This is a genomic window from Winogradskyella sp., from assembly GCF_028289625.1.
Classification (GTDB): domain Bacteria; phylum Bacteroidota; class Bacteroidia; order Flavobacteriales; family Flavobacteriaceae; genus Winogradskyella.
Map to the genome: position 1 here is coordinate 1 of NZ_JANQOM010000047.1, position 45,569 is coordinate 45,569.

Annotated in this window: 33 protein-coding genes and 1 tRNA gene; 18 read left to right on the top strand and 16 right to left on the bottom strand. The window is 34.8% G+C overall.

The features are described from left to right. Nucleotides 1–26 precede the first annotated feature (26 nt). Nucleotides 27–99, bottom strand: a tRNA-Gln gene (locus tag Q0992_RS09875). Nucleotides 100–289: 190 nt separating this feature from the next. Between Q0992_RS09875 and Q0992_RS09880 the strand changes: the two genes are divergently transcribed. Beyond that, entirely contained in the window at nt 290–3,679 is a 3,390-nt protein-coding gene (locus Q0992_RS09880; protein ID WP_299523223.1) for a DUF2723 domain-containing protein, read from the top strand. 5 nt (nt 3,680–3,684) lie between these two features. Beyond that, nucleotides 3,685–4,368 (top strand): polysaccharide deacetylase family protein, encoded by a 684-nt coding sequence (locus Q0992_RS09885; protein ID WP_299523226.1) that lies wholly within the window; start codon nt 3,685–3,687, stop codon nt 4,366–4,368. Here the strand turns inward: Q0992_RS09885 and Q0992_RS09890 are convergent. From Q0992_RS09890 to Q0992_RS09910, 5 genes are all read right to left on the bottom strand, one after another. Then, on the bottom strand, nt 4,349–4,645 hold the full coding sequence (locus Q0992_RS09890) for a co-chaperone YbbN (protein ID WP_299523229.1): 297 nt from the start codon (nt 4,643–4,645) through the stop codon (nt 4,349–4,351). The genes Q0992_RS09885 and Q0992_RS09890 overlap by 20 nt on opposite strands. Before the next feature lie 107 nt (nt 4,646–4,752). Then, the gene (locus tag Q0992_RS09895; protein ID WP_299523232.1) at nt 4,753–5,997 is read right to left on the bottom strand and encodes a metallophosphoesterase; all 1,245 of its coding nucleotides are present in this window, start codon (nt 5,995–5,997) and stop codon (nt 4,753–4,755) included. Nucleotides 5,998–6,039: 42 nt separating this feature from the next. After that, nucleotides 6,040–8,580 (bottom strand): glycoside hydrolase family 2 protein, encoded by a 2,541-nt coding sequence (locus Q0992_RS09900; RefSeq protein ID WP_299523235.1) that lies wholly within the window; start codon nt 8,578–8,580, stop codon nt 6,040–6,042. Beyond that, the gene (locus tag Q0992_RS09905; protein WP_367277955.1) at nt 8,570–9,280 is read right to left on the bottom strand and encodes a copper homeostasis protein CutC; all 711 of its coding nucleotides are present in this window, start codon (nt 9,278–9,280) and stop codon (nt 8,570–8,572) included. The genes Q0992_RS09900 and Q0992_RS09905 overlap by 11 nt, the downstream gene beginning before the upstream one ends. Further along, nucleotides 9,261–11,582: a family 20 glycosylhydrolase gene (locus tag Q0992_RS09910; protein WP_299523238.1), complete on the bottom strand. Its 2,322-nt coding sequence runs from the start codon at nt 11,580–11,582 to the stop codon at nt 9,261–9,263. The genes Q0992_RS09905 and Q0992_RS09910 overlap by 20 nt, the downstream gene beginning before the upstream one ends. A 40-nt stretch (nt 11,583–11,622) precedes the next feature. Between Q0992_RS09910 and Q0992_RS09915 the strand changes: the two genes are divergently transcribed. From Q0992_RS09915 to Q0992_RS09930, 4 genes are all read left to right on the top strand, one after another. After that, the gene (locus tag Q0992_RS09915; RefSeq protein ID WP_299523241.1) at nt 11,623–14,568 is read left to right on the top strand and encodes a GH92 family glycosyl hydrolase; all 2,946 of its coding nucleotides are present in this window, start codon (nt 11,623–11,625) and stop codon (nt 14,566–14,568) included. A 3-nt stretch (nt 14,569–14,571) separates the two neighbouring features. Beyond that, on the top strand, nt 14,572–15,402 hold the full coding sequence (locus Q0992_RS09920; protein ID WP_299523244.1) for a hypothetical protein: 831 nt from the start codon (nt 14,572–14,574) through the stop codon (nt 15,400–15,402). Between the two features lie 11 nt (nt 15,403–15,413). Next, nucleotides 15,414–17,087, top strand: a complete 1,674-nt coding sequence (locus tag Q0992_RS09925; RefSeq protein ID WP_299523246.1) for an MFS transporter — start codon at nt 15,414–15,416, stop codon at nt 17,085–17,087. Nucleotides 17,088–17,182: 95 nt separating this feature from the next. Continuing rightward, nucleotides 17,183–18,196, top strand: a complete 1,014-nt coding sequence (locus Q0992_RS09930; RefSeq protein ID WP_299523249.1) for an isoaspartyl peptidase/L-asparaginase family protein — start codon at nt 17,183–17,185, stop codon at nt 18,194–18,196. On the opposite strand, the gene Q0992_RS09935 is transcribed toward Q0992_RS09930, so the two are convergent. Then, the gene (locus tag Q0992_RS09935) at nt 18,193–19,617 is read right to left on the bottom strand and encodes an aldehyde dehydrogenase family protein (protein ID WP_299523252.1); all 1,425 of its coding nucleotides are present in this window, start codon (nt 19,615–19,617) and stop codon (nt 18,193–18,195) included. The genes Q0992_RS09930 and Q0992_RS09935 overlap by 4 nt on opposite strands. Before the next feature lie 263 nt (nt 19,618–19,880). Between Q0992_RS09935 and Q0992_RS09940 the strand changes: the two genes are divergently transcribed. From Q0992_RS09940 to polA, 3 genes are all read left to right on the top strand, one after another. Beyond that, entirely contained in the window at nt 19,881–20,141 is a 261-nt protein-coding gene (locus tag Q0992_RS09940) for a hypothetical protein (RefSeq protein WP_299523256.1), read from the top strand. 287 nt (nt 20,142–20,428) lie between these two features. After that, nucleotides 20,429–22,480, top strand: coding sequence for a serine hydrolase (locus tag Q0992_RS09945; protein ID WP_299523259.1), 2,052 nt, complete (start codon nt 20,429–20,431; stop codon nt 22,478–22,480). Between the two features lie 115 nt (nt 22,481–22,595). Then, nucleotides 22,596–25,448, top strand: coding sequence for a DNA polymerase I (polA, locus tag Q0992_RS09950; RefSeq protein WP_299523262.1), 2,853 nt, complete (start codon nt 22,596–22,598; stop codon nt 25,446–25,448). A 34-nt stretch (nt 25,449–25,482) separates the two neighbouring features. Here the strand turns inward: polA and Q0992_RS09955 are convergent, their stop codons facing one another. Further along, nucleotides 25,483–26,181, bottom strand: a complete 699-nt coding sequence (locus Q0992_RS09955) for a LytTR family DNA-binding domain-containing protein (protein WP_299523265.1) — start codon at nt 26,179–26,181, stop codon at nt 25,483–25,485. 1 nt (nt 26,182) lies between these two features. Continuing rightward, a complete protein-coding gene (locus Q0992_RS09960; protein WP_299523268.1) occupies nt 26,183–27,157 on the bottom strand; it encodes a sensor histidine kinase in 975 nt (324 codons plus the stop codon). A gap of 356 nt (nt 27,158–27,513) precedes the next feature. Here Q0992_RS09960 and Q0992_RS09965 point away from each other — a divergent pair, with 356 nt between their 5' ends. Continuing rightward, entirely contained in the window at nt 27,514–28,830 is a 1,317-nt protein-coding gene (locus Q0992_RS09965) for a serine hydrolase domain-containing protein (protein ID WP_299523271.1), read from the top strand. 87 nt (nt 28,831–28,917) lie between these two features. Here Q0992_RS09965 and Q0992_RS09970 read toward each other — a convergent pair whose 3' ends face one another. The 3 genes from Q0992_RS09970 to Q0992_RS09980 are packed head-to-tail and all read right to left on the bottom strand — an operon-like array spanning nt 28,918 to nt 30,402. Then, entirely contained in the window at nt 28,918–29,328 is a 411-nt protein-coding gene (locus Q0992_RS09970) for a hypothetical protein (protein ID WP_299523274.1), read from the bottom strand. A gap of 24 nt (nt 29,329–29,352) precedes the next feature. Beyond that, a complete protein-coding gene (locus tag Q0992_RS09975; protein ID WP_299523277.1) occupies nt 29,353–29,910 on the bottom strand; it encodes a hypothetical protein in 558 nt (185 codons plus the stop codon). A 12-nt stretch (nt 29,911–29,922) separates the two neighbouring features. Then, a complete protein-coding gene (locus Q0992_RS09980) occupies nt 29,923–30,402 on the bottom strand; it encodes a hypothetical protein (protein ID WP_299523280.1) in 480 nt (159 codons plus the stop codon). A gap of 177 nt (nt 30,403–30,579) precedes the next feature. On the opposite strand from Q0992_RS09980, the gene Q0992_RS09985 reads away from it, so the two are divergent. Together Q0992_RS09985 and Q0992_RS09990 are read left to right on the top strand one after the other, a co-directional pair. Beyond that, nucleotides 30,580–32,511, top strand: coding sequence for a sensor histidine kinase (locus Q0992_RS09985; protein WP_299523283.1), 1,932 nt, complete (start codon nt 30,580–30,582; stop codon nt 32,509–32,511). Next, the gene (locus Q0992_RS09990) at nt 32,508–33,137 is read left to right on the top strand and encodes a response regulator transcription factor (protein ID WP_299523286.1); all 630 of its coding nucleotides are present in this window, start codon (nt 32,508–32,510) and stop codon (nt 33,135–33,137) included. The genes Q0992_RS09985 and Q0992_RS09990 overlap by 4 nt, the downstream gene beginning before the upstream one ends. Here Q0992_RS09990 and Q0992_RS09995 read toward each other — a convergent pair. The 4 genes from Q0992_RS09995 to Q0992_RS10010 all read right to left on the bottom strand — a co-directional run bounded on the left by Q0992_RS09995 (nt 33,132) and on the right by Q0992_RS10010 (nt 41,609). Further along, nucleotides 33,132–35,963 (bottom strand): CHAT domain-containing protein, encoded by a 2,832-nt coding sequence (locus Q0992_RS09995; RefSeq protein WP_299523289.1) that lies wholly within the window; start codon nt 35,961–35,963, stop codon nt 33,132–33,134. The genes Q0992_RS09990 and Q0992_RS09995 overlap by 6 nt on opposite strands. Nucleotides 35,964–36,050: 87 nt before the next feature. Beyond that, complete coding sequence (locus tag Q0992_RS10000) at nt 36,051–36,914, bottom strand: hypothetical protein (protein WP_299523292.1); 864 nt, start codon at nt 36,912–36,914, stop codon at nt 36,051–36,053. Between the two features lie 11 nt (nt 36,915–36,925). Further along, nucleotides 36,926–37,564 carry a hypothetical protein gene (locus Q0992_RS10005; protein ID WP_299523295.1) on the bottom strand — a complete coding sequence of 213 codons (639 nt, stop codon included), beginning with the start codon at nt 37,562–37,564 and terminating at the stop codon, nt 36,926–36,928. 7 nt (nt 37,565–37,571) lie between these two features. Next, a complete protein-coding gene (locus Q0992_RS10010) occupies nt 37,572–41,609 on the bottom strand; it encodes a leucine-rich repeat protein (protein WP_299523298.1) in 4,038 nt (1,345 codons plus the stop codon). A 114-nt stretch (nt 41,610–41,723) separates the two neighbouring features. Between Q0992_RS10010 and Q0992_RS10015 the strand changes: the two genes are divergently transcribed. From Q0992_RS10015 to rpsI, 6 genes are all read left to right on the top strand, one after another. Further along, complete coding sequence (locus Q0992_RS10015; protein WP_299523301.1) at nt 41,724–42,269, top strand: sigma-70 family RNA polymerase sigma factor; 546 nt, start codon at nt 41,724–41,726, stop codon at nt 42,267–42,269. A 3-nt stretch (nt 42,270–42,272) separates the two neighbouring features. Next, nucleotides 42,273–42,986: a hypothetical protein gene (locus Q0992_RS10020; protein ID WP_299523304.1), complete on the top strand. Its 714-nt coding sequence runs from the start codon at nt 42,273–42,275 to the stop codon at nt 42,984–42,986. An 8-nt stretch (nt 42,987–42,994) separates the two neighbouring features. After that, nucleotides 42,995–43,954, top strand: a complete 960-nt coding sequence (locus Q0992_RS10025; protein ID WP_299523307.1) for an L-threonylcarbamoyladenylate synthase — start codon at nt 42,995–42,997, stop codon at nt 43,952–43,954. Nucleotides 43,955–44,084: 130 nt separating this feature from the next. After that, nucleotides 44,085–44,519, top strand: coding sequence for a universal stress protein (locus Q0992_RS10030; RefSeq protein WP_299523310.1), 435 nt, complete (start codon nt 44,085–44,087; stop codon nt 44,517–44,519). Between the two features lie 195 nt (nt 44,520–44,714). Further along, nucleotides 44,715–45,170, top strand: a complete 456-nt coding sequence (gene rplM, locus Q0992_RS10035; RefSeq protein WP_299523313.1) for a 50S ribosomal protein L13 — start codon at nt 44,715–44,717, stop codon at nt 45,168–45,170. Further along, complete coding sequence (gene rpsI, locus Q0992_RS10040) at nt 45,170–45,556, top strand: 30S ribosomal protein S9 (RefSeq protein WP_299523315.1); 387 nt, start codon at nt 45,170–45,172, stop codon at nt 45,554–45,556. The genes rplM and rpsI overlap by 1 nt, the downstream gene beginning before the upstream one ends. Nucleotides 45,557–45,569: the final 13 nt, after the last annotated feature.

Consider the following 45,569-nt stretch of genomic DNA (forward strand, 5'->3'; position numbering starts at 1 on the left):
ATCAATGTTTAGGACTTCTATTTCAGTTGGCCTACTAGGGCTCGAACCTAGACTCTTCTGGACCAAAACCAGACGTGTTGCCAGTTACACCATAGGCCAATATTCCAACTGTTTGTGGGCTATACCCACTAAAGCACATCTTGTGCGAAAGCGGATGCAAATTTAAAACAAAGTTTGTCTTGGGCAAAAAAAATCTAAAAAATAATCGAAATTACTTAACGTTAACTTAAAAACTTAGGCATTACTATAATAATTAGTAAATTCGCCAGCATCAATACCTAAGGTTTTTATGACGGATTTTAACTTTAAAAAGTGGAATAACATTTTAGCATGGTTTGTATTTGCTATAGCATTTATCGTCTATGCGCTCACCATAGAACCAACAGTAAGTTTTTGGGATGCTGGTGAGTATATTTTAACCTCATCAAAATTACAAGTGGGCCACCCTCCAGGAGCACCATTATTTCAAATGATGGGAGCCTTCTTTTCCATTTTTGCCTTGGAACCGTCACAGATTGGTATGATTATGAATATGATGAGTGCTACTGCAAGTGCATTCACCATTCTTTTTATGTTCTGGACCATTAGTATGCTCCTAGTTAAACTAGTAAAACACCATAAGGACTCAAGCTCTAGTAAAGGAATGGCTATTTTAGGTAGTGCTTTAGTGGGTAGTTTAGCTTTTACATTTACGGATTCGTTTTGGTTTAATGCTGTTGAAACTGAAGTCTATGCCATGGCTACCTTAATTATGGCTGTGATGTTTTATCTCGCCTTACGTTGGGAACAGGATATGCATACACCTAGAGGAAACCGTTGGTTGATTCTCATAGCTTTTATTATTGGCCTGTCTTTTGGTGTACACTTTATGGGCCTTTTAACTATTCCTGCAATTGGTCTTATTTATTATTTTAAGAATTACAAGACGATTACTGTAAAGAGCTTTATAATCGCTAATGTAGGGGCTGCAGCAATACTATTGTTTATATTTAAATTGCTGTTACCGTCAACGCTAAAATCGTTTGGATATCTAGAGGTATTCTTTGTGAATTCTATAGGTTTACCTTTCAACTCAGGTACAATCATTAATGGTTTGTTAATAATAGGCCTATTTTATTTTTGTTTAAACTATACGCGCAAAAAAGGCTTAGTGCATATCAATACACTAGTACTCTGCCTTATGTTTATTTTTATTGGCTTCTCTTCTTGGATGATGCTACCTATAAGGGCTAATGCGAATGTAATCATTAATGAAAATAATCCTTCTGACGCTCGCGAATTGCTAGCTTATTACAATTTAGAGCAGTATCCCGAAACACATTTATTTTACGGTCCTCAATTTACTGAAATCTACTCTGGTGCAGATGAAGACGAACCTTTTGTTGATGATAAAAAGAACTACGAGCGCGATGAAGAATTAGGCAAATATGTGATTATAAACGACTGGGAAGGCAGCAAACAAAACTATAATCACGACCATGCGTCTATCTTACCACGAATGTGGAGTAGTGAGCATGCTGACAATTATATGATGTTTACAGGTTTAATTAACTTTAAAGTAGACCCAAATCTTCAAACCCGTGCCTTTAACGAAGCCCTAAGTGTAGGTCTAAGCGAAGATCAGGCTAGTCAATACGCACTTCAAGAAAAAAGACGCTTCGATCAAGTCGTCAGTGATTTTAGAATGCGCATAAGAAAGGGAGAAGTAGACTATGAAGATTATGACCAATTCTTAAAGCGTTATGGGCAACAATACTTAATCATAGAAAAACCCTCATTTGCAGACAATATTGCTTACATGTTTCAATACCAGTTTGGTTACATGTATTGGCGTTACTTTATGTGGAATTTTACGGGAAGGCAAAATGATATACAGGGTAGATATGACAATTTTAATGGGAATTGGATATCGGGAATAAAATTTATTGATGAGTTGCATTTAGGCGTATCCCAAGATAATCTACAAACTGAAGTCCTTGAGAATAAAGCCAGAAACACGTATTACTTTTTACCCCTCATACTTGGTTTAATTGGGTTTTTCTTTTTAATGTATACCGATGCTAAGCGCTTTTGGGTGCTGTTAGTATTCTTCTTGTTGACTGGCTTAGCTATTCAATTCTATACTAATATTAGACCTTTTGAACCACGCGAACGCGATTATTCTGTTGTTGGTTCATTTTATGTATTTGCTATATGGATTGGTTTTGGAGTTTATGGCATCTATGACCTTTTAAAGTCGAGCATAAAATCAAAAGTATTGGCTCCCGCTATTACAATTGCTTGTATAATTATTGTGCCAGGAATCCTCGCTGCAAATAACTGGGATGATCATGATCGCTCAGGAAAATATACAGCCAACGCTATGGCGCGTAAGTATTTAGAGTCTTGTGCTCCTAACGCAATTCTCTTTACCATTGGCGATAATGATTCTTTCCCACTTTGGTATTTGCAAGAAATAGAGGGCGTGCGTACCGATGTGCGTGTTGTTAATACGAGCTTATTCCAAACCGATTGGTATATAGATCAAATGAAGCGAAAGGCTTATGAAAGCGACCCTATTCCTTCACAATTAACACACAATCAGTATAGAGGTGGGAATAGAGATGTCATTATACGACGTGAAATTACCAAAGACACGCTACCAATTAAAGATTTTATGGATTTTGTCTCTAGTGAAAAACCAACAACAAAATTTAAATATGTTGTTGAGCGACAAGGTGAAGACCCAGCACAATATCCAAGTCACATTCTTAAGACCAACTACTTCCCAACAAGGTATATCAGTGTCCCTGTAAATAAAGATGCTGTTTTAAAAAATGGTATTGTAAAACCAAAAGATGCAGATAAAATAGAAGATAATTTATATGCTGAAATTGAAGGCAGCTATATCTATAAAAACAGATTGTTGATGTTAGACATTATCGCCAACAATAATTGGGAAAGACCTATATATTTTACTGGTGGTGCTTTTGGTGAAGATGACTATGTATGGCTTAAGGACTATTTACAGCTAGATGGTATGTGTTACAAACTAGTTCCAATTAAAACACCGGTAGACAGGGCAAATCCTTATGATATGGGTCGTGTTGACCCAGACCTAATGTACAATATGGTAAAAGAATGGAATTGGGGCGGAAGCGGTGAAGATATCTATCACGATATTGAGAGCCGAAGAAATGGTATTACCTACAGAGGTAATTTGGCGCGTCTAGTCGAAGCACTTATCAATGAAGATAAATTAGACAAAGCTGAAGAAATTGCTGATTTGGCCATGGAAAAAATGCCAGTTGATAAATTTGGATTCCATTCGCTTCTAGAACCTTACATTAGTGCTTATTATGAAATCGGCAATGTTGAAAAAGGTCGGGCGCTTTATAAAGATGTCTCTAAAATTTATCAAGACAACCTTATTTATTACGGTGGATTAGATGAAGATGACCAAATAAGTATCATAGAAGATATTTACCTAGATATCCAAAGATATAGGGCTCTTGTAGATATTTTAATCATCTATAATGATAAGGATTTTGCTCTTGAAGAAACTAAGAAATTTAATAGTTATCTGAGTTTACTTGACGTGATGAGTGGTTCTGAAGAAGAATTTGAGCCAAGAGAGGATATTGATATTAATGAAATTTTAAACGATAGCCTTCAAGATTCAATAGCGCCAGAAGAATAGAGCCCATGAAAATCATTCCTGCAAAAACACCTGGATTTGTAAAAACACTATTCCCAAATTTTGTCTGGAATGTTAATACAAGCGACAAAGAACTCTTCCTTACTTTTGATGACGGCCCTACACCCGAAATTACTGAGTGGGTGCTTCAAACACTTAGGCAATATAATGCCAAGGCCACATTTTTCTGTATTGGGAAGAATATAGAATCGAATCCAGAAATTTTTCAAAACATATTAAAAGACAGTCACAGTATTGGCAACCATACCTACGACCATCTAAAAGGATGGAAAACAAAAACCAAAGTATATGTCGGCAATACGGAACTAGCAGATTCTGTAATTGCATTTCAAGTTCAAAACTCAATAGTCCCTAATGCCCATAATTTAGAAGTACTAAAGCTTTTTAGACCACCCTATGGAAAGTTTAAAACTAAACAAAGCAAAAAAATTCAAAAACTGGGTTATAGAATTATACTTTGGGATGTGCTTTCTTATGATTGGGATAAGACAGTAAGTGAAGAAACCTGTTTCAAAAATGTTATTTCTGCTACAAAAGAAGGTAGTATTATCGTATTTCACGATAGTGTAAAAGCCTCGCGAAACTTAAAATATTCCCTACCTAAAGTATTGGATTATTATAACGAAAAGGGTTATGTATTTAAGGCTCTCTCTAAACGTACTCTTGGATAATACCAATTAAGGTATCGGCATCTTTCTCACCGCTATGACGCCATTTCATTTCACCATTTTTGTAGATAATCAATGTTGGTAAACCTTTGACACGAAGCGCTTCGGCCAATTCTTTATTTTTATCCACATCAATTTTAATGACTTTAGCTTTGTCACCTAGAGCAGCTGCCACATCACGTAATATTGCATGCATTGCAACGGACTGGTCGTTCCATTCCGTGTAGAAGTCTAATAGCACCGGAATATCGACATCTATTAATTCCCCAAATTTTGACATACCTTATTGTTTTAGTCAAATGCGCTACACAAACCTACACAAAATTTTTATAGAAAAAATCTAGTTAGTTTGTAATGAGCCACATAAAAATAAACAATTGTTAGCAATTAAGCCTCCTTTGCCTGTTTTTTAAGCTCTATCACTGTTATTTCTGGCCATATTCCTACCCTACCAGGAAAAGCCAAATAACCGAATCCACGATTGACATTAATATATTGTCCTAATGCTTCATAAATTCCTGCCCACTGTTTGTATCGCCATTTCACAGGACTCCATTTAAACCATCCTGGAATTTCGATTCCAAATTGCATACCATGTGTATGACCACTTAAGGTTAAGTGGTAATGGTAGTCATTGTTTACAACCTCGGCATCCCAATGGCTAGGGTCGTGGCTCAACAAAATTTTAAAATCGCCTTTATCAACATGACTCGACGCTTTCTTTAAATCCCCAGCTTTTTTAAAGCCTCCTTTCCCCCAATTCTCTACACCTATAATAGCTATACGCTGCCCATTTTTTTCGATGAATCGGTTTTCATTTAATAGCAAGTTAAAACCTATATCTTTTTGAAGTGCTTTTAAATCCTCAAGATTTTGTTTTTTATCGGCTTCTGAATTCCAGCTTACATAATCACCGTAATCATGATTTCCTAATACCGAGTACAAACCATCTTTGGCCTTCAATTTTTTGAAAATATCAACATATGGCAAAAGCTCTTCAGCCTTATTATTAACCATGTCACCAGTAAACAAAATAACATCACTCTCTTGCTCATTGATAAGATCAATAGCATATTCTACTTTATTGATATTATCAAAACTGCCTGAATGCACATCGCTAATCTGTGTCAGTTTATAACCATCAAAAGCTTCGGGTAAATCTTCAAAATGAAGTGTGTATTTTAAAACTTTAAAGTTGTATTTGCCTTTATACATACCATACAGTATAGAAGTAAAAGGAATTGCTGCTAGTCCTAAAGCAATTTGGCTAATAAACTTTCTTCTTGCCGGGAAATGTCTTATTTGGTTACCGCTTGCACTATCATCTTGCATAAAATAGCTGTAAATCCCTTGTGGTATTCTAAAGACATCTTCGGTAAACATTATCGCGATCAATATCAGCTTTGGAACAACAAGTGCTATTAAGAAGCCAACGGCAAAAGAATTAGCCTGAGAAAAACCATTGCTTCTATTAAAACCGAAAAACTGAAAAATAAAATTTCCAATGACTACAATGGTAAACAACCAATACAGGGCATACCACCAATTATTTTTGGTTATCGTTTTTAAAGATTGAAAAGCATAATAATCTGCTACGCCAATGATTAAAATAAAGATTATCCAGCGAATCATAGAATTCTTTTAATTGCCAAAGTTAAGCATCTGCTTTTCGACTTATCTTATGAAATTGTTAAAGCTTACCACCTTGAGTTTCTCAAGCGTCTTTGATTCAGTCTTAAAGTAAATAGTCATCGTTTTGTTAGGAGGCAGATTGAAAAAGTTATTGGTGAAGAATCCCTTGTTAGTGGTTGAGAGAAAAACATCTTTTTGAAATATCTCACTAAAAAGTTCTATGGCAAAACCATCTTCAGTCGGGTTTGTTTGCCATTTTATAGCGTCATTTTTCAATCTTAGTTCTTTTGGTCTCACAAAGAAAAAATGTTCTTCAACGCTATTAAAACTGACCTCAAGATAAATCTCATTTTTGGGAAAGTCAATATCGGATAACGGTATTTTATATTTAGCTTGACTTGAATTCGCCTTAACCGTAACTTCCCGTAAATCTTTCCACAAGACTTTACCCTTAAAATCTTTGATGGATACCCAAAGTTTGTCCTTTATCTTGTCTAAGCCATCATTGACAATCCATGTTTTTAAAGTGTCATTTTCAACTTTTGAAGAAATCAAAATATTGTTGAAAGCCCGTTTTAGCTTGTATTGCAAGGCCTTCCAGTTTCCAAAATGATCAATACTACTCCAAGATACCGCTGGCCAGCAATCGTTAAATTGCCAGTATAAGGCACCCATATTGTAGGGTTTAGCGCGTCTATGTGCTTCTATTCCTTTTATAATGCCATGGGCTTGTAACAGCTGACTCATATAAACATAATCTTCTGCACTTCGACTGCGCTCCGTGTACATATCTGGCATCGGAAAATCGCGCTGCATGTAGTCTTCAATAAGCTGAAAACCTCTAACATGCTTTTGATGGTTCTTAAACCCTTCAGAAGTAATATTTAAAGCATCATTTTGATTTATAAATCGTATGGCTTCATAGCTTGGAAAGGATTGAAATCCAAATTCGCTCATAAATCGAGGTACGCTTTCTTCTAAATGCTCAAAAGGGTAGGCATCGTGCCAAATCCACCAATCGTGAGCATCACCTTCAGTTTTATATTTTGGATTACCTCTACCGTACTTCGGTGAACTTTCCCAATAATGTGTATCCGTCAACTTAGATACAGTTATAGGCAAAATTGAATCAAAAACCTTGAGATAATTATTCCAGATTTCGTCTTTCTCTTTATTACTTCTGTTAGCTTGCCAGCCCCAACGATGCCAGCCTTCAGAGTTTTCATTATTACCACACCATAATGCTAATGACGCATAATTTCTTAATCGCTTCACTTGTTGTTCGGCTTCGTATTGTACATTTTCTAAAAAACCACTATCCCCTGGATACATGGCACAGGCAAACATAAAATCTTGCCACACCAAAATACCTTTTTCATCACATAGCTCATAAAAAATATCATTCTCATAAATCCCACCTCCCCAGACTCTAAGCATATTCATATTTGAACTCACGACATCATTCAACAACTTTTCATAATGTGCATTTGTTACCTTATTTTGAAAACTATGCTGTGGGATGTAATTGGCGCCTTTGGCATATACAGGCACATCATTCACCTTAAAATAAAAAGATTCTCCTATACTATCTTTCTCTGTAATTAGCGCGATGGTTCTGAGGCCTTTTTTAACTGAAATACTGTCCAGAATTCTTCGACCATCCTTTACCAAAACTTTGATATTATACAAATTGGGCTTACCTATGTTATGCGGCCACCAAAGTTTTGGGTCTTTGATTATTAGCGGAATCCATGTCGGGATAAGTGGATTCGGTTTTTTGAACTCAAAATTTAAACTATCATTGACATAGATTTCATAAGTATATTCAGAATTCAATACGCCAAAATCTATAAGTAACTCTGCTTTATTCTTTTCAATTCCAAGTTGTTTTATATTAATGTCTTTTAGTCTAACATCATTCCAACTTACCAGTTTTATAGGTTTCCAAATTCCACTTGTATTTAATTTTGGTCCCCAATCCCAACCGTATTGAAATTGTGCCTTACGTGTAAAAATGCGATTGCCTTCAGGTAATTCATAACGTAACTTTTCCTTTTCAGTTTCTTCATATTTAGAGGTCTTCTCAAAAACCAAACGCAACTCATTTTCACTTTTGAACAAGGATTTGACATCCACATCCCAAGCTCTAAAGGCATTGTTAGCCTTTAAGATCAAGCTGTCATTCAAATATACCGAGGCATAAGTGTCTAAGCCTTCAAAATTGAGTTCGAGATGCTTTCTTTCAAGAATTTCTTTGTCGAGATGAAATGTGGTTTTATACTCCCAATCCACTCCCGAAACCCATTGTACCTTTTTTTCATTATCACCAATAAATGGGTCTTCTATTAAATTATTATCCAATAAATCAGTAAACACATTTCCAGGAACTGTTGCGGGATACCAAACCGAATCATTCACTGTTTTGAATTGCCAATCTTGATTGATTTCTATGGTAATGGGCACATCATGCTTAGGTTGGCAACTAAAACAAATCAAAACCAATATCAATAAAGACCTTTCGACTGCACTTCGACTCTGCTCAGTGACCACGCTCAAGGTGACAGAATAAATGTTATATAGCATCGAGGATAGCTTTTATTTTTTGTACATTAGAAACGGTTTGCGGCTTAGAAAATAATGAATTTTCTTGTTGAATTACCGAAGACGCTGAAGCATGAATTTCAGTAAACCCAGCAACCTTAAAACAGTTTGCATTTTTGGCATTAATGCCACTTCCAGGTAGTATTGTGATTCTACCATTAGCCAATTGTTTTAATTGGTTTAACAATTCTAATCCTTTAATTGCTGTTGATTGTTGCCCAGAGGTTAATACTCGTGTAACATCTAAATCTATTAATTGCCTCAAAGCATCTTCTGGATTTGCAACCTCATCAAAAGCACGATGAAATGTAAATGATAATGGTTTAGATAATTCTATTAATACTTTTGTTCGCTCTATATCAATGGTTTGAATAGAATTTAAGACTCCCGAAACTATGCCATGGCAACCAAGTTTTTTACATAATTCAATATCCCTAGTCATAATCTTAAACTCGTCATCTGAGTATATAAAATTTCCGCTTCTTGGTCTTATCAAAACAAAAACAGGAATCTTTAAGTTTTCAATAACTTGTTTTATTAATCCATAAGAAGGCGTGATGCCTCCAACAGACAATTCTTGGCACAATTCTATACGATGTGCACCAGCATCTTGGGCATTTTTTGCGGATTGGAACGAGTTGGTACAGATTTCTAAAAGCATATCAATTAACACTAATTTCATCTATAAACGTCCAAGCTTTATGACCAGCACCTTGTTTACTTTCTGGAATGAAGCCATAGTTTGGGATCTTCATATAGATTTTCTTTATCCATCGCGATGAAAATTTTGCTTCAAAATCTATTAGTAATTTATTATTACTGAGATTAAACAGTTCATACTGTTCATTATCAAAACCTATTAAAATTTCTCTTGGCGCATAAATCCATTGGCCATTTCCATTATGAAATCTAGTCTTAATCGAATGTATTGCGGTCTCCTTTCCTAAATCTATCTCAATTAAAACATCTTCTCCCCAAAACCCTAACCACTCCTTATCACCATAGCGTTTATCACTTCCACTAATTCCATTAATTAATCCTTCTGCTCCACTACCAGCATACGCTTTATGTGGTGATTTATCAATGGTGATTTTTGCACCAACGGCTTTATGAAGATTAATATATTGCGTAAAGGTTTTGCCCAGTTTTTCTTTTGAATTATACCTAAACACCGTTGCCTTTATAGTTTTAGAGGTATCTATTTGTATAGGTTTTGTATAGGCTCTAGATTCGTAATCTGGTTCACTTCCGTTAACAGATACTCTAATTACTTTATCTTCTTTTAGCAAAGAACTTAGCTTATATTTTGGCTCGCCATTTTCTATAATCATTTCTCCTTCAATTTCATAGAGATGATTGGCATAACTGATATGAAGCGCATCTAATCTTTTGTGAAATTTTTCAAGTCTTGAAACAAAATCAGAATAGTTTTTTTGTTCTGAATTTGACCAAAGGACTTCACTTATGGCCAAAATTCTCGGAAAAGCCATATACTCTACTTGGTCTTCCGTAGGCATATATTCGGTCCAGACATTCCCTTGTGCACCCAACACATATTTGGAGTCTGCTTTAGACAATTCTTTGGGGATTGGATTGAAACCGTAAACCTTTTCCAAAGGCAAAAAACCGCCAATGGCCAAAGGCTCATCCTCATTTTCGGATTGGTAGTAATCAAAATAACAATGTGATGTAGGCGTCATCACGACGTTATGTCCAGCTTTCGCAGCTTCAATAGCTCCATTCATTCCTCTCCAAGACATTACTGTGGCATTGGGTGCCAAACCACCTTCTAAAATCTCATCCCAACCAATAATTTGTTTGCCTTTAGAATTGATATATTTTTCCATACGTTCTATAAAATAACTCTGCAAACCGTGTTCGTCTTTCAATCCTTTTTCTTTTATTAATCTCTGGCAATACTCACAATTTTTCCATCTTGTTTTTGGCGCTTCGTCCCCTCCAATGTGAATGTACTTGCCTGGAAATAATTCAACCACTTCATCAATAACATCCTCTAAAAATTTAAAGGTTTTTTCACTCGGACAATAGACTTCTTCAAAAACTCCCCATTTTGTGGCAACTTTAATTTTCTTATTGGTTGCTGAGGCTCTCGAAGCGCAACCTAATTCTGGATATGCAGCTATTGCCGCCTGACTATGACCTGGCATTTCAATTTCGGGTATAATGGTTACAAAGCGTTCTTGAGCATAAGCCACAATGTCTTTAATCTGCTCTTGAGTATAATAGCCTCCATAGCGTTTACCATCAAACTGATGGGGTTGGTCACTGTAGTGTCCAATTAGAGTCTCGTTCCTGAAAGCTGCTATTTCTTGTAGTTTAGGATACTTTTTAATTTCAATACGCCAACCTTGATCTTCGGTCAAATGCCAATGGAAGGTATTCATCTTTAGCATGGCCAAGGCATCAATATACTTTTTGATAAAATCAACCGAATACATGTGTCTGCCTACATCTAAGTGCATCCCTCTATAACCAAATTGAGGTTGATCTGTGATTATTTTAGAAGCTAGTGCCACATAATTTTCATTATAACTCCCGTCCTCAAATTCGGTTGGCAACAATTGTCTTAAAGTTTGAACCGCATAAAATGCTCCCTTGTCTGAACTGGCTTTTACTTTTATACTGTCAGGAAGGATTTCTAGAACATAGCCTTCATTATGTGAAATAGTATCTTCATAAATAAAGGCAATTTTATCATTGTTCTTTAGTTTAATACGACTTCCATTTTCAATATAGTTTTTTAGGAATTGTGCTGAAACTGACAACCTTGGGTCATAGTTTATTCCTGTATCATTATTTAGAATAAATCGCCATTGAGCTGATATTGATTGATTGGGTTTAGGAATGACTCCGTTTGTTTCTTCATTTAATACTTCTCCTGAAGAATTTGACTTTGTATGCGGTTTACAGGACCACAACGCCAGGCTTATAATTATGACTACAAACGTTTTATTGAAATGCATTTTAGTATATTAGATGCTTAAAATTAGTAATCTATTTTTAATGCCATCTAAACTTCACTTCGTTTTTTTAATTCTTCTATTGGTAAGCTGTAAAAACGATTCTAGAATTCACCCTGCACAAAAAAATAACCCACTAATTTCTTATGTCAATCCCTTTATAGGTACTAGTGGGCATGGGCACACCTATCCAGGAGCCACACTCCCTTTTGGAATGATGCAGTTGAGTCCAGATACACGCTTGGACGGTTGGGACGGTTGCTCAGGTTACCATTATTCGGATGAGTACATCTATGGCTTTTCGCACACCCATCTCAGCGGAACAGGTGTATCCGATTATGGTGATATTTTATTGATGCCCACTAATGCCGTGAATTTTAATAATGGAAGTGATGGTCAATCTGGTTATCGTGCACATTTTTCGCATGATAATGAAGTGGCAGAACCTGGATTTTATAAGGTGCATTTAGATTCTACCAATATCGATGTGGAATTGACCGTTTCTTTGCGAAGTGGAATTCATAAGTATCAATATCCAAGTGCTGAAAATCAATATGCCATTTTAGATTTAGAGCATCGTGATGAATTACTTTCTTCAGATATTGAATTTGATTTATCCAATAACAGAGTAATTAAAGGACACAGGCATTCTAAAGCTTGGGCAACAAACCAAAAGCTTTTTTATTATATCGAATTCTCACATTCATTTTCAACTAATCCATTAGAAAGTACAATAAGATCATTCATTAATGAAAAAAGAACAAAAGCAGTTCTTAGATTTAAGAATCCAAACAACGAACCCGTTTTTGTTAAAATTGGTATTTCAGCAGTAGGTATTGAAGGCGCTAAAAAAAATCTAGAAGCTGAAATAGGAGATAAAGATTTTAAAACCATTAAAAAAGAAGCCCAAGACTATTGGGAAAAACAACTTGAAAAAATCATAATCGAAAGCCCGAATGAAGACCATAAAACGAACTTCTACACCTCATTGTATCACACCATGTTAGCACCTAATCGCTATCAGGATGTCGATGGTAGATATAGAGGTATGGATTTAGAAATTCATAGTGCCGATTTCAATTATTACACGGTATTTTCACTTTGGGACACCTATCGTGCTGCCCATCCCTTATATACGATTATTGAAGAAGAACGCACCAATGATTTTATAAACACCTTTTTAGCTAAATACGATGAAGGTGGCATTATGCCTATTTGGGATTTATCAGCTTGCTATACAGGCTGTATGATAGGTTATCATGCGGTTCCTGTGATTGCTGATGCGTATTTAAAAGGCATTAAAGATTATGATACTGAAAAGGCTTTTGAAGCCATGAAACATTCAGCTACCAGAGATCATTTGGGTTTAGAGTCTTATAAAAAATTTGGATTTATACCTGTGGAATTTGAAAGCGAATCCGTGTCAAAAACATTGGAGTATGCCTATGACGATTGGACCATTGCACAAATGGCAAAGGCTATGGGTAAGGAAGATGATTACAAAATTTATTCAGAACGTGCACAGTATTATAAAAATATCTTTGATCCAGAAACACAATTCATGCGCGGACGATTTAGAAACACATGGTTTGCACCTTTCGATCCTTATGAAGTGAACTTTAATTATACCGAAGCTAATTCTTGGCAGTACAGCTATTATGTACCACAAGACATTTCTGGCTTTATGGATTTATTAGGCGGAAAAGACAAGCTCGAAGCCCATTTAGATCAACTTTTTACGGCTGAAGCTGAAACTTCTGGACGTAATCAGGCCGATATTACAGGTCTCATAGGACAATATGCTCATGGCAATGAACCAAGTCATCATATGGCTTACCTCTATAACTTTGTGAATAAACCGTATAAAACTCAAGAACGTGTTCATCAGATCCTAACAGAACTTTACCAAAATGCTCCAGACGGTATTTCAGGTAACGAAGATTGTGGACAGATGAGTGCTTGGTACGTCTTTTCGTCGTTAGGGTTTTATCCTGTGACACCAGGAAGTGATCAATATATTATCGGCACTCCAATTATTGACAAAGCCACATTTAACTTAGAAAATGGCAACCTATTTACAGTGCAAACGTATGATTTAAGCAACACTAATAAATATATTGAATACGCTTATCTTAATGGTGAATCCTTAAACAGAACTTATGTTACGCATGAGGAGATTATGAAAGGTGGTATTTTAGAATTTCATATGACCGATAACCCGGCCGTTTGGGGAAGTCGCGAGGGTGAAGAACCCAAAATTTCTATCACTGACCATGAGATTGTCCCTGCGCCATTTATAGCCAAAGGTGATGTGGCTTTTAAAGGTGAGACAGAAGTAGAATTGGGTATCGTAAGCTCTGAAGCTGAAATTTTCTACAGTGTCGATGGCTCTGATTTTAAACTATATGATAAACCCATTACAATATCAAAGCCATGTTTGCTTAAAGTATATGCTACTGATGGTTATGGTAAGCAAAGCGCCACGATTGAAACGCAATTTTACAAAATCGACCCCAACTTGAAGATCAAACTAGAAACGGAATATGCCAATCAATATAACGCTGGTGGTAATGATGCCCTTATTGATGGTATTTTAGGCACTAAGGATTTTAGAACAGGGACTTGGCAGGGCTATCATGATACCGATGTTATTGCCACGGTTGATCTTGGGGATATTTCAGTATTAAAAAATGTAAGTATCAACTTTTTGGAAGATCAACGTAGTTGGATATTCTTACCCAATCAAGTTGAGTGCTTATTTAGTGTAAACGGAAAAGATTTCAAGTCTATTGAAAAAATTAAAATTAATAATACTATTGCATCTGATGAATCAACCATAAGAACTTTTAGCTTCGAAATACCATCCTATCATAAAATTAGATATATAAAAGTTATTGCTAAGAAATTAGGTGAACTTCCAGAATGGCATTTGGGTTACAAACACGATGGTAGAAGCTGGATTTTTGTGGATGAAATATCAATAAAATAAAACATGAATAAATTATTTGTTTTTATCGCTTTTTGTTTGTCATTCATTTCATGTAAGCCATCCTTTAATTTAAGCGCTGAACAACCCAAAATAAATAATTTAGCTCTTGGGAATTATAGCAATGAGGATTTTATTGAAAATTTTCCAGATTCCACTAAGGACTTATTGCCAAAAGAAAAGATAAATGTTTACTTAGATAGTATTCGCCTAGATTTTGATTCAACTCTTTACCGAAAAGAAGACGTTATTTCTAATGATGTTACTATCAACAAAATAAGTTCAACACGAAAAATACAAGATATTTATTTTAAGATAATTCAATATTCAAATTCATTGAAAATCCAGAAAAATGAGCAAAATCTTTATTTGCAAGATTTTAAAGACTATTTAAAACAAAATCTTATTGTTTATTCCGATGATAAGACTAATTTAAAAGGTATTCTAAGTATTAAACTTAATAAAGACATTCTAGCGTTTTTTGAAAAAGACTCAAATTATTGGAAATACCTTTCCTATAACGATTTAGGAAACGAAGCTATATTTGGTCTTAAAACTTCCCAAGACATTATCGATTTATATTTCGATGATATTTTTATTTCTGCAAAAAGGAGATGGAATAAAGAATCAATATCCATTTTTAGAGAAATTTATGAACAAGAAAGGAAGAACTATGAAAATAATGGAATTGATTTCGATAAGTTTGTTAGATGCAGAATCAAATATCAGGAAAAAGCTGAGGAAAAATTTGACAATGAAATCCCTGATAATTATTATCAGAGTTCATACTTTTTAGAGCATTCACTTAAATGCAGGATTTATTCAAAAACTAACTAACACTAAACATAATGAGCAGCCAAAACAACAAATCAGCACTAGCGACTCTAGTCACCGTATTCTTTTTTTGGGGATTTATTGCAGCATCCAATGGTGTCTTTATTCCGTTTTGCAAAACCTATTTTAACATTGATCAATTCCAATCACAGTTGGTAGATTTTGCATTTTATGGTGCTTATTATATAGGTGCTTTATTGCTATTTATAATGTCTGGCTCAATTAAGAAAGATATTATGAATAATTGGGGCTATAAAAATGGCATCATATATGGTTTATTGCTATCTGCTATCGGTGCCTTTGTGATGTATCCAGTTACTGCTGGTGCAGAACAAGGACAAACCGGTGTTTTTTATCTAGTGCTTATCGCTTATTTCATAGTAGCTTTAGGCTTCTCTATACAACAAACAGCAGCGAATCCTTTCGCCATTGCTTTGGGAGATTCTAAAACTGGCTCTCACCGTTTGAATTTAGCAGGAGGAGTCAACTCCTTTGGCACAACCATTGGCCCAATTGTGGTAAGCTTAGTCATCTTTGGTTCAGCCTCGTGGAGTACTGATGAATTAGCCTCAATGATAGCCAATAACGACATTACCTTGGTTACCGTACAGACTTTATACCTAGGTGTTGGCCTCCTATTTTTGGTGGCTGCGGCTTTATTTTATTTTTCAAAAAAATTACCTGCTCTTAAATCTAATACTGCATTTGAGCCTGCAAACAAGGCAAAAAATTTATTAATCCTACTAACCCTAATCATTATAGGTTGCTTTGGTTATATATTTAGTACTTACACTGGCGATGCCATAGCAACTGAGCGTATCGAAAACACACGATTAATTGTGTTGTTTGTCGCACTTATGGCTGTTATTATAGCTGTTTTTGTAGCAAATACCAGTGCCTCTAAAAAACCTGAAGGCTGGGGCGCCATGAAATATCCTCAGTTGGTTTTAGGGATGCTTGCCATTTTCATGTATGTCGGTGTAGAAGTTACCATAGGCAGTAATCTTGGTGAACTATTAAAACAAGGTGTTGGCAATACAGGATTAAATGCGCTAGGTTTACCAGTACTTAACGATTCGCAATTAGGTATATACATCTCCTTATATTGGGGAGGCTTGATGATCGGACGTTGGGTCGGAGCTATTACCGTTTTTAATCCAAGTAAAGGTCTTAAAAAAGTACTGCTAATTCTTGTTCCCTATATCGCTTTTGGTGTTATCATTGCCGTAAATTGGGTAGCAGGAAATGAGTTTTCAACCAATGAAATTCTGTTTTTTGCTATCTGTATAGCTGTTCAGATATTCGGTTTCTTCTTAGCAAAAGACCGACCTGTAAAAACGCTAAAAATATTCAGTATTTTAGGTATAATAGGCATGCTCATTGGTTTATTTGCCTCTGGAAATATAGCCTTATTTGCTTTCCTGTCTGGCGGTTTATTCTGTTCTATCATGTGGCCTTGTATTTTTACATTAAGCATCGCGGGATTAGGAAAATACACCTCACAAGGCTCTGCCTTTTTAATCATGATGATATTAGGTGGTGCCATCATTCCACCTGTACAAGGCAAATTAGCTGATGTGTATAGCATTCAATCCTCGTATTGGATTGCCGTAGCCTGTTTTATATACCTATTGTTTTATGCCTTTAGGACAAAAACCGTTTTGGACAAACAGGGAGTTGAGTATTGATTAACTATTTATTGTCGCATTCAACGCAGTCGAAATGCATAGCCAGAAATTAAAAACAACCCTAAAATCCCCTCAAGGCGAAACTAAATTTAACTATGAATAGACGAAAATTTATCAAAAATACAGCACTTACAGGTGCAGGTTTAACTCTAGGAAATTCCTTAATGGGATGTGATGAAAAAACTTCTGAAAAAACCAAGAATACTATTATTAATTCTGAAAATGGCTCTAAAACCAGTTTACCATTGGTCATTGCTACATGGCATGTCAAAGAAGCTACTGCTAAAGCCATGGAAGTTTTACAAGCTGGCGGAAATGTGCTTGATGCCGTTGAACAAGGTTGTATGGTTGAAGAAGCGAATGAAAACGGGCAATCTGTAGGCAAAGGCGGATTACCTGATAGAGATGGCAATGTTACTCTAGATGCTTGCATTATGGATAAAAACGGTAACTGTGGCGCTGTGGCTTATCTTCAAGATATTACACATGCCGTTTCTGTAGCTAGGAAAGTAATGGAGGATACACCTCATGTCATGTTAGCAGGAGAAGGCGCCAAGCAGTTTGCTATTTCACAAGGGTTTGAACCTGAAGATTTATTAACAGAAACTTCAAAAAAAGAATGGGAAGAATGGAAAGTTGAAGCTAAATACAAACCGATTATCAATATTGAAAACCACGACACTATTGGCATGTTGGCTATTGATAAAAATGGAGACATTTCGGGTGCTTGCACAACCAGTGGATTGGCTTATAAAATGGGTGGACGTGTTGGCGACTCTCCAATCATAGGATCTGGTTTATTTGTAGATAACGAAATTGGTGCCGCTGTTGCCACTGGTCTTGGAGAAGAAGTCGTTAAGACCGTTGGTAGCTTTTTGGTCGTTGAACTTATGCGACAGGGCAAATCCCCTCAAGAAGCTTGTGAGGAGGCGATTGGTAGAATTGTTAATAAACCTAATAGCAACTATAAGGATTTTCAAGTGGGTTACATTGCCGTAAACAAAAAAGGCGAAACTGGGTCTTATTCCATCCACCAATGGTTTAGTATGACCAAATTCCAAAATGGAGTTAATGAGCAAATACAATCTGATTTTTTTAATAAATCTTAAAACCACTTAATCGTTAGCCTAGCCATTTTTTCTTTAAATCTATTGTATGGAGGAAATAATAACTCTGCAACACCAAAAACGTACTGTTTTACTATGGCGCGCTGATTACTAAACGCCTTAAAGCCATAAAAACCATGACTCTTACCTATTCCACTATGATTCACACCACCAAAGGGTAAGTTATGATTAGAGTAATGAACCACATTATTATTGATACACGTGCCGCCAGCTTTGGTGTGATTTAAGATTCTCTTAGTATTAGTTCTACTTTTACTATAAATATAAAGTGCTAATGGCCGTTCCTTTGAATTTATACAATCAATAGCTTCCCCTAAATCCTTATATGTTACAATAGGTAAAATAGGACCAAATATCTCGTGTTGAAGCAACAAAGCATCTTCTTTTAGATCGGAAATAATGGTTGGTGCTATGTATTTAGATTCAGCATCTAATTGTCCTCCAATCTCAATTTTAGCATTTGTATCTTTTGCATTATCCAAATGTGCTTTTAAGCGTTCAAAGTGTTTTTGTGTCACAATTCTTGAATAAGAATCAGAATTTTGAGGTTGCTCAGAATAAAAATAGTCTAACCATTTTTTACACGCTTCAATAAACTTGTCTTTAATACTCTTATCAATTAAAATATAATCTGGTGTCACACAAATCTGGCCTGCATTCATAAATTTCCCCCAAACAATTTTTTTTGCAGCTTTGTCAACACTTGCTGTTTTATCAATTATGGTTGGTGATTTACCACCAAGCTCTAAGGTTACTGATGTAAGATGCTTTGCTGCAGCAGTCATTACAATTTTACCAACGTTTGGTGAACCTGTAAAAAAGATGTGGTTGAAGGGTAATTGCAACAACTGAGTAGAGGTTTCTACTTCACCTTCAACTAACGTTACCTCATCCTCTTTAAAAACTTCTCTCACTATTTCAGCCATAAGTGCTGAAGAACTTGGAGTCATTTCCGAAGGTTTAATTATTGCTGAATTACCTGCTGCAATAGCCGAAACTAGCGGTCCAAATGTGAGATTGAAAGGAAAATTCCAAGGAGAGATAATTAAGCAAACTCCTTTAGGTTCATATACATAATAAGAACTTGCCCCTAACATAGATAAAGGTGTTTTAACCTTCTGCCTACGCATCCACTTATGCAGATGAGCTTTAGCATGCTTTATTTCACCTATAATCTGATAAATCTCTGTTAACTCTGATTCAACCTTTGGTTTACCTAAATCTTTGTATAAGGCCTCTAAAATCCTTTTTCGATAGGTTTTTTCAATAGCAGTCTTAAGTTTACTTAGCTGCTTTATTCTATGACTATAAGAATGTTGTCCAATACCAAGCTGTTTTATTCTTTGTTTTTGAAATAATTCAAAGTAGGGATTCTTATTAAACTCTTTATCGTCTGTCTCCATTTATGTTGAATAATTAATCAAATTGTGCATTTCATCGATGTTATTGACAAATCCGTGTATTTGGTCTAAATCTTGGGGTTTTTCGTCTATAAAAACAACGGTTTTAAAGGGCTACGAGCCTATTTTGTGTATTTCATCGATATTTTTTGCTAGCAGGTGTCAGTCATCTAATTATCGTCTTGTTTCGTCCAAAAATTTCACTGCAAACAAACAAACCTATGTTTCTTTGAACCGAAGTTAAAACAAAAAACGATTTAACAGTCATGAAAAAAGGTTTAGTCATCATATTATTCTTAACAATGTCCTTAGCAGGTTTTGCTCAGCAAGATGTTGTAAGTAATGTTGAGACTGAACTTGTTGAAACTGTTAAAGCTGACAAGCCTGAAGTAAAGAAAACATTAATTTCTGCTAAAGTGAAGGCTAAGGTTTTAAAAATCAACAGAAAAAAAAGTAACGAGATTATAAGCATAAAGGCTTACAGAAAGAGTTTACAAATCAAAGTAAAAACTGTAAAACTTTGCTAATTAATATGCTATTAACCATCTATAGACCGAAACATATGTTTCGGTCTTTTTTGTTTAAGGATATAGCACTATCTTAATTAAGTCCACCTCTGGCCTCTTTTCTAAAAGAATAATTGTCGTTTTCTCATTGGGATTTTCATCTTAATCCTATCACCGCGTATCTTTATTAGTTCTTTGAAGCTTCAAAAACAAGTTGAGCATTTTAAAAAATTATAAATTCAATTTTAAAGTGTAACAACTAAACTTTCGGTTCATCTTTAAGGTATTAATCTAATTTTCCATCAATTATGTCTTTATCCTTACAAGCTAATATCCTTAAGCTTTCATTTTTATCGGCCTTTTTATTTGTCCATATTGAAGTTATGGCATTCGTACCACCGTCCAACAACTTACTTTCCAATGGTGCTTTGGCATATGCTTATCCTATGGATCCAATTACTATAGATGGTAATGCAAAAGACTGGCCAACAACACTAGAAAAGCATCCTATTGCGATAACACCTTACGGAGAATTACCAAAAAAAGAAGATTTTTCAGCCTATTTCCAAGTCGGACACAATTTAAATGAAAAGGCACTCTATGTTCTAATAACCGTTATTGATGATAATCATGTTGTAGATAATAGTGAAAATGCGACTTGGATTACACAAGACTCCTATGCCTTGTATGTGGACTATAAACATGATTGGAACGGTTCTGGAGTCAATCTTTTTCAATTTGGGGAAAGTTTTAAACGGGATTATGACTACACCGCAAGTTGGGATCCAGAGATAAAGCATTTTAATTGGGATAATGTTACCATAAAGATGTCCCGAAACGGAAGTACAAGTATCTATGAAGTAAAGATTGATTTAGGTGACTATTTCCAATTAAATAAAAGTATTGGTATAGACCATGTTTTGGTTGATAAAGACCCAGAAGATGAAGACGGCACATTTACATTTATTTCTTGGGGAGCGAATGGCGGAAAAAGCCAATCAGCAACACGACTTGGCGATGTTATTCCTATTGCCGAAAACTCTAAAGTCTCCGAAGTCAGTGGAAAGCTTTCTTGGGAAGACACTACGATTGAAGAACTTCCTGATAGAGTTACCCTAGTTGACAAAAACAACAGCAAACTATGGTCTGTTGCAAATGTCGATACTCTTGGTCATTTCACCACAATGTTGCCCTCAGGGCGATACTTAGCAAAGCCCTATTGGGATTTTATTGGTGGTTATCCTGTAGATATTGAAAACAGTAAAGCCTTTTTTGAAGTAAAACCAAATAAAGCCAATCAAAACATAGATTTGATAGTGAAAACCAAAACACCATTAAATCTCATCCCAAAAAAAGGAATTTTAGAAAACTTCGATCCAAATAACCCTAAAGCACTCGATAATTTCATTACAGCCTATCAAGATTATTACGTTATTCCAGGTGTTTCATTGGCTATTATAAAAGACGGTAAGGTTGTGTATCACAAAACTTATGGCAACAAAAATGCAGTGACTCGCGAAGCTGTAAATAGCCAAACACTTTTTGAAGCCGCATCGATTACTAAGCCTGTATTTGCCTTTGCCGTATGCCGTTTGGCAGAAAAAGGCATCATTGATTTGGATAAGCCTTTATACACCTACTTGCCGTTTGAGGACATAGCACATGATGAGCGCTATAAATTAATCACAGCTAGACATGTATTAACCCACCAAACCGGTTTCCCTAATTGGGCTTGGGTAAATGAAGATGGTAAAATTGATATTAAATTCACCCCTGGAACTGACTATGGCTATTCTGGTGAAGGTTTTGAATATTTAAAGCGTGTGGTGAACAAAATTACCGGTAAGGATGTTGAAGATGTAGTTAAAGAAGAGGTTTTAGATCCCTTGGGAATGAAAAACACCTACTTTACTAAAAACGATTATATGCGAACCCACGTTTCTAACGGACATTTCGGAAGATTTGCCTCACCAGCTAACTTGCCTAATGAGCCAGGTATGGCTTGGAGCATGCATACGGAAGCTAAGGATTTTTCGAATTTTGCTTTAGGTCTCTTAGAACGCAAAGTCCTAAAACCAGAAACTTATGAAGATGTATTCAAAACCCACACCGTCGTAGATGACGACGATATTAAAGAAAGTTGGGAGCGTTATTTTGGATTGGGTATATCTATAGAAAAAACACCTTTTGGACCAACCTTTGGACATGGTGGCAATAATGGAGACTTCAGGTGTCAGTTCAAACTATTTACCCAACTCAATTCTGGTTTCATTATTTTTACGAATAGTAATCACGGAGATGATTTAGTCAATGCTTTAGAAGAATATTTAATCACTGGTAAACAACACACCAATGATTAGTAAACCAACCGTATTGCAGAGCACTTTTCTTTTAAGTAAATATTGAAAATTATAGCATCCTTGTAAAATAAGCACTCAACTTTTTGTAGTTTTATAGACTTCAAAATTAGATTTAATGTCAGACCAAAAACGTCTATTTCTCGTTGATGCTTATGCACTCATTTTTCGTGGCTATTATGCCTTTATAAAAAACCCAAGAATCAATTCTAAAGGTGAAGACACATCAGCCATTATGGGTTTTATGAATTCACTTTTAGATGTCATTAAGCGCGAACGTCCCGATCATTTAGCCGTATGTTTTGATAAAGGTGGTAGTGTAGATCGTGTAGAAATGTACGAAGCCTACAAAGCCAATAGGGATGAAACTCCCGAAGGTATTAGAACAGCAATTCCGCATATCTGCAATATCCTAGAGGCGATGCATATTCCTATCATGGTAAAAGAAGGTTACGAAGCCGATGATGTTATTGGTACCTTGTCTCGACAAGCAGAACAAGAAGGCTACAAAGTTTTCATGGTAACACCAGATAAGGATTTTGCACAATTAGTTACCGATAATATTTTTATGTATAAACCCGTTTTTGGTGGTGGTTACGAAACTTGGGGAATTCCAGAAGTTCAGAAAAAGTTTGAAGTGGAAGATCCATTGCAAGTCATCGATTTTTTGGGTATGATGGGAGACTCTAGTGATAATATCCCTGGACTTCCAGGTGTAGGTGAAAAGACGGCTAAAAAATTCATCAATCAGTTTGGCAGTATGGAAGGACTTTTGGCCAATACGGATCAATTGAAAGGGAAAATGAAAGAGAAAATCGAGGCCAATGGCGAGCTGGGATTGTTGTCTAAGAAGTTGGCAACCATTATGCTCAATGTGCCTGTTGAATTTGATGCTAAGGATTTTGAATTAAACCATCCTGATGTTGAAAAGGTAAAGCAAATATTCCAAGACTTAGAATTTAGACGGCTCACTGAAAATTTCCTAAAGACCTTTGCTACAGAAACCCCAACAACAACCACTGAAGCTACTCAAAAACAGGAAACGCCAAAAGCCACACCTAAAGAACAAAAGGCTGCTGGTGCTGGTCAGTTTTCGTTATTCGGCACTTCGACAACGCCCACTGACCAAAACGATACTGAAAATTCTCAATACATACGAAGAACCGCTGAAACCACATCACATTTTTATCAAAGTGTAGCCTCTGGGATGGCCACAAAACTGTTTGTGAAAAATTTAATAAATCAAACTTCCGTTTGTTTTGATACTGAGACCACAAGCATCAATCCGTTACAAGCAGAATTGGTGGGTATTGCCTTTTCTTGGGAAACTGGTAAAGGGTTTTATATGCCTTTTCCAGAAGACCGACAAGAAGCGCAAGAACTCTTAGAAGAATTGAGACCATTCTTTGAAAGTGAAAGCATAGAAAAAATAGGTCAGAATTTAAAGTACGATATTAAAGTCCTAGCTAAATATAATATTGAAGTTAAAGGCAAACTCTTCGATACCATGTTGGCACATTATTTAATTAATCCAGATATGCGTCATAACATGGATGTGCTCGCGGAGACCTATTTAAATTATACGCCTATTTCCATTACCGAACTCATTGGCAAAAAAGGAAAGAATCAATTATCCATGCGCGAAGTTCCTCTCGACAAGCAAACTGAATATGCTGTTGAAGATGCAGATATTACCCTTCAACTTAAGGAGCATTTTGAAAAAGAACTCGGCGAAGCCAATACCCAAAAATTATTTGATGATATTGAAGTACCACTACTTAGGGTTTTAGCTGATATGGAATTGGAGGGGATTAATTTAGATAAGACCTTTTTACATGCATTGTCCGAAGAATTAGATGGAGATATCGCTAATCTCGAAAAACGTATTTATAATGCCGCTGGCGAGGAATTTAACATAGCTTCGCCAAAGCAATTAGGAGTTATCCTTTTTGAAAAAATGAAGTTGGTGGACAAGCCTAAAAAAACCAAAACAGGACAATACTCAACAGCAGAAGATGTATTGAGTTATTTGGCTAAAGATCATGAGATTATTCAGAATATTCTGGATTACAGAGGTCTTTCAAAACTAAAGAGTACGTATGTCGATGCATTACCACAACAGGTCGAAGAACATACAGGTCGCGTCCATACCGATTATATGCAAACGGTTGCCGCCACTGGTCGTTTGAGCAGTAATAATCCGAACCTACAGAACATCCCCATACGTACCGAACGCGGAAGACAAGTTCGGAAAGCCTTTGTACCAAGAAGTAAAGAGTATACGTTACTCGCCGCTGATTACTCGCAAATAGAATTGAGGATTATTGCAGCATTGAGCCAAGAGGAAACGATGATAGAAGCCTTTAAAAATGGTGAAGATATTCATGCCTCAACCGCTTCAAAGGTATTTAACGTTCCTATTTCCGAAGTAACTAGAGAACAGCGTGCTAATGCCAAGACAGTCAACTTTGGTATTATATATGGTGTCTCAGCTTTTGGGCTAAGCAACCAAACCAATTTAACACGCTCAGAATCCAAAGAACTCATTGACACGTATTATGCGACTTATCCAAAACTTAGAAATTACATTCAAGACCAGGTAGATTTTGCAAGAGATAACGGTTATGTACAAACGGTTTTAGGGCGTCGTCGTTACTTAAAAGATATTAATTCCCGTAATGCTGTAGTTCGAGGAGCTGCAGAACGCAACGCAGTGAATGCACCCATACAAGGTAGTGCTGCGGATATCATTAAGATTGCCATGATTACTATTCACGAAAAACTTAAAGCGGGCAATTATAAATCTAAAATGCTTTTACAAGTTCATGATGAATTGGTATTCGATATTTATAAGCCAGAATTGGAAGGTTTAAAAAATCTCATAAAAACCGAAATGGAAAATGCCTACGAGCTTTCTGTACCATTGGATGTGGATTTCGATAGCGGCGATAATTGGTTGGAGGCACATTGATTTAACAAAACTGCAAATCAAAAATCACTTTTATCTAAATTCTATTTAAAACTGCCTTTTTATAAGATTTTCCAATGGGTAATTTTATATCGTCTTGAAGAATGATTTGATTCCCCTCAATGAGTTCTACATGGTTAAAATTAATAATATAGGATTTATGGATTCGTAAAAAATGATTTGGCAATTTTTTTAAAAAATCTGATAAGGTTTGGGGTGTGAGAATCATATGATTTGTGTAGATTTTTATGTAGTTACCGTAAGCTTCTATATAACTGATCATATTAAACTCTATTTTAATAATTTTCTTATCACTCTTTACAAAAATTGATGTTTCTTCGTTATCATGGTTACTATACTGTACTATACCTTTTTGGGATATTTGCTCACGAACTTTTAATACAGCTCGTAAAAATCGTTCTAAAGAAAAAGGCTTTAATAAATAATCGGTAACAGCTAAATCAAATCCTTCTACCGCATACTCAGTATATGCTGTAGTGATTACAACATTAGGCCTCTGTTTTAATGTTTTTAACAAAGCCAATCCTGAAAGTTTAGGCATATTAATGTCCAAAAAAAGAATATCCGCTTGTTGCTCTTGCAACAACTCTATCACTTCAAAAGCGTTCTTGCAGATTCTCACCAATTCTAAGTTTGGAGTATCTGCTATATAATTTTCTAATATCTGACGTGCAATCGGTTCATCGTCAGCTATAATACATTTTAAAGTATTCATATTACAAATCGAGTTTTAACTTAACCTCATAAGTTCCATCATTTGAATCAATTATCAACTTGTGTCTTTCTGGATATAAAAGTTCTAAACGCTTTTGAGCATTTTTTAGTCCAATACCACTTTCACCTGATTCCATAGGCTTATCAACTACTTTTTTATCAATTGAGTTTACGGAAGAAAAAAGCAACTTGTTATCTATAACTTCAACATTCACTATAACACTGCTCCTCTCTGTATCAGTCTGTACTAAATGCTTAAATGCATTTTCAACAAAGACGATTAATAACATCGGTGCAATCTTATTTTTGGATATTTCGCCTGTTATACTAAATTTAATGTCTGTCCGATCTTCTAACCTAATCTGCTCTAAAGACATATAATTTTCTAAATACTGTAACTCTCTTTCCAAGGCAACAAAGGTCTCTTTTGTATCATATAAACTGTAGCGCAATAAATCCGATAGTTTTAACATCAAATCTGGCAATTTATCAGATTTAATAACCGATAAGCCATAGAGATTATTTAGTGTATTGAATAAAAAATGTGGATTTAATTGCGCCTTTAAAAGTTTTAACTCAGCATTTTTGTCTTCTTGTCTTCTTATAAAGCTATCCCTTGAAATTTTAATTGCGCTACCAAAAGTCAAGGCTAAAATCAAGATTCCGAAAATGCTCAAAAATAGCATTAGCGTAAACGCTCTTTCAACACTCTGTAATAAGAAGTATAATATAATTACTGAAAAAACAGTTACATTTAAAATAAACAAGGTTGCAAAACGCAACCAATTTTTATTGAATAGTGGAAGAATAAACAAATTATTTATGTAGATAGCAGGTGAAAACAGTAAAATGATATAAGCAGCGGTCAATGCTCTATTTTCGGCCTGAACGGCACCTGTAAGAATTAGAAAGAGACAAAACCAAATAAATAGATTCTGAACTATCTTATTATCAACCCAACTATCTAGTTTTGACATATTTTATTGAATTAGTTTTTAGATAATCTAAGTGCTTTTTAATAACCCTATCCCTAAGGCTTAATTGAAGAAATATTTTTTTATAAAACCCATTTTGGGTCTTTAGCGTAACCTATACTACATCTTAGGCATTCCTTGATACAATAAGCCTTTAACATCAATCAAACTTACGTTATTAGAATCGAACTTCATTTTTTTAATGGCAACTGTTACAGTTTTAAATGCAAACAGCTCTAAAATACTGATAAGTGGATCATTATCCCTTTATCATTTCTTCAAATTCGTTTGTCATTTTTTTTTGTCTAAGAGCAGTAGATATGGAAATATTTGAACTATAAATTCAAAAATCACATATTATGAGATCACTTAAAAAAGCCATTACACTTTGTTTGATACTTCTTATTACAGGCATAACATATTCACAAAGCAATGCTTTGAATAGCTTATCTGAGAAGTATAATGCTCAACTAAAACAAAAGCAAAAAGGAATTGGTTTACTTATAAAGAAAAACAATACTACAGAAACCATTGCTCTTGGTGATTATAACCTGACGTCTGAAAAGGTTTTTAGTATTGGTAGTGCGACTAAAACCTTTACAGCAGTTTTAGTTTTACAGGAAATGGAAAGAGGCAACCTAAAACTATCAGATAGTATTGGAGCCTATTTGAGCCCTATAGAAAATGTAGAAGGCTCATTAACCATAGAATCATTACTAAGCCATGAAAGTGGTTTAGATGAAGTTGTTGAAGCGAACATTCTAGATGTTTTTTTTAAAAAAGATGATGCCCTTTATAATCAGGATTTCCTTAAACAAATCGAACCCCATAAACCAGAAAAAGTAGGCACATTCCAGTATTGTAATACCAATTATATGTTACTAGGTGAAATTTTAGAAAAGATTAACGATAAGCACTATTTTGATTTGCTCCGTGAACGGATATTTATCCCTTTAGGATTAGACAATACCCATTCTTACCTCCACAAGAATATTAAAGATTTAGCAATTCCAACACATAGAGGAAAGGATGTTTCAAACTACATTGACCATCGTTTTTATGGAGACATTCCTAATGCAGCCGGTAGTATTGCCTCAACCTTAACAGATATGGAAATTTTTTATAGTTCGCTCTATGAAACCGAAAAACTATTAAAAAAGGAAACCTTACAGCTTATGCTATCTTCGGGGAATGACCTTTACGGATTGGGAATTTTTAAATTGAGTCATAAAGACAAAACCTACTATGGTCATGGTGGTAATACCATTGGTTATGCCTTTAGTAATGCTTACGACCCAGATAGTAAATCTATGTATTTAATATTTGCCAACGCGGTCTCAATGCCCACAAAATCCATTGAAAACGATTTAATGGGCTATTTAAATAATGAACCCATTAAAGATTTTGAAGATGTAGATATTGATAGTTTTAAAAATTACGAAGGTAAATACCTCTTAAAAGAAGCCAACCTTATATTAAAGATTGTTATAGAAGATAAAAAGATATTCTTGGTAGGTGAAGCACAAGGCGTTAAAAGCGAACTCAGTCAAAAAGACGAAAACACCTTAATAGATCTCGAAACTGGTGTTAGTCTTACTAAAAACAACAATGATTCTGAGAGCTTAACTTTCAGCCAACAAGGATTTACTACTGTTATCAAAAGAATTAAGGAATGATAAAATAAGGTTTTGATGGAGATAATTAATAATCTTCATCAAAACCAAATTTGTGCTAATTGGTGTTGAGTCAAATTAATTTTTTAATCAAAAATTCTGAAAGCTTAGGTCAAAGACTTCGCAAAAGCTTACAATGCGTGGTTCATCCGCTAAGGATTCTGGCCTTGACTCCGTTCGTACAGACACATTGGCATCAGCGACAACTACATCATCGGTTTGTCTTCGCACCTGAACGTTAATAGATTCACCATCTTCTACCAACAGATTTAGAAATCCTGTGCCTTGAGCAGGTAAATCAATAAAGGCTTGAATGTCGCGATATGACACTACAAAGGTGACTGAATAACTTGGAAAGCATCCACCAATACCGCGATCATTATTAAACGTTGCCAATACATTGATACGGTCTGGTTCTTCATTCTCGTCTTCCTCTTCGTCACACCCTAAAAAGAGTGTAAAGCAAAGGAAAAAAGCGAATATATATGTTATGGTTTTCATGTGCATTATGTATTAATTAATCTTCTATATATCTGGTTTTATAGTCACCGTGCAGTTAATGGAGACATCTGTTATAAAACTTACCGGGTTATCCGAAACAGATCCCGAATAGAAAAAAGCAATCGCTCTAAGTTGTGTTAATGCTTCATTTACCCTAGTGAAATCGCCTTCTAACGTAAATAATGTATTATTAAAATCGGCTTGTGCTAAGTTAACTACTGCAGTTTCGAACTCTTCGCCAGCTTGTCCGACTGCAATTACAATTTCACCCTCGACAAAAGCATCTGAGTTTCCAACGACATCTTTATAAAAATAGCGGACGCTATTAATTCGTATTTTGGTGATTTCGTCAGAATCACCCAAATATTCCATGACATTAGGGTCTTCCCTAAAATCCCATAGCCCTGTATTGGATTGAAAATCCATAGGCGTTTCTGGAGTTGGTACATTTGGAACATTAATTTCCAATTCCGTGATAAATGTCGTTTCTATATCAATCTCCTGCTCTAATAATTCTTCAACTTCATCACAGTAAAAGAACAGTAAAGGGCAAAAAAGGAAGATGCATTTAAGTATTCTCATGGCAATACACATTTAAATAGGACACTCTATATACCCTTCAATCGGTTCTTCTTCACCTGTTTGTAAGTTCCTCATTGTTCCTTCAAAGCGCATGCTCGTGGCTGTTCCGGCATCGACTAAATCCACACTTCCAGAAATACTTACATAAGTTTCAACAACAACGCCATTGTCTGTTATCTGAAGGACTAAAAAAGCATCACTTGATTCATTTAATTCATCTCTGAGATTAAAAGTTGCCGATATACAAAAACCTTCGTGGCTAACGGCAATACCATAAGTCAATCCATCCAACTGATAAAATCCAGAATACACGCAAATGGTCTCTAATCCGCCTTGGGATTCTACATTACAGCCGCCTGTTGCTTCTGTAGTTTCACCTAAAAAGGTTACATAACTGTCATTGATGGAACCACCACCATCGTCGTCGCTACTGCAACCACCTCCTTGTAGCACAATAAGCAAGGGTATTAGTACAAGTAATTTGAGTTTCATAGTTAATAGCTTTATGGTTATTTGGTATAAAACTATTGCCACTAAATCTCATATCATATACCTAATTGTAGGTATATAAGATTTTAGCATAAGATGATACTTTTGAGCACAACCCTATTGGCCTCAAATGGTTGGAATTAAATATTTAGTAACTTTAGTACTTAGCTATTAATCATTATGACTAAGCACCTTCTGATTATATTATTATTAGGGCTATTTTTTTCTTTGTCGTATTCGCAAACCAAAGCGATAGATAGTTTAATGGTCATTATTGAAAATACTTCTGACCCCTTTGAAATAGCTAAGGTGAATTTATTGTTAGCGAAACTCCATGAACGGATAGATCTTAATAAAGGAAAAACCTATGCTTATAAAGCTTATAATTATAAAAATAATGATTCTCTTTTGGCTGAAACCAATAATCAGTTGGGGCGTTTTCAGTTTTTTACTAATGAGTTAGATTCAGCGACCGTATTTTTTGAAAATGCAAGAACGCTATTAGAAAAACACAATGGTGAAAAACGTGTGGCCATTATTAATATAAGTCTTGGGGCTATAGCTTTGAGACAAGGTAATTATGAAAAAGCCGTCTCAATATTAACAAAGAGTGCCTCTTTTTTTGAAGCCACTAATGACGATCTTAATGCCGCCAAATGCTACAGTAACATTTCGAGTGCTTTTGCCGAACTAGAAAACTTTGACAAAGCCATAGAGTATAGCAAAAAAGCCTTAGAGGTATTTAAGGAAAATGAACTTACCCAATTTCAACTCATCACATTGCCTAATTTAGCCACACAACATTACAAAAAGGGAGATACCATTAAAGCTATAAACTATTATAATGAAGCAGAGCGACTAGCTAATGGCCTGAATGATAAGCGATCGTTGTCAATGACTTACAATAACCTTGGGAATATTTATTTGGAAACTGATGTTGCTAAGTCCAAAGCGTATCTTGAAAAAGCCCTTGCCCTTAAAAATGAGCTTAATTTAACTTCGGGTATAGAAATCACTAAAAGCAATCTGGGTTATATCTATCTTAAAAATAAGGATTACCAACGCGCTAAGTCATTGTTAAGTGAGGCTTTAATCAATGTGAAGGGAAAACAACAAGTGTTTGTTTACAATAATTTGTCTAAGGCGTATAAAGGATTAAACAGCTATTCCAAAGCCTTAGAATTCTCAGAAAAGGCAAAAATACTAAACGACAGTTTATTAAGTACGGATAACCAAAAAACGATTTTAGATATTCAAACCAAATACGAAACTGAAAAGAAAGAAAAAGAAATTTTACAACTTCAGACGGATAATTTACAAGCTAACTATAAACGAAAACAAAACCGCAACCTATTACGTGCCGCCTTGGGTGTACTGGGTCTATTATCGGTATTCATTTATTTGCAGTTAAAAAATGCACGTAGAAAGCGAATCATTTTAGAACAAGAGCATACCATTAAGGCACAGGAATTAGAACAAAAGTTATACGAACAAGAATTGGATGGTATTGATGCCATATTAAATGCCCAAGAAGAAGAACGCTCTAAGATGGCTTCTGATTTGCATGATAACCTAGGAAGTAAGGTCGCCACACTGAAGCTTTATCTCGAAAGCTATGATAATAAGGATGATTTTTCAGGCTTTTACAACAAACTTAAAACCTTAATGAACGACACCTATAACGAAATCAGAAGTATTTCAAAAAACAAAAACTTTGGTGCCAAGATAGACAAAGGTCTCATACCATCCACAAAAAGTATTGCCAAACAAATCTCAGATTCAAAAAAGATTGACATTAAGGTCATCAATGTAGACGTTAATAAGCGTATAGAAAATACTTTGGAAATTCAGGTATTTAGAATTATCCAAGAACTACTAACCAACATTATTAAACATTCTGCTGCAACAGAAGCTGTAGTTCAGTTTTCCGAACACGAAAACACACTAAACATTGTGGTTGAAGACAATGGAAAAGGATTTGATACTAATGCTGCCAAAGTGGGAATCGGTTTAGTTAATATCGAAAAACGAATCGATAAAATTGATGGAGAATTTATAATTGACTCATCCAAAGGTAATGGTACTACCATAATTTTAAACATTCCTATATGAGCATCAAAGTTATCATAGCAGATGACCACCAGCTCTTTATTGATGGTATAAAATCCATATTATCAAAAGCTTTGGAAATTGAGACTATTGGCGAGGCTAATAATGGTGTTGAAGTTTTAAAGCTTTTAGAAAATGGTCTTTCGCCAGACATCATACTTACAGATATTAGAATGCCTGTGTTGGATGGTGTTTCCTTAACAAAAACCTTAACCAAAGACTATCCAAAAATTAAGGTGTTAGCACTTAGCATGTTTGATCAAACACCTGATGTTATAGAGATGCTCGATGCTGGAGCAAAAGGCTACGTCACCAAAAACGTTGAAAAAAAAGAGTTGATTACCGCAATCCATACACTAGTTAAAGGGGATTATTTTTTCAGTGATACCATTCCAAAAGAAATTAAGAATTGGTTTAATAAAGAAAGTAACTTATCCCAAGAATCTGATTTAACCAAAAGAGAAAAAGAAATCCTACAGCTAATCGTTAAAGGTAGAACCTCATTAGAAATAGCAAATCAACTCCATTTAAGCAAGTACACTATTGACACGCATCGAAAAAATATCCACAAAAAATTGGGTATAAAAACTAATGCTGGTTTGGTTAATTATGCTTTAAAGCATTTATGAACTTAGTCCTTGATTTAACCTTTTCTTACGCAAATTATAGAATATTGAACCAATGAAAATAAATGCTAGTCCAATAATAATCCAATACAGCAATTCATTTGAAACGCTCGAACTAACAGGAGTATCCTGACCATATAACACAAAACCCGCCCAATAATAAGGCTCAGCGAGTTTAGTACCTTGATGGTCTTCTTTAAACTTTAATTTGGCATACTTTAGAGCTTCTGATTTCGCTTCGCCATTTTTTAAGTTTTTGTAGAAATTTACCATGATTTCCTTAGTCGGTTGATCTGGCACTTCCCAAAGACTGGCTACGGTTGCTGGAACTCCAGCAAATGTAAACGCACGCTGAAAAGATTCAATATCTGATCCTGAGTTACTTTTGTCAACACCAGTGTTGCAAGCACTCAATACAGCCAAATCTGCACTGAGGTTTAAGCCATATATTTCTTCAAGATACAAATCATCGGATTCCGAATTTTCATTACTGAATAGTAAGCGACTTATACCTGACTGGCTATTATCAATAACAGCGTGCATGGCTAAATGAAGTAATTTATGACCGGATGCTGTTTGAATAAAATCACGTTTTGTTAATTCTTTTCCGCTATATAGATGCGAAGAAAACAGCCCACTGATTAATTCCGATTCCTGCTTAGCCCCTTCCAAAAAAACAGGCTTACTTCTTACCACAAATGCTTCGTTAGACTGTGGATATTCTGGTGCATAAATAGCCAAAGCATTATTATGTTCCCCTTGAATTACCGAAGGAAAAATAAAGCCTAAGCTTGAGGTATAACTGATATCATATGTTTCAATTAAAAGCTTCTTATCTCTAACCAAAACCTCAAATGGTAGCTCACTCAGTTGGGCATCTGGATTTATAATAACATGTTCAATATTAGTGTCTATTTTTGGTAAAATTAGCTTTGCTAGTTCTATTGCTTTTTGATTATTGAAGTTTTTATTTCTAACCTGTTCAATGAAAAGATTGGTCAACTCACTTTCAAATGTAGACCATGGTTTAAGACTAAAGTCAAGACTCTTGTTTGTGATTGAATAAATGGCAATTTGATTCTCAAAAACCACATACTTAATAACCAACGCGTCATCCGCTAATTGATTCTTTAAATCTTCCACTTTAATACTAGCTGTATTGAATAAACTTAGATTTGGAAAGGTCTCCTTAGTATATTTTTCAGTTTGACTCAGTAATGTTTGTAAAGAGTCTGATTGGCTTGTATTCTTTTTATATTTAAAGTTAGCAATCAATTCTCTGAGCTCATAGTTGCGAACTTGCAGTGAATCGAGTTGTGGGAAATTACTAAGCTGTCGGTTCTGGTTAAACTTTTGCCAAGCAAGTTGATTCTGTATGTTTTCAAAGCGATTTAAAATGTCCATTGGATTTTCATCTTCTATATATCCTTGCTTGCTATTATTCAAAATCCCTTTTAAAATTTGACGTAAATACGTCTTCTGCGTCTTATTAAACTTTCGCTTATCGTAACTGTTTTCAAACTGATTAAAAGCTATAGGATATAATTTGGCTACAATTTTATTCACTAAGCTATCCTCTGGGAAGTATCGATTTAGTTCTTCAGCTATTCTAAGTACTAACTTGGTATGCCCAAATTTTGTGCTCGGCTTAAAGTTGCTGAAATCATCTTTTAGAGCAACTGAATCTGAATGCACTTTCTGGATGGCGTTAAAGAATGTTGCTACAGTATTATCTTTTTGTTTTTGCTTTGCTTTTATTAAGCCTTTTTGTGCTAAGAAAAATGCACGTCTGGGATCAGATTCGGAGAGACTATTCAATAATTGATTTATTTCCTTTTCCGCAATTTCCAGTTGATTAGATAATGCTAATACTTTTACCCTATTATATTTTAAAGAAAGTAATGTACCTGAATAATTTTCATTTTCTATGAGATCAATAGACTTATTGATATAATTGAAGGCTGCAACTAGATCTTCTTTAGTTGTTTCTTTTTCTGGTTTTCGACTAGCATACCAATCTCCTATGTGGTTTAATGCGGTCGTATAATAAATACCATCTCTCTTAATATCAAAATCCGGAGCTTTATGATAACTTTCAAGATTTTTTAGTGTTGCCATCAATTCTAGACTATCAGATTTGCTCTTACCGTATTGATACAATTGATACACTTTACTATAAGCCAAAATTATTTCATACTTATGTCTAAAACCGTCTGCATCAGTAACCAATTGGTCTATTGCTTCCTTATTTTCGTTATAAAGATTTTCCGCTTGACGTAAATACATTTTTGCGTCTGTAATATTGCCATGGTATGCGCATTGCTCGGCAACAAAACGGTATGAGGTTATGAGATAATCATAATCTGGATTATCAACACTGGTTAAATATTTTATAGCATTTAATGTTGAATTAAAGGTTCTTCGGTCTTTACCACTATAACTTTCTGCCGAGGCTTTATCACTATATAATTTTCCTTTTAAAAGTCTTCCTTCTTCCGAATTGTTACAATAGATTAATCCAAATTCGGCACTCTTTATGGCTTCCAAATAATTGTTTAACTGGTAATGCGCTTTATTCTGATATTTATATAATCGGGCGATTTCAAGACTATCCTCGATAGGTGCTTCAACTAACTTTGCGATTTCATTTTTGCATAATATAAAAAGTGAATCATATTTTTTTTGAGCTAAAAGGATGCTGGCTCTATCACTGGATTTTACATTTAGTGAATCTAAACTTTGTATAAAAAAAGAATTACTCGCATTGGATAAACCAAGGTTAGCAGCAAAAAAAAGTAAGGTGAGTCTTAGCTTAGCGTTGATGGCCAATGTAATCTTTATTTTTTTGAAATTAGAATTCTAAATTAGAATAATTAGAGCGTTATAACAAACGCTCTAATTATTTAAACCTTCCATTTATCTATTGTTTAAAAACGTTTTGATATTAACCTTGATTAAAATAGTACCTGACCCCTCATTTAACACCTTGCCATCTGGTAAATATTGAGAGTTTTTTGATTTACATTTTTGCTCTTCCTCTTGCGAACTTGCTGCTCGCTTTTCTACACATTCTTCAATTACATCTCCTCTATATTCTGCAACAAACTCAGTTTCATTAAACCGTTTTATATACAAGTAACCCGAAAACGTATTTGTATCCGTGAGCGTTTTATCATTATAGAAATATATTGAATATACAGAGCGTTCTTTATATTCATCAATATTATCAATGTTTTTCATAGTGGTTGAATTATCCAACGCACTTAGCTGAGGTTCCATTAGAGCCATTAGTTGTTTTTCTGCTTCTTGAGGTGAAATTTTACCTTCTTGTAATTGCTTTGCAATCAGTGCACCTTTTTCCTTAATTGCTTCAGCATTATTTTTTAACTTAACCTCTTCAGCCTTATCCCTTGCATTCTCATATTGACTTAATTCATTAGAATTAAATTCATATTCTGCTAAGCCTTCTTGTAAATTACTTACTCTAAGATAAACACTATCAGTTTCTTCTATTGGAAATTTAAATCCACGTTTAAAGTCCACATCGAGAATTAAAGACTTACCATCAGGACAGTTGGTGCAATTATCGGTTTGAAACTTCGGATCACGTTTGTCAATTTCGTGAATGGCTAGTGAAATGGTCTCATTAGAAATTTGTGCTTCCACAACTTCTAAATCCGTACTAAATACATTACCGTTTGCAATTACTTGTTGCTGTGCATAGAGAGATATGAGGCTAAGACATATAAGTCCGACAGCCATTGTTATTTTAACCTTCATAATTATAGATTTTAGTTTACAAATCCTGCTGATTTTGCTATGGCAATAGCAATGGATTTATAGTCTCGGTTTTTTGCCTTTTCAATGTCATTAAATGGTGCACCTGGAGCTATAATTTCTAATGTATAGCCTTCAAACTTTATTTCTAGCTTGCGCAACTTTGCAGTCCAAATTGCGGCTTGGCCCATATCAAGAACCCATTCTGAGCTCTTTCGCATGCTTTTCTTTAAAGCCCAAGCTTCTTCCCAATTTTCACCAGATCCTGTGGCTTCTGCAACATCTGCCATGTATTCATTAGATTTGATTTCTCTAAACACATTTATTGTACCTGTAAGATGATCAAATTTTTGATCGCTCATTTTAACATGAATCATACATCCTGGTTTAGGATTGACATAACGTTCTGATTTTGTTGGATCAGTTATGATTATCGCATCCTCTACGACACCATATTTTTCAGCCAATAATGTTGCGCTCATCTTATCACAAGCACTCATTCCTTCCTTATAATCTATTAGGTTGCCTTTAAACTTCTTGTTTACAAAAGAAGTGTCTCCTAAATCTTGACCAATTATTGTTTGTCTATCTCCTAAGCAAGATGTGCAAAACGCTATAAGTAATCCCAATGTTAATAAATGTTGTAGTTTCATAATTGTTTTATTTGATTAATAGCTTCTTGTTAATTACAGTTGATTCATTCTTAACTTGTAGCACATACAAGCCTGTTGATAAGCCTTCAAGATTAAGACTATGGTTTCGTTGGTTAATATCCTTTGCTATCATTACCTCTTTCCCTGTCATATCAAATAACACGATGTTTTGTATTGCAGCATTAGTTTCAATCGTAACTTCAGCGTGCGCAGGATTTGGATATAATTTTAAAGTTTCTAAGGCTTCATTTTCTCCAACTGACAATGTACTATCTAATAGTTCTAAAGTAAAATCACCAACCAGATTGAGATTTTGCACAGAGCGACCGCCAGGATTACCTCCTATCCAAAGTTGTAGATAATATGTTTCACCAGGAATTAAATCAGTTACCTCAACTGTACCAGAGTCACAACTTATAGGTTCTACCTGATTACAATCGTCATAAATAGCGATATTAACATTAATGTTGTTTAATGCTGAACTGGCTATTGCGGTTACTAATCCAGAAGAAGGTGCAGTAAATTGATACCAGACATCAATTAAAACAATGGTGTCTTCTTGACAACTTGGAAAACTAGCAGATGAAGTTGCACTTATCGTAGTACCAGCAACAATATCACCTAAGGTAAGCGGTTGAGCTTCGATACAGTCATCATTACTTGGTGCACAATCGGCCCCAAAACTCACCTGTGAATCAAAATTAAATTGTGGCTCTGCGTTAGACCAGTTTGTATTACTATAAGCTACATCATCTACTTCAATACAGGTTAACTCTGGATTATTCTGAGCTTCAAAGTTTGTAAAATTCACGTTGTTTCCGTTAGTAGCAATGAGAGAGACAAGATCGTTATCATTACAAAATAATGTCGTTAGGTTTGAATTTTGACTAATATTTAACTCAACAATATTATTGCCAACCACACCCAAATTTTGAAGATTACTAAGCATAGTAACATCAATCTCAGTTAGATTGTTTTGGTTAACAAAAAGCTGAGTTAAGAGTAAGTTACTAGAGACATCTAAACTATCTAAACTATTACCATTAAGACTTAGACTGATAAGATCTGAATGATTGGATAAGCCTAGTTCTGTTAGATTATTTAGAGCTAATAGTATTGTAGTTAGATCGGTGTTTTGACTTAAATCCACAGATGTTATATTATTATTAAACGCCGTCAAAACTTCAAGATTAATAAAAAATTCAATCCCTGTAAGATCAGATATATTATAACTATTTACATCAAGATCTGTAACACCTAAGGCATCACTTTCTTGCATAAATCCATTAATAATACCATCTGAATCTATATTTAAATCAATCAAAGCCTGTTCAAAATTTGGATCTGGAATATTGATTAAATTATCACAATTGATATTAAAAAAAGATTGTGAATCAAAATTGAATTGAGGTTCTGCGTTCAACCAATTGCTATTACTATAACTTACATTGTCCACTGTAATACAAAACAAATCAATATTGTTCTGTGCTTCAAAATTTGAGAAATTTGTATTATTTCCATTGTTCACTTTTAGTGACACTAAAGCATTATCGTTACAAAAAAGTGTAGTGACATTTGTATTTTGGCTTATGTCAATCTCTAAAATACTGTTAGAGCTTAAACCTAAGTTCTGAAGACTTGAAAGCATTGCAACATCAATAGTTGTCAAGTTATTTTCATTTAAAAACACTTGAGTTAAAAGTAGATTATTTGATAAATCGATAGCGTTTAAATTATTAGCATTTAGACTTAAACTTATAAGATTAGGATTGTTAGAAAGATCTATTTCGTTTAAATTATTTAATGCCAAAAGTATAGTGGTTAGCTGTTCGTTTTGGCTTAGGTCTACTTCCTCTAAAGTATTATTGAAAGCTGTTAACACTTCTAAATCTATAAAAAATTCGATACCCGTTAGATCCGAAATAGCATAACTATTTATATCTAAATCTGTGACACCTAATGCATCACTCTCTAGCATTTGACCATTAATCACACCATCTGAATCGATGTTTAAATCAATCAAAGCCTGTTCAAAATTTGGATCTGGAATATTAATGACTTGAGGCACACTTGCAGTTATATTCCCAAAATCTTGCCATACAGCTACATTACTATAAAGAGATACTGTACCATCCGGCACCATTAAAGTCATCGTTGAAAGGTCTAGAGTATCAAAAACATTGGCATTGATTGCTAAAGGAGTATTCCAATTAACGGTAACTTCTGTTAGCGCAAAATTATTCCTAACTAAAGAAGACCCTAATGATGTTACCGTTGATGGGATATTAATGGACTCTAAACTATCACAAAATGAAAAGGTTAAAACTCCTACCTCTTCTAAACCTTCATTTAAGTTTATACTGGTTAGCGCAGAACAACCTTGAAATGCAGTGTTTTCAATAATTTGATTAGAATCAGAGAATGTGACATTTTGTAGTGAAGTACAACTTGAAAAAGCACCTTGAGGAATAGTACTGACATTAGGCATTGTAACATCTGTAAGGCTATAACACTTGGAAAAGCTAAATGCTCCAATAGCTGTTACTGATTCTGGAAAAATAATTTCTTCAAGATTTGTGCATTCATGAAAGGCATCTGAACCTATTGAGGTTATAGACTCTGGTAAATTAATATTGCTAATCCCTGTACATTCTCTCAACAAACTGTTAGGTATACTTAACAAAGAACTTGGTAATATAACTTCAGTTAATGATGGACAATTTCGAAACATGCTTTCGCCAAGGCCAGTTATGTCATCAGATAAATTAACCTCATTCAGGTTGGGGTTATTTCTAAAGATGCCAAACTCAAAATTTGTTATTGTGCTAGGGATTGTTACACTCGTTAAACCAGTGTTTTCAAAAGCTCTAGTTCCTAAGGTAGTCAGTGACGCTGGAAAAGAGATTGAGGTCAAAGCTGTACAGTTTGAAAACCCTTGTTCACCTATTGAAATTAATGTGTTTGGTAATGCTATGTTGGTAAGACCAGAGTTATTAAAACAACGTTCTGAAATCGATGTTAATGAATTTGGTAAACTAATTGTTGTTAAGCTTGGGGTATTTTCAAACGCTAATCTATCTATACTTGTAACCCCTTCAGGAATCGTAACCGAATTCAATAAATCACACTCTCTAAAAGCTCGCTCACCTATTACAACTATATTAGATGGAATAGTTACAGATTGTAAACTATCACAACCTTCAAAAGTCTGATCTGGAATTACTGTAATTTGACTTGGCCAATTTGTGATGGTCGTCAATGATGTACAGTTTTCATAGATTTGCTCGCCCATGCTAATAATAGAATCTGGCAGGTCTACTTCAGTTAAAAAAGCACAATTTCGAAAGACGTAACCATCTAATGTTTGAACTGAATTTGGCAGGTCAATCGAAGTTATTGGTGCACCAGCGAACGCGCCAAAATCGATTGTTGTTAATACCGAATTAGTCTCAAATGTTATAGATGTTAAACCTGGTGCCGCTAATGAAAACTGCCCGATAGTAGATACGGTACTAGGAATTTCAATACTCCCTAGACTCTGGCAATTACTAAATGCAAATTCATCAATTGTTACCAAACCAGAATTTAATGTCACATCGTTAAGGTTATCACAACTGTTAAAGGCATATCTTGTTAAAGTCTCAAGTGATCCAGGAATTACAACCGATAGTAAACTATCACAATTAGTGAATGCGTTTCTTCCAAGAGACTGTAGATTATCTGGCAAGTCCAATTCTAATAAATTGGTACAACCAGCAAATGCGTATTGACCAATAGAAGTAACAGTATTTGGAATGGTTACTTCAGTCAGTAGAGTGCAATTGTTAAATACATCGACATTAATTCTAATAACACTATAGGCTGTCCCTTCATTTGCTACTGAAGCCGGAATATCCACAATGCTTTGGCAAGGTGCCGATAAGACTTGTACTGTCTCGTCGGTGGTATTAATAACAGAATAGGTGATGTCATTAACTGTAAAGATCTGTGAAAAACCAGTGGAGTAGATTGAAATAGTGATAAGGATAAGTAGTAATTTTTTCATGATTTTTAGTTTGATTACACCTTTGGTACATCTCAATGAAAAAAGGTTAACAGCAGCTTAAAAAAATTTATATTTGTTTTTAACTGTTAACCTTTCCTAGTCAAAACAAACTAAATGGTAGAGCATATTCGAGAAGAAGATTTACAACAGCGACTTAGAGCTGATGATAAATCTGCACTTGAGTTTATTTATAAATCATATAAATCAGAGTTTCTAAATTTTAGCAAACGATACGATTTAAATATTGATGACGCTCTAGATATCTATCAAGACTCTGTCATAGCGATGTATCAAAACTTTGTAATGAACCAGTTAGAATTAAGTAATAGCACTATCAAAACCTATTTGTTTGGTATTGGGAAACATAAGATTTACAAGGTTTCTAATCTTAATAAAACACGGTTGAAGATTGAAAACGACATAGAAGAATCTGAGGAGGTGATTACTAAAGAGCATCAACTAAATTATTATCAAAAACAATTGTCAGAGCTAATAGGTAATATATCTGAAAGTTGCAGAGAATTATTACGTTTATTTTATTACAGAAACTTAACTATACAAGAGATTGTGGACCTTACGCAATATAAAGATGCCAATACAGTGAAAAGTCATAAATCAAGGTGTATGAAACGACTAAAATCACTAGTGAAATCAAAATAAGTTATGGACAAGGAAGACTTATTAAAAAAATATTTCAAGCAAACACTATCCGAACAGGAACAAAAGGAATTCTACTTGCTTTTAGATACCGATAGTGATTTTAAAGTGATGTTTGAAGAGTATTCAGATTTTAATTTGGCATTTAAGTCTCATGAAGCAGAGCAACTTAAAGATTTTTTAAAATCGATTGATGACCAGCCTAAAATTAAAAAAACAGTTTGGTATAAAACACCTCTCTTTTACTACTCGGCCGTTGCAATACTAATAATTGCACTTTGCGTACCATTTTTAATGAGACCATCGGCAGATTCATTATATAATGACTACTTCGATACGTATCCTAATGTGGAGCAACCTATTGTAAGAGGTACAGTAAAAAATAGTGCTTACAATGCTTTTGATCTATATGAGAATAATCGTTTTGTGGAAGCTGCTCAAAAATTTGAAGTTATTTTAAAAGACACTAATAATTCTAACCTTAGATTTTATTATGCCATGTCTTTATTGAATTCGAGTCAATATGACTTAGCACAAATCCAACTTTCAGAATTAGACCAACAAGACTTTGATTATAAGGATGAAACTTTATGGTATTTATCTTTAATTCTAATTAAAAAGAAACAAACGCAAGAAGCAATAACCAAACTAAAGGAACTAGATAAATCCAACTCTCCCTTTAAATCTAAAGAAAGAAAACTACTTTTGCAGAAATTATAAGGCAACTGATGTCTATTATTTCTAAAGATATATCAAAGGCAGTAGAACTACTATCTAACGAAGAACTTGTCGCCATCCCAACAGAAACGGTTTATGGATTGGCAGGTAACATTTATTCGGAAAAAGCGATTACTGCTATTTTTGAGACCAAACAACGCCCTTTTTTTAATCCATTAATTGTACATATCCCATCTGTAGACTATTTAGATAAAATTGTTGCATCAATTCCTGAAAAGGCAAGGCTTTTAGCAGATGTGTTTTGGCCTGGACCCATTACCTTGGTATTGAAAAAGAAAAATACGATTCCAGATTTAATTACTGGTGGTAAAGATACCGTTGCTGTGCGCATACCTAATCATCCAACAATTCTAGAATTATTGAATCAATTAAGTTTCCCTTTGGCTGCACCGAGCGCTAATCCGTTTAGTGGTATTAGTCCAACTACAGCCGAACACGTAGAGGCTTATTTCAAAGATAAAATTAAGATGGTTTTAGATGGAGGACCTTGTAAAAAAGGAATTGAATCTACCATTATCGGTTTTGAAAACGATGAGCCTATTATCTATCGTTTGGGATCGACATCCATCGAAGACATTGAGAGTGTCGTTGGCAGTGTCGAAGTAAAAAACAAAAAGGAAGTAACACCTAATTCTCCTGGAATGCTAGAGCGTCACTATGCGCCAAAAACCAAAACAGTATTGACGGATAATCTTCGAAAGTCCATTACGGAACATCAGGGGAAGCGTATAGGTTTATTACTTTACAATGATATTTTGAATGACGATGCTATTGAATTCAAAATTGTACTTACGCAAGACCAAGACCTTGAAGAAGCTGCATCAAAACTCTATGATGCCCTTCACCAATTAGACAAACACGATTTAGATATCATTATTGCGGAACGTTTGCCAAATTACGGTCTTGGTAAATCCATAAATGATAGGCTAATAAGAGCTACTAAACAATAGCTCGTTGTAGTATCGAAAAAATAGCCTTATTCTTAGCGCTATTGATTTTTGTCATTTTTTAAATCTTAAATATTAGTTACCTTAAAAACATGTATTTCACAAATGGTGTTTAATGTTAAAAGATGTAATCATGAAAAATATTTTACTCCCAATAGACTTTAAGGGTAATGAACAATTACTTTTAGATAAAGCCTACGAAATAGCAGAAAAGTTCAACTCAAAAGTATGGTTAATCCATGTCGCTGCACCAGACCCAGACTACATAGGCTATGATGCTGGTCCACAATCCATAAGAGATAGCCGTGCCGAAGAGCTCAGAGAACAACACAAGCAAATTCAAACTTTTGCGAGAAGCTTAACGCAAAAAGGAGTTGAAACAGATGCGTTGTTGATTCAAGGTACAACAGTAGACACTTTAATTGATAAAACCGAAAAACTAAATATAGATCTCATCATAATTGGGCGTCAGACACATGGTATTTTTTACAAGGCAATATTTGGAAGTGTTGCAGACAGTCTGGTAAAAAAAACAGAGGTTCCGATTTTAATAGTACCGTTAGATTAGGTCTTTAATTAAGAGCATATGTTCCTTAATTAATCATGTTAGATTTACACTTGGTTAACACTACTGATTTCCAGTCCAAAAAAAACCTCAACAAGGTTTGCCAATCCAATAAGTTATCGTAAATTTGCAAACTCTTTTTCGGAAGAGAAATGTTTAATCTATCACGCATTTTGCGTGATTATAAATCAAATTGGTGTGGATACATTAAGCTACAAAACAGTTTCGGCCAACAAAGCTACCGTTAATAAGGAGTGGGTTTTGGTTGATGCTGATGGACAAACTTTAGGTCGCTTAGCATCAAAAGTAGCAATACTATTGAGAGGAAAGCACAAACCTAACTTTACGCCACACGTTGATTGCGGAGATAATGTGATTATTATCAATGCAGAAAAAATCAACTTAACTGGAAACAAATGGACAGATAAGACTTATGTCCGTCATACAGGTTATCCAGGTGGTCAAAAAAGCTTGACTGCTACTGAAATGTTTGAGAAAGACCCAACCAGATTAGTAGAAAAGTCAGTAAAGGGAATGTTGCCAAAAAACAAATTGGGATCACAGCTTTTCCGCAATCTAACTGTTGTTGCTGGTGCTGAGCATGCTCATGAAGCTCAAAAACCAAAAACAATTAATTTAAACGAATTTAACTAATGGAAGTAATTCACAAAATTGGCCGTAGAAAGACGGCTGTTGCCCGTGTATATGTTGCTCAAGGAAAAGGTAACATTACGGTGAACAAAAAAGACATGGCAGATTACTTTACTACTGCTCCATTGCAGTACAAAGTCAATCAACCTTTGGTCATGACTAACAATGATGGCAACTTTGATATTACTGTTAACGTATATGGAGGTGGTATCACCGGCCAGGCGGAAGCTATACGTTTAGCATTATCTCGTGCAATGTGCGAAGTTGATGCTGAAAACAGAGCAATATTAAAGCCAGAAGGTCTATTAACTAGAGATCCAAGAATGGTAGAGCGTAAGAAATTCGGTCAGAAGAAAGCGCGTAAGAAATTCCAGTTCTCTAAACGTTAATATCCAACACAAA

What these genes read in the sequence shown, in the direction of transcription:
- Q0992_RS09880 (WP_299523223.1), top strand. Translation starts at nt 290, where the DNA reads ATGACGGATTTTAACTTTAAAAAGTGGAATAACATTTTAGCATGGTTT.
- Q0992_RS09885 (WP_299523226.1), top strand. Translation starts at nt 3,685, where the DNA reads ATGAAAATCATTCCTGCAAAAACACCTGGATTTGTAAAAACACTATTC.
- Q0992_RS09890 (WP_299523229.1), bottom strand. Translation starts at nt 4,645, where the DNA reads ATGTCAAAATTTGGGGAATTAATAGATGTCGATATTCCGGTGCTATTA.
- Q0992_RS09895 (WP_299523232.1), bottom strand. Translation starts at nt 5,997, where the DNA reads ATGATTCGCTGGATAATCTTTATTTTAATCATTGGCGTAGCAGATTAT.
- Q0992_RS09900 (WP_299523235.1), bottom strand. Translation starts at nt 8,580, where the DNA reads ATGCTATATAACATTTATTCTGTCACCTTGAGCGTGGTCACTGAGCAG.
- Q0992_RS09905 (WP_367277955.1), bottom strand. Translation starts at nt 9,280, where the DNA reads ATGAAATTAGTGTTAATTGATATGCTTTTAGAAATCTGTACCAACTCG.
- Q0992_RS09910 (WP_299523238.1), bottom strand. Translation starts at nt 11,582, where the DNA reads ATGCATTTCAATAAAACGTTTGTAGTCATAATTATAAGCCTGGCGTTG.
- Q0992_RS09915 (WP_299523241.1), top strand. Translation starts at nt 11,623, where the DNA reads ATGCCATCTAAACTTCACTTCGTTTTTTTAATTCTTCTATTGGTAAGC.
- Q0992_RS09920 (WP_299523244.1), top strand. Translation starts at nt 14,572, where the DNA reads ATGAATAAATTATTTGTTTTTATCGCTTTTTGTTTGTCATTCATTTCA.
- Q0992_RS09925 (WP_299523246.1), top strand. Translation starts at nt 15,414, where the DNA reads ATGAGCAGCCAAAACAACAAATCAGCACTAGCGACTCTAGTCACCGTA.
- Q0992_RS09930 (WP_299523249.1), top strand. Translation starts at nt 17,183, where the DNA reads ATGAATAGACGAAAATTTATCAAAAATACAGCACTTACAGGTGCAGGT.
- Q0992_RS09935 (WP_299523252.1), bottom strand. Translation starts at nt 19,617, where the DNA reads ATGGAGACAGACGATAAAGAGTTTAATAAGAATCCCTACTTTGAATTA.
- Q0992_RS09940 (WP_299523256.1), top strand. Translation starts at nt 19,881, where the DNA reads ATGAAAAAAGGTTTAGTCATCATATTATTCTTAACAATGTCCTTAGCA.
- Q0992_RS09945 (WP_299523259.1), top strand. Translation starts at nt 20,429, where the DNA reads ATGTCTTTATCCTTACAAGCTAATATCCTTAAGCTTTCATTTTTATCG.
- polA (WP_299523262.1), top strand. Translation starts at nt 22,596, where the DNA reads ATGTCAGACCAAAAACGTCTATTTCTCGTTGATGCTTATGCACTCATT.
- Q0992_RS09955 (WP_299523265.1), bottom strand. Translation starts at nt 26,181, where the DNA reads ATGAATACTTTAAAATGTATTATAGCTGACGATGAACCGATTGCACGT.
- Q0992_RS09960 (WP_299523268.1), bottom strand. Translation starts at nt 27,157, where the DNA reads ATGTCAAAACTAGATAGTTGGGTTGATAATAAGATAGTTCAGAATCTA.
- Q0992_RS09965 (WP_299523271.1), top strand. Translation starts at nt 27,514, where the DNA reads ATGAGATCACTTAAAAAAGCCATTACACTTTGTTTGATACTTCTTATT.
- Q0992_RS09970 (WP_299523274.1), bottom strand. Translation starts at nt 29,328, where the DNA reads ATGAAAACCATAACATATATATTCGCTTTTTTCCTTTGCTTTACACTC.
- Q0992_RS09975 (WP_299523277.1), bottom strand. Translation starts at nt 29,910, where the DNA reads ATGAGAATACTTAAATGCATCTTCCTTTTTTGCCCTTTACTGTTCTTT.
- Q0992_RS09980 (WP_299523280.1), bottom strand. Translation starts at nt 30,402, where the DNA reads ATGAAACTCAAATTACTTGTACTAATACCCTTGCTTATTGTGCTACAA.
- Q0992_RS09985 (WP_299523283.1), top strand. Translation starts at nt 30,580, where the DNA reads ATGACTAAGCACCTTCTGATTATATTATTATTAGGGCTATTTTTTTCT.
- Q0992_RS09990 (WP_299523286.1), top strand. Translation starts at nt 32,508, where the DNA reads ATGAGCATCAAAGTTATCATAGCAGATGACCACCAGCTCTTTATTGAT.
- Q0992_RS10000 (WP_299523292.1), bottom strand. Translation starts at nt 36,914, where the DNA reads ATGAAGGTTAAAATAACAATGGCTGTCGGACTTATATGTCTTAGCCTC.
- Q0992_RS10005 (WP_299523295.1), bottom strand. Translation starts at nt 37,564, where the DNA reads ATGAAACTACAACATTTATTAACATTGGGATTACTTATAGCGTTTTGC.
- Q0992_RS10010 (WP_299523298.1), bottom strand. Translation starts at nt 41,609, where the DNA reads ATGAAAAAATTACTACTTATCCTTATCACTATTTCAATCTACTCCACT.
- Q0992_RS10015 (WP_299523301.1), top strand. Translation starts at nt 41,724, where the DNA reads ATGGTAGAGCATATTCGAGAAGAAGATTTACAACAGCGACTTAGAGCT.
- Q0992_RS10020 (WP_299523304.1), top strand. Translation starts at nt 42,273, where the DNA reads ATGGACAAGGAAGACTTATTAAAAAAATATTTCAAGCAAACACTATCC.
- Q0992_RS10025 (WP_299523307.1), top strand. Translation starts at nt 42,995, where the DNA reads ATGTCTATTATTTCTAAAGATATATCAAAGGCAGTAGAACTACTATCT.
- Q0992_RS10030 (WP_299523310.1), top strand. Translation starts at nt 44,085, where the DNA reads ATGAAAAATATTTTACTCCCAATAGACTTTAAGGGTAATGAACAATTA.
- rpsI (WP_299523315.1), top strand. Translation starts at nt 45,170, where the DNA reads ATGGAAGTAATTCACAAAATTGGCCGTAGAAAGACGGCTGTTGCCCGT.